This is a genomic window from Micromonospora sp. NPDC092111 (assembly GCF_044755745.1).
Taxonomy (GTDB): Bacteria; Actinomycetota; Actinomycetes; order Mycobacteriales; family Micromonosporaceae; genus Micromonospora.
In genome coordinates, this window is sequence record NZ_JBIVRQ010000001.1 from 735,906 (window position 1) to 791,683 (window position 55,778).

Annotated in this window: 55 protein-coding genes, 1 tRNA gene and 1 pseudogene (2 of these 57 cut by a window edge); 44 read left to right on the forward strand and 13 right to left on the reverse strand. The window is 70.7% G+C overall.

Features of this window, described 5'->3' with window-relative positions:
* The 11 genes from ACIQG9_RS02995 to ACIQG9_RS03045 form a co-directional block, all read left to right on the forward strand.
* Positions 1-59, forward strand: the final stretch of a protein-coding gene (locus tag ACIQG9_RS02995) for a hypothetical protein (RefSeq protein WP_400397879.1). Its footprint begins 88 nt before the window's first position; the window shows 59 of its 147 coding nt (coding positions 89-147); its start codon lies off the left edge, out of view; it ends in the stop codon at positions 57-59.
* A 359-nt stretch (positions 60-418) separates the two neighbouring features.
* Positions 419-1,201: a hypothetical protein gene (locus ACIQG9_RS03000; protein WP_400397881.1), complete on the forward strand. Its 783-nt coding sequence runs from the start codon at positions 419-421 to the stop codon at positions 1,199-1,201.
* Positions 1,198-2,058, forward strand: coding sequence for a hypothetical protein (locus ACIQG9_RS03005; RefSeq protein ID WP_400397883.1), 861 nt, complete (start codon positions 1,198-1,200; stop codon positions 2,056-2,058). Before ACIQG9_RS03000 ends, ACIQG9_RS03005 begins: the two co-directional genes overlap by 4 nt.
* A 148-nt stretch (positions 2,059-2,206) precedes the next feature.
* Positions 2,207-3,289 (forward strand): RNA polymerase subunit sigma-70, encoded by a 1,083-nt coding sequence (locus tag ACIQG9_RS03010; protein ID WP_400397885.1) that lies wholly within the window; start codon positions 2,207-2,209, stop codon positions 3,287-3,289.
* 110 nt (positions 3,290-3,399) lie between these two features.
* The gene (locus tag ACIQG9_RS03015) at positions 3,400-3,741 is read left to right on the forward strand and encodes a DUF6069 family protein (RefSeq protein WP_400397887.1); all 342 of its coding nucleotides are present in this window, start codon (positions 3,400-3,402) and stop codon (positions 3,739-3,741) included.
* Positions 3,742-4,158: 417 nt separating this feature from the next.
* On the forward strand, positions 4,159-5,232 hold the full coding sequence (locus ACIQG9_RS03020) for a glycosyltransferase (protein WP_400397889.1): 1,074 nt from the start codon (positions 4,159-4,161) through the stop codon (positions 5,230-5,232).
* Positions 5,222-6,541 (forward strand): aromatic ring-hydroxylating dioxygenase subunit alpha, encoded by a 1,320-nt coding sequence (locus ACIQG9_RS03025; protein ID WP_400397891.1) that lies wholly within the window; start codon positions 5,222-5,224, stop codon positions 6,539-6,541. Before ACIQG9_RS03020 ends, ACIQG9_RS03025 begins: the two co-directional genes overlap by 11 nt.
* The gene (locus tag ACIQG9_RS03030) at positions 6,538-7,047 is read left to right on the forward strand and encodes an aromatic-ring-hydroxylating dioxygenase subunit beta (RefSeq protein WP_400397893.1); all 510 of its coding nucleotides are present in this window, start codon (positions 6,538-6,540) and stop codon (positions 7,045-7,047) included. The genes ACIQG9_RS03025 and ACIQG9_RS03030 overlap by 4 nt, the downstream gene beginning before the upstream one ends.
* Positions 7,048-7,054: 7 nt before the next feature.
* Entirely contained in the window at positions 7,055-8,254 is a 1,200-nt protein-coding gene (locus tag ACIQG9_RS03035; protein WP_400397895.1) for an MFS transporter, read from the forward strand.
* A 12-nt stretch (positions 8,255-8,266) separates the two neighbouring features.
* Positions 8,267-8,659, forward strand: coding sequence for a carboxymuconolactone decarboxylase family protein (locus ACIQG9_RS03040; protein ID WP_400397897.1), 393 nt, complete (start codon positions 8,267-8,269; stop codon positions 8,657-8,659).
* Positions 8,649-9,185 carry a hypothetical protein gene (locus ACIQG9_RS03045; protein WP_400397899.1) on the forward strand — a complete coding sequence of 179 codons (537 nt, stop codon included), beginning with the start codon at positions 8,649-8,651 and terminating at the stop codon, positions 9,183-9,185. The genes ACIQG9_RS03040 and ACIQG9_RS03045 overlap by 11 nt, the downstream gene beginning before the upstream one ends.
* Here the strand turns inward: ACIQG9_RS03045 and ACIQG9_RS03050 are convergent.
* Together ACIQG9_RS03050 and ACIQG9_RS03055 are read right to left on the reverse strand one after the other, a co-directional pair.
* The gene (locus ACIQG9_RS03050; RefSeq protein ID WP_400397900.1) at positions 9,128-9,784 is read right to left on the reverse strand and encodes a flavodoxin family protein; all 657 of its coding nucleotides are present in this window, start codon (positions 9,782-9,784) and stop codon (positions 9,128-9,130) included. The genes ACIQG9_RS03045 and ACIQG9_RS03050 overlap by 58 nt on opposite strands.
* A gap of 206 nt (positions 9,785-9,990) precedes the next feature.
* Positions 9,991-13,584: a S8 family peptidase gene (locus tag ACIQG9_RS03055; RefSeq protein WP_400397902.1), complete on the reverse strand. Its 3,594-nt coding sequence runs from the start codon at positions 13,582-13,584 to the stop codon at positions 9,991-9,993.
* A 453-nt stretch (positions 13,585-14,037) separates the two neighbouring features.
* On the opposite strand from ACIQG9_RS03055, the gene ACIQG9_RS03060 reads away from it, so the two are divergent.
* Together ACIQG9_RS03060 and ACIQG9_RS03065 are read left to right on the forward strand one after the other, a co-directional pair.
* On the forward strand, positions 14,038-14,214 hold the full coding sequence (locus tag ACIQG9_RS03060) for a hypothetical protein (protein ID WP_400397904.1): 177 nt from the start codon (positions 14,038-14,040) through the stop codon (positions 14,212-14,214).
* 282 nt (positions 14,215-14,496) lie between these two features.
* Positions 14,497-14,913, forward strand: a complete 417-nt coding sequence (locus tag ACIQG9_RS03065) for an NUDIX domain-containing protein (RefSeq protein WP_400397905.1) — start codon at positions 14,497-14,499, stop codon at positions 14,911-14,913.
* A gap of 367 nt (positions 14,914-15,280) precedes the next feature.
* Here the strand turns inward: ACIQG9_RS03065 and ACIQG9_RS03070 are convergent, their stop codons facing one another.
* Positions 15,281-15,745 (reverse strand): DIP1984 family protein, encoded by a 465-nt coding sequence (locus ACIQG9_RS03070; RefSeq protein ID WP_400397907.1) that lies wholly within the window; start codon positions 15,743-15,745, stop codon positions 15,281-15,283.
* 114 nt (positions 15,746-15,859) lie between these two features.
* On the opposite strand from ACIQG9_RS03070, the gene ACIQG9_RS03075 reads away from it, so the two are divergent.
* The gene (locus ACIQG9_RS03075) at positions 15,860-16,252 is read left to right on the forward strand and encodes a cyclic-phosphate processing receiver domain-containing protein (protein ID WP_400398771.1); all 393 of its coding nucleotides are present in this window, start codon (positions 15,860-15,862) and stop codon (positions 16,250-16,252) included.
* 105 nt (positions 16,253-16,357) lie between these two features.
* Entirely contained in the window at positions 16,358-16,531 is a 174-nt protein-coding gene (locus ACIQG9_RS03080; protein WP_400397908.1) for a hypothetical protein, read from the forward strand.
* 299 nt (positions 16,532-16,830) lie between these two features.
* Here ACIQG9_RS03080 and ACIQG9_RS03085 read toward each other — a convergent pair whose 3' ends face one another.
* Positions 16,831-17,388 carry an O-acetyl-ADP-ribose deacetylase gene (locus ACIQG9_RS03085; protein ID WP_400397910.1) on the reverse strand — a complete coding sequence of 186 codons (558 nt, stop codon included), beginning with the start codon at positions 17,386-17,388 and terminating at the stop codon, positions 16,831-16,833.
* Positions 17,389-17,647: 259 nt separating this feature from the next.
* On the opposite strand from ACIQG9_RS03085, the gene ACIQG9_RS03090 reads away from it, so the two are divergent.
* On the forward strand, positions 17,648-18,400 hold the full coding sequence (locus ACIQG9_RS03090) for a DUF6928 family protein (protein ID WP_400397912.1): 753 nt from the start codon (positions 17,648-17,650) through the stop codon (positions 18,398-18,400).
* Positions 18,401-19,296: 896 nt separating this feature from the next.
* Here ACIQG9_RS03090 and ACIQG9_RS03095 read toward each other — a convergent pair.
* Entirely contained in the window at positions 19,297-19,656 is a 360-nt protein-coding gene (locus ACIQG9_RS03095; RefSeq protein WP_400397913.1) for a cyclic-phosphate processing receiver domain-containing protein, read from the reverse strand.
* 149 nt (positions 19,657-19,805) lie between these two features.
* Between ACIQG9_RS03095 and ACIQG9_RS03100 the strand changes: the two genes are divergently transcribed.
* The 3 genes from ACIQG9_RS03100 (at position 19,806) to ACIQG9_RS03110 (ending at position 21,772) form a co-directional block, all read left to right on the forward strand.
* Positions 19,806-20,669, forward strand: a complete 864-nt coding sequence (locus ACIQG9_RS03100; RefSeq protein ID WP_400397915.1) for a tyrosine-type recombinase/integrase — start codon at positions 19,806-19,808, stop codon at positions 20,667-20,669.
* Between the two features lie 86 nt (positions 20,670-20,755).
* Positions 20,756-21,064 carry a hypothetical protein gene (locus tag ACIQG9_RS03105; protein ID WP_400397917.1) on the forward strand — a complete coding sequence of 103 codons (309 nt, stop codon included), beginning with the start codon at positions 20,756-20,758 and terminating at the stop codon, positions 21,062-21,064.
* Between the two features lie 408 nt (positions 21,065-21,472).
* Positions 21,473-21,772 carry a hypothetical protein gene (locus ACIQG9_RS03110; protein ID WP_400397919.1) on the forward strand — a complete coding sequence of 100 codons (300 nt, stop codon included), beginning with the start codon at positions 21,473-21,475 and terminating at the stop codon, positions 21,770-21,772.
* A 246-nt stretch (positions 21,773-22,018) separates the two neighbouring features.
* Here ACIQG9_RS03110 and ACIQG9_RS03115 read toward each other — a convergent pair whose 3' ends face one another.
* The gene (locus tag ACIQG9_RS03115; protein ID WP_400397921.1) at positions 22,019-22,330 is read right to left on the reverse strand and encodes a winged helix-turn-helix transcriptional regulator; all 312 of its coding nucleotides are present in this window, start codon (positions 22,328-22,330) and stop codon (positions 22,019-22,021) included.
* Between the two features lie 85 nt (positions 22,331-22,415).
* On the opposite strand from ACIQG9_RS03115, the gene ACIQG9_RS03120 reads away from it, so the two are divergent.
* Together ACIQG9_RS03120 and ACIQG9_RS03125 are read left to right on the forward strand one after the other, a co-directional pair.
* Positions 22,416-23,312 (forward strand): NAD(P)-dependent oxidoreductase, encoded by an 897-nt coding sequence (locus tag ACIQG9_RS03120; protein ID WP_400397923.1) that lies wholly within the window; start codon positions 22,416-22,418, stop codon positions 23,310-23,312.
* A gap of 142 nt (positions 23,313-23,454) precedes the next feature.
* A complete protein-coding gene (locus ACIQG9_RS03125; protein WP_400397925.1) occupies positions 23,455-23,592 on the forward strand; it encodes a hypothetical protein in 138 nt (45 codons plus the stop codon).
* Here the strand turns inward: ACIQG9_RS03125 and ACIQG9_RS03130 are convergent.
* Positions 23,576-24,649 (reverse strand): AraC family transcriptional regulator, encoded by a 1,074-nt coding sequence (locus tag ACIQG9_RS03130; protein WP_400397927.1) that lies wholly within the window; start codon positions 24,647-24,649, stop codon positions 23,576-23,578. The two genes, ACIQG9_RS03125 and ACIQG9_RS03130, sit on opposite strands and share 17 nt — an antisense overlap.
* Here ACIQG9_RS03130 and ACIQG9_RS03135 point away from each other — a divergent pair.
* The 5 genes from ACIQG9_RS03135 to ACIQG9_RS03155 all read left to right on the forward strand — a co-directional run bounded on the left by ACIQG9_RS03135 (position 24,624) and on the right by ACIQG9_RS03155 (position 31,057).
* Complete coding sequence (locus ACIQG9_RS03135; protein ID WP_400397929.1) at positions 24,624-25,379, forward strand: methyltransferase domain-containing protein; 756 nt, start codon at positions 24,624-24,626, stop codon at positions 25,377-25,379. The two genes, ACIQG9_RS03130 and ACIQG9_RS03135, sit on opposite strands and share 26 nt — an antisense overlap.
* 190 nt (positions 25,380-25,569) lie before the next feature.
* The gene (locus ACIQG9_RS03140; RefSeq protein ID WP_400398772.1) at positions 25,570-27,318 is read left to right on the forward strand and encodes a helicase-associated domain-containing protein; all 1,749 of its coding nucleotides are present in this window, start codon (positions 25,570-25,572) and stop codon (positions 27,316-27,318) included.
* A 742-nt stretch (positions 27,319-28,060) separates the two neighbouring features.
* On the forward strand, positions 28,061-29,863 hold the full coding sequence (locus ACIQG9_RS03145) for an ABC-F family ATP-binding cassette domain-containing protein (protein WP_400397931.1): 1,803 nt from the start codon (positions 28,061-28,063) through the stop codon (positions 29,861-29,863).
* 89 nt (positions 29,864-29,952) lie between these two features.
* The gene (locus ACIQG9_RS03150; RefSeq protein WP_400397933.1) at positions 29,953-30,408 is read left to right on the forward strand and encodes a DUF4383 domain-containing protein; all 456 of its coding nucleotides are present in this window, start codon (positions 29,953-29,955) and stop codon (positions 30,406-30,408) included.
* 172 nt (positions 30,409-30,580) lie between these two features.
* Positions 30,581-31,057 carry a DUF4383 domain-containing protein gene (locus ACIQG9_RS03155; protein WP_400397934.1) on the forward strand — a complete coding sequence of 159 codons (477 nt, stop codon included), beginning with the start codon at positions 30,581-30,583 and terminating at the stop codon, positions 31,055-31,057.
* A 31-nt stretch (positions 31,058-31,088) separates the two neighbouring features.
* On the opposite strand, the gene ACIQG9_RS03160 is transcribed toward ACIQG9_RS03155, so the two are convergent.
* Positions 31,089-31,781, reverse strand: coding sequence for a TetR family transcriptional regulator (locus ACIQG9_RS03160; protein ID WP_400397935.1), 693 nt, complete (start codon positions 31,779-31,781; stop codon positions 31,089-31,091).
* 113 nt (positions 31,782-31,894) lie between these two features.
* The gene (locus tag ACIQG9_RS03165; protein WP_400397937.1) at positions 31,895-32,854 is read right to left on the reverse strand and encodes an acyl-CoA desaturase; all 960 of its coding nucleotides are present in this window, start codon (positions 32,852-32,854) and stop codon (positions 31,895-31,897) included.
* A 120-nt stretch (positions 32,855-32,974) separates the two neighbouring features.
* Between ACIQG9_RS03165 and ACIQG9_RS03170 the strand changes: the two genes are divergently transcribed.
* The 9 genes and pseudogenes from ACIQG9_RS03170 (at position 32,975) to cysN (ending at position 41,526) form a co-directional block, all read left to right on the forward strand.
* Complete coding sequence (locus ACIQG9_RS03170) at positions 32,975-33,805, forward strand: resolvase (RefSeq protein ID WP_400397938.1); 831 nt, start codon at positions 32,975-32,977, stop codon at positions 33,803-33,805.
* A 46-nt stretch (positions 33,806-33,851) separates the two neighbouring features.
* A tRNA-Gln gene (locus tag ACIQG9_RS03175) sits at positions 33,852-33,923 on the forward strand.
* Between the two features lie 103 nt (positions 33,924-34,026).
* Positions 34,027-35,526: pseudogene (glmU, locus tag ACIQG9_RS03180) on the forward strand (bifunctional UDP-N-acetylglucosamine diphosphorylase/glucosamine-1-phosphate N-acetyltransferase GlmU).
* 91 nt (positions 35,527-35,617) lie between these two features.
* A complete protein-coding gene (locus ACIQG9_RS03185) occupies positions 35,618-36,598 on the forward strand; it encodes a ribose-phosphate diphosphokinase (RefSeq protein ID WP_400397940.1) in 981 nt (326 codons plus the stop codon).
* 308 nt (positions 36,599-36,906) lie between these two features.
* On the forward strand, positions 36,907-37,602 hold the full coding sequence (locus ACIQG9_RS03190) for a 50S ribosomal protein L25/general stress protein Ctc (protein WP_400397942.1): 696 nt from the start codon (positions 36,907-36,909) through the stop codon (positions 37,600-37,602).
* A 99-nt stretch (positions 37,603-37,701) separates the two neighbouring features.
* Entirely contained in the window at positions 37,702-38,292 is a 591-nt protein-coding gene (gene pth, locus ACIQG9_RS03195) for an aminoacyl-tRNA hydrolase (protein ID WP_400397944.1), read from the forward strand.
* A gap of 117 nt (positions 38,293-38,409) precedes the next feature.
* Positions 38,410-39,225, forward strand: coding sequence for a 3'(2'),5'-bisphosphate nucleotidase CysQ (locus ACIQG9_RS03200; RefSeq protein WP_400398773.1), 816 nt, complete (start codon positions 38,410-38,412; stop codon positions 39,223-39,225).
* 79 nt (positions 39,226-39,304) lie between these two features.
* On the forward strand, positions 39,305-40,219 hold the full coding sequence (gene cysD / locus ACIQG9_RS03205; protein ID WP_400397946.1) for a sulfate adenylyltransferase subunit CysD: 915 nt from the start codon (positions 39,305-39,307) through the stop codon (positions 40,217-40,219).
* Positions 40,219-41,526: a sulfate adenylyltransferase subunit CysN gene (gene cysN / locus ACIQG9_RS03210; protein WP_400397948.1), complete on the forward strand. Its 1,308-nt coding sequence runs from the start codon at positions 40,219-40,221 to the stop codon at positions 41,524-41,526. The genes cysD and cysN overlap by 1 nt, the downstream gene beginning before the upstream one ends.
* 210 nt (positions 41,527-41,736) lie before the next feature.
* Here cysN and galK read toward each other — a convergent pair whose 3' ends face one another.
* Together galK and galE are read right to left on the reverse strand one after the other, a co-directional pair.
* Positions 41,737-42,894: a galactokinase gene (gene galK / locus ACIQG9_RS03215; protein WP_400397950.1), complete on the reverse strand. Its 1,158-nt coding sequence runs from the start codon at positions 42,892-42,894 to the stop codon at positions 41,737-41,739.
* Entirely contained in the window at positions 42,891-43,874 is a 984-nt protein-coding gene (galE, locus tag ACIQG9_RS03220; RefSeq protein WP_400397952.1) for a UDP-glucose 4-epimerase GalE, read from the reverse strand. Before galE ends, galK begins: the two co-directional genes overlap by 4 nt.
* A gap of 174 nt (positions 43,875-44,048) precedes the next feature.
* On the opposite strand from galE, the gene ACIQG9_RS03225 reads away from it, so the two are divergent.
* From ACIQG9_RS03225 to ACIQG9_RS03250, 6 genes are all read left to right on the forward strand, one after another.
* Entirely contained in the window at positions 44,049-45,062 is a 1,014-nt protein-coding gene (locus tag ACIQG9_RS03225) for a hemolysin family protein (RefSeq protein WP_400397954.1), read from the forward strand.
* A 33-nt stretch (positions 45,063-45,095) separates the two neighbouring features.
* A complete protein-coding gene (gene trpS / locus ACIQG9_RS03230; RefSeq protein ID WP_400397956.1) occupies positions 45,096-46,121 on the forward strand; it encodes a tryptophan--tRNA ligase in 1,026 nt (341 codons plus the stop codon).
* Positions 46,122-46,153: 32 nt separating this feature from the next.
* On the forward strand, positions 46,154-46,723 hold the full coding sequence (locus ACIQG9_RS03235; protein WP_400397958.1) for a 2'-5' RNA ligase family protein: 570 nt from the start codon (positions 46,154-46,156) through the stop codon (positions 46,721-46,723).
* A gap of 79 nt (positions 46,724-46,802) precedes the next feature.
* Positions 46,803-47,720, forward strand: coding sequence for a YihY/virulence factor BrkB family protein (locus ACIQG9_RS03240; protein ID WP_400398774.1), 918 nt, complete (start codon positions 46,803-46,805; stop codon positions 47,718-47,720).
* Positions 47,720-48,088: a GntR family transcriptional regulator gene (locus ACIQG9_RS03245; RefSeq protein WP_400397960.1), complete on the forward strand. Its 369-nt coding sequence runs from the start codon at positions 47,720-47,722 to the stop codon at positions 48,086-48,088. The genes ACIQG9_RS03240 and ACIQG9_RS03245 overlap by 1 nt, the downstream gene beginning before the upstream one ends.
* Before the next feature lie 202 nt (positions 48,089-48,290).
* Complete coding sequence (locus ACIQG9_RS03250; RefSeq protein WP_400397962.1) at positions 48,291-48,728, forward strand: hypothetical protein; 438 nt, start codon at positions 48,291-48,293, stop codon at positions 48,726-48,728.
* 138 nt (positions 48,729-48,866) lie between these two features.
* On the opposite strand, the gene ACIQG9_RS03255 is transcribed toward ACIQG9_RS03250, so the two are convergent.
* Positions 48,867-50,513 carry a glycoside hydrolase family 13 protein gene (locus ACIQG9_RS03255; protein ID WP_400397964.1) on the reverse strand — a complete coding sequence of 549 codons (1,647 nt, stop codon included), beginning with the start codon at positions 50,511-50,513 and terminating at the stop codon, positions 48,867-48,869.
* A 202-nt stretch (positions 50,514-50,715) separates the two neighbouring features.
* Positions 50,716-51,792 carry a LacI family DNA-binding transcriptional regulator gene (locus ACIQG9_RS03260; RefSeq protein WP_400397966.1) on the reverse strand — a complete coding sequence of 359 codons (1,077 nt, stop codon included), beginning with the start codon at positions 51,790-51,792 and terminating at the stop codon, positions 50,716-50,718.
* 198 nt (positions 51,793-51,990) lie between these two features.
* Here ACIQG9_RS03260 and ACIQG9_RS03265 point away from each other — a divergent pair, with 198 nt between their 5' ends.
* The 3 genes in view from ACIQG9_RS03265 to ACIQG9_RS03275 are tightly spaced (each overlapping or abutting the next) and all read left to right on the forward strand, a layout consistent with a single transcriptional unit that may run on beyond the window.
* The gene (locus tag ACIQG9_RS03265) at positions 51,991-53,244 is read left to right on the forward strand and encodes an extracellular solute-binding protein (protein WP_400397967.1); all 1,254 of its coding nucleotides are present in this window, start codon (positions 51,991-51,993) and stop codon (positions 53,242-53,244) included.
* Positions 53,244-54,884 (forward strand): ABC transporter permease subunit, encoded by a 1,641-nt coding sequence (locus tag ACIQG9_RS03270; protein WP_400397969.1) that lies wholly within the window; start codon positions 53,244-53,246, stop codon positions 54,882-54,884. Before ACIQG9_RS03265 ends, ACIQG9_RS03270 begins: the two co-directional genes overlap by 1 nt.
* A protein-coding gene (locus ACIQG9_RS03275; RefSeq protein ID WP_400397971.1) for a sugar ABC transporter permease crosses the window boundary here: on the forward strand, positions 54,881-55,778 show its 5' portion. Its footprint extends 2 nt past the window's final position; the window shows 898 of its 900 coding nt (coding positions 1-898); the start codon lies at positions 54,881-54,883; its stop codon straddles the right edge of the window (only 1 of its three bases is visible, at position 55,778). The genes ACIQG9_RS03270 and ACIQG9_RS03275 overlap by 4 nt, the downstream gene beginning before the upstream one ends.

Here is a 55,778-nt window from a genome sequence, read left to right on the forward strand (position 1 = left end):
CGCTGCTCGGGGCGGCGTGCGCGCTGCTGGCCTACGCCTGGCCGGTGATCACCGGCTAGGTGACCAGTCCGTCCAGCGCCGGAGGGGGCTGGCGGACCGGGTTCCATCGTGGCGTACGGCGGAGCGCGAACATCCGTCCTCACCGACCTGCGCAACCGTGGCGGCGATGGTCGGCCGGGCCCTCGGACGGTCGGCCGACCCATACAATGCGACATGTCCTCCCGGTTGCCGTTCAGAGGTGAGAAGCGTGCCACCGCACCGATCCAAGCGGGCAAAGGGCCGGCGCACGCCGGCGAAGCCGCCGGCCACGCCGCAGCAACCATCGGACGAGCAGCCGAATGGTCAGGCCGGCAGGACCTCACGGCGAAACCTGTTGCTGGCAGCGGGTGGCACAGCGGCCAGTGCGGTGATTGGCGCGGTGATCGCCGAGTTCGCCAACCGGATCACCTCGTCCGACCAGGCGGTGCGCGACGACCGTGCGGTCGAGGAGGCCAAGCGGACGTCCGCTCAGCAGAAGCCGCCGATCTCGGTCAACGCCTACTACTACAACCGATCCGAGGAGGCAGTGGCCTGGGTGCTCCCCGGGCCGATGACCGGCGACCAGCGACAGCAACTCCTCACCCGGCAGCGGTCGGCCGAAGGTGAGGGCCCCGAGAACTTCGCGGACGTCGTCCACGGGGTGGCCCGATTCTCCGGCGAAACGCCCTACCGACTGCTCACCCGGATCCGGATCTCCGCGATCGGTCAGTGGACCGGTCCGGTGTTCGTCACGCAGATCCGGGCCAGAGTGCGGAAACGTTCCGAACCGATGTCCGGTGCCTTTCTCTTCCGGGGAAGTCAGGGCGACGGAAGTCCACTGGAGATCGGTTTCGACCTGGACGAGCCGGACAGCGTCGCACGGGTGATCAAGCCGGACGATGAGACCCTCGGTGCGGCATACGTGGACCGCAGGTCGCTGACCCTCTCGCCCGGCGAGCCACTGACCATCGACGTCCAGGCCCACACCACCCGGTCGTACTGCGAATGGGTCATCGAGCTGGAACTCGACCTGGACGGCGAGAAACGTACCCAGGTGGTCGACGATCACGGCCGGCCGTTCCGCAGCACCGGCCTGGCCCGCCGTTACCAGGAGAGGTACTACGTGCACCTGCTCAACGGCTGGACGGCAGAAGGTGCCGGACCGCCCGTCGGCAAGGTATGAACGCCGGTCGGCGGCGGGTCGCCGGGGCCGTCGTCATCCTGGTCCTGCCCGCGGTCCTCGCCTTCACCGTGGTCCGGCTGCTCGGGACGGGGGACGGTGGGGAACACCGGGCAGCGCCGTCCGACCCGGGAGCCCCCGCCCGTACGGATGGCTCCGGCCCTGCCGTCGACGTGGTCGCCCGGTTCGCCGGCCCCGAGGACGGTGCCGAGTTGACCTTCCAGATCGGCCGGGACCAGGCCGAGGCGGGGCCGCCGGAAGACATCAGGGACTGCCGCCGGTTCGCCGAGTGGGCCGCGCGGAACGGCGGCGTCCCGGTGGGCGTCGAGCCGGCCCACGTCCTGTCGGTGCACGCGCGACGCAGCCTCGACGTGAACGGCGTGTCCGTCGTCGCGGTACCGGTGGGCCAGGTCCCACCCACCTGGCAGGACGGCCCCTGGGTGGAGCTGGCCTGCCGGGACGCTACCCCGACCCCGGCCGCCTCCCCCGGTGACCCGGGATGGCCACCGAAGCAGGAGGACTCCGACGAACAACCCGACCGGCCGCTGGTGCTCACCGCCGGGCAGACGATCGAGCTGCCGGTCGCGCTCGATACCTCGTACGACACCGGTGAGGCGTTCCCGCACGGACTCTCCGACTACCAGCTCGACGTACGGATAGAGATCGACGGAATCACGGAGAGACACCGGCTGCGGAATGGCTCCTCCTCCTTCCGGTGCTGTGGCCGCACCACCTTCATGGGCTTCCAGGCGGCACGCTACGAATGGCGGCTCACTCCCTCCCGCTCGCTGCGGTACTGCGCCGAGCTGCGATATGCCGAGGCTCCGCCGCCACCGAAATGTGAGACCAGGCAACGCTGACAGCGCGGCACGCGCGCCACGACCTCCGCGATGGTGATGCGCTGCGAGAGGCGCAGCTAAGCCATGCCGACCGACCCTCGGTGATGAGTTGTCGCGCCCGCACCCGTCATACCTACGACGGGACACGACGAGACGGGAGGACGACGTGATGAGTGCGGACACGCGGCTGAGGGAGCTGGGCGGGGACGGCCTGGGCGAGGTCGACGAGCTGGCGTTCTCGGGGCTGGCGGAGCGGCACCGGCGGGAGCTGCACGTGCACTGCTACCGGATGCTCGGGTCGTTCGAGGACGCCGAGGACACCGTGCAGGAGACGTTCCTGCGTGCCTGGCGACGGCGGGAGACCTTCGAGGGGCGGTCGACGTTCCGGGCCTGGCTGTACCGGATCGCCACCAACGCCTGCCTGGACCTGCTCGCCAGGTGCCGCCCGGAGCCCGCGACCGGCGGCGAGGTGCGGTGGCTGCAGCCCTACCCGGACCGGCTGCTCGACGAGCTGCCCGCGGGCGACGCGGACGAGCCGGAGACCGTCGCCGTCGCGCGGGAGACGATCGAGCTGGCGTACCTGGTCGCGGTCCAGCACCTCGCGCCGCGCCCGCGGGCCGTGCTGATCCTGCGGGACGTGCTCGACTGGCCGGCGAAGGACGTCGCGGAGCTCCTCGGGGACTCCGTCAACTCCGTGAACAGCGCGCTGCAGCGGGCCCGCGCCGGCATGCGGGAGCACCTGCCCGCCGAGCGGCAGGACTGGACCGGCGGTGAGGAGGACGCCGGGACGCGCGAGCTGGTACGCCGCTTCACCGACGCGAGCGTCGCCAAGGACGTCGACGGTCTCGCCGCACTGCTGCGGGACGACGTCCGCTTCTCGATGCCGCCCACGCCGGGCCTGTACGTCGGCCGCGACACGGTGGTGAACAGCTGGGTCGAGGACGGTTTCGAGGACCTGGGGCGCCTGCGCGCCGTCCCCACCTCCGTGAACCGGCAGCCCGCCGTCGCCTGCTACCTCTGGCGGGAGCAGGAGGACGCGTACCTGCCGCTGACGATCGACGTCCTGCGCATCACCGGCGGGGCGATCACCGAGATCGTCATCTTCCACGACGACCAGTTCCCGCGGCTCGGGCTGCCGCAGCGCCTGCCGGCGGACGGCGAGGGCGCGCATCGTCACCCCCAGGGCCAGGACCGCCACCTGCCAGTCGACCTCTCCCGTACGGCAGTGCCGAATGACGGAGCAACGCGATGAACAGCAAAAATGACACCGGGGTCGTCGCCGGCCCGGCAACGGGCCGGACCAGCCGCACTCACCGGATTCGCGGGATCGCCGGCACTGGCTTCGTTGCCACGCTCGCGGCGATGGCGGCCACCACCCTCGCCGCTGCGCTGGCCCAGGCCGCTGGCGTCGACTTCGAGGTCCCCGATGGCGGCGAGACGATCCCGTTGCCCGGGTTCGCCGTGGTGACCGGCTTCTTCTCGGTCGTGGGCATCGTCATCGCCGGCGCTCTTCTTCGTTGGAGCGCTCGCCCCGCCCAGCGGTTCGGGTGGACGGCAGTTTCGCTGACCGCGATCTCGTTGGTCCCGCCCCTGCTCTCCGGGGCGGACACCGCCACCACCACCACCCTGCTCGGGCTACACCTCGTCCCCGCGACGGTGATGATCCCCAGCCTGACGCGGAGCCTCCGTACCCGCACCGATTGACGATCCCGCAACGGAACAACGCGCGACACCAGCCGGTGCGGCAGGGAGCCCGGCAAATGCCTCCTTCCTTTCAAACAAGGGGCTTTCCGATCTTCGGCCCATCTCAGATTTCCCCTCGCGTTACTCGGAGCGGCCCAGTTGCGAGGCGTTGACATCGATTGCACATGCCGGCAGGCTTTGACGGCGGGGAATGGATCAACTCCTCGTAGCCGTACCTGGACGTCGACGGTCCCCTTTCGCCTGCCGGGCGTTCTCGCCTGTCCGGGGGCGGAGTTCTGCCGTTCGCGCGTCGCCGTCTTTCGCTGAATCGGAGATCTGATGCGCGTCGCCCTCCTCACCACGACTCAGCATGGCCACCTGAACCCGTACGTTCCGGTGGTCAATGCGCTCCGAACTGCCGGCAGTGAGGTGGCGCTGATGCTGTTGTCCGCGGACGGTGGCGCGCTCGACGAGCAACGTCACCGGGCCTTGGGCAGGACGCAGGTCCACACGATCGGGAAGGTCGAGATGGCGCCGTGGAGCGGCGACCCGGCGAAGATCGGCCCGATGCTCGAGTCGTCCCCGGTGGCGGACCAGACCGCCGACGCGCTCCGTGCGGCCGCGCCGGACTTCGTGCTCGTCGACTCGCTGCCGGTCACGGCGGCGGCCATGGTCGGCGCGCAGGCGTCCGGCGTGCCGTACGGGATGATCTGGGCCAACCTGGGCGGGGTATGCCCGAGCGAACATCGACGGGGTCGCTGGCCGTACGACGAGCAGGTCGGCGACTATCTGACCAGGCACGGGGTGTTGTGGTCGACCCGGACTCATTCGGCGCGTTCACCGATTCTCAATGTGATGCCGACGATTCCTGCTCTCGTCGGGGACGACGCGGTCACCGACGACGGTGTGCAGTTGGTCGGGTTGCCGGGTGCGGCGGGAACCCGCGGCGACGAGGTCACCTTCTCGGGCCTGGATCGGATCGACCCCGACCGCCCGGTGGTGTACGTCTCCTTCGGCACGATCTTCTACCGGCGGCCGGACCTGCTGCGCACGGTGATCACCGGGGCCGCGGCGACCGGTGCACAGGTGATCGCTGCGGTAGGAGATCTCGCCGAGGAACTCGCCCTGCCCGACGACGTGCTCACCGCCCCGTATCTGCCGCAACGTGAGGTGCTGGAGCGCGCCGACGTGTTCATCACCCACGGCGGATACAACTCCGTGGCGGAGTCGATCCGGGCGGCGACACCGATGCTGGTGATCCCGCTGGCGGTGGATCAGCCGGTCCAGGCGTACTTCGTGGGCAGCGCGGGCTTCGGGACGGCGTTGGAGCCGGCCGGCGTCACGGCGCAGGCGGTCACTGACGCGGTCACCGATCTGCTCGATCCCGCCCGCGACTACCGTGCCCGGCTGCGCGCCGCGCAGCCGGAGTGCGGCGATTCTGCCGCCCGCACGGCCGAGCTGGTCATCAGCACGGTGGAGACGCTACAGCGGAAGGGAAGCCGTGACGCGTGAACCGCAGCGGCCGGTGGGCGACCCGATCGTGTTCGACGATCCTGAGCGCCTCTCGTTCCGGGTGGATCGCCGCGCCTACACCGACGACGACCTGGCCGCCCGGGAGATGACCAGGATCTTCGATCGCTGCTGGTTGTACGTCGGGCACGAGTCGGAGGTGCCCGGGCCGGGCTCCTACGTGGCCCGCGACGTCGGCGGGCGCCCGGTGGTCATGGCGCGTGGGTCCGACGGGGTGATCCGGGTGTTCGCCAACAGCTGCCCGCACCGCGGGGCGCTGATCTGCTCGCAGCCGGCCGGGCAGGCCAGATCGTTCCGGTGCCCGTATCACGACTGGACGTTCTCCAACCAGGGCGACCTGGTCGGGGTCCCGATCCCGGACGGGTACGGGCCGGGCTTCCGGAAGGCGGACTTCGGCCTGGCACAGCACCGCAGTGACGGTTACCGCGGTTTCGTGTTCGTCACCTTCGATCCGGAGCAGCCGCGCACCCTGACCGAGTACCTGGCGGGTGCGACGGAGTACCTCGATCTGATCGACGACCAGTCCGAGGTCGGGATGGAGGTGATCCAAGGTGCGCAACTCCACGGCGCGCGGGCCAACTGGAAGCTCATGATGGAGAACAGCGTCGACATCTACCACTTCCGGGCCCTGCACAAGCGGTACGTCGGCTACATGGAGTCGCTGGGGTCGGTGCCACCACGACGACGAGGCGGCTTCGGCTGCGCCCTCGGACTGGGGCATGGAGCCAACGAGCTGCCACCGGCGGCAGCCCGCCCGCTCGCCTACTGGACGCCGATGTTCGGCGCCGAGGTCCGGCCACGGATCGAGGCGACGGCCGCACGGTTCGTCGACCGGTTCGGCGCCGAACGCGCCGAGCGGATCACCGGCACCAATCGGGCGGTGCTGATCTTCCCCAACTTGATGATCATCGACGCGATCGCGATCACGATCCGCAAGATCGACCCGGTCGGCGCCGGCCAGATGGCCATCACCTCGGTCGCCCTGGCCCCCAAGGACGAGGATCCGGACATCCGGGAACTCCGCAAGAGTCACTACCTGACGTTCCTCGGCCCCGCCGGCTTCGCCACCCCCGACGACATCGAGATCATCGAATCGTGCCAGCGGGGCTATCTCAACCGCACGGTCCGCTACTCGGACCTGTCACGCGGGATGAACAAGCAGGTCCCGGAGACGACCGACGAGCTTCCCGCCCGCGAGTTCTGGCGGCAGTGGGACCGGCTGATGCACGGCGACGACGGTCACCCCGAGGTCGCGCACCGGGCCGAGACGCAGGGGGCAGGACCACGATGACCATCGAGCTGACGGTCGACGAAGCGGCCCCGCTGCGGTTGTGGCACCGGGTGAGCCAGTTCCTTTTCCGTGAGGCGCGGCTGCTCGACGAGTGGCGCCTGCTCGAGTGGTACGACGAGATGCTGACCGACGACATCCGCTACTCGGTGCCGGCCACCGACGTCCGCGGCGAGGCCGACGCGCTCGGGCTCATCGACGACGATGCTGCCCGGCTACGTCAGCGGATCGAACAACTCCTCAACGGTGAGGTGTGGTGCGAGAACCCTCGGTCGCGGACGAATCGGATGATCAGCAACGTGGAGATCCTGACCGATCGGGGCACGCACCTCGACGTGGCGGCGAATGTCGTCGTATACCGGTTCGGGCACGGGCGCTCCGACGCCTACGTCGGAAAGTGCCGGTTCGAGCTCGTCGTCGAGGGCGAGTCGTTCCGGGTCCGGCGAAGGGTCGTGGTGCTCGACCACGAGACGTTGTACGAGCACGGAAAGCTCAGCATCATCCTGTGACCGACCAGTGACGGCGGCCGGCCCTGGCACCGCCCCACCCGTTGCCGCCGCCCAGCCGGGTCTCCCTCACGAGGTCTACGTCCTCAGTGTCGTTGGTGGCTGCGTCATGCTGGGCCTGGGACTGGTGCTCCCGGTGCTCCCGGTGTACGCGGCGACGTTCGGGGCCGGGCCCACCCAGATCGGGGCGCTCGTCGCCCTGTTCGCGTTGATGCGGCTGGCCACCAGTCCGTTCTGCGGCCGGCTCGCCGTGCGTTTCGGGGAGCGGCGGGTCCTGGTCGCCGGCCTGCTGCTGTGTGCGGTCTCCTCGACCCTGACGGCGTTCGCCGGGTCCTACGGGCAGCTACTCGTGTTCCGCGGCCTCGGCGGCGTCGGCTCGGTGCTGTTCTCGGTGTCCGCACTGGCGACCCTCCTGGCGATCGCGCCGGCCGACCAGCGGGGCCGGGCCAGCGCCGTGTTCGAAGCAGGCTTCCTCCTCGGCGGGGTCGGCGGACCAGCACTGGGCGGGCTCCTCGCGCTCATCTCCCTGTCCACGCCGTTCCTGGCGTACGCCGTGCTGTTGTTGGCCGCCGCGGTGCTGACCCTGGCGGTGCTGCGCACCGGTCGAACTGCCGGCGCAGAGCCTGGCCGTGCGGTGGTCCGGCTACCGGTCCTGCTGCGGGATCGACGCTACCTGGTGGCCTGCCTCGCCGCGTCGGCGCAGGGATGGGTCCTGTTCGGACTGCGCGGCGCCCTGGTCCCCACGGTGGTCGTGGCGTGGCGACACGACGTGACGTGGGTCGGGTGGGCGTTCACGATATCCGCCGTCGTCCAGGCACTGCTGATCATGCCGGCCGGCCGGGTTGTCGATCGGGCCGGCCGCCGGCCCGCCATGATCGCCGGCACCGGTGTGGCCGCGGCGGCGATCACCGCCCTGGCGTTCGTGAACCGGTACGCCTGGCTCGTCGTCCTGCTCAGTGTGTACGCGGCGGGATCGGCGCTGCTCAATGCCGCACCGGCCGCGCTGATCGGGGACGTCGTCGCCGGCCAGGCCGGCAGTGGCGTCGCCGTCTTCTCGATGTGCACGGATGTCGGCGCCGTGGTCGGACCGGTCGTCGTCGGGCTCGTCGCCGAGCGGGTGAGTGTCCCGGCCGCCTTCGGCAGCGGCGCCGCGCTGCTGGTCGTCGCCTTCGTGGCGTCGTGGACGTTGCCAACTGTTCGACCAACATGAAGGAGTTGACCGATGGATCAGCCGGCTGCCCGACGTGAGCGGGGTGAGGCCATGTTCCACCAGGTCTTCGGCCGCGAACCGCGCCCGGGTTCCTACCCGGAGTTCCTGCAGATCACCGTCGACCACCTGTTCGGTGAGATCTGGACCCGCCCGCACCTGAGCGTCGAGGAGCGCGAACTGGTCGCGCTGACCGCGGTCGCGCTGGCGCGGACCGACTGGGAGTTGCGCGGCCACATCGGTGCCGCCCTGCACCTCGGGATGTCCCGAGAGAAGATCGTCGAAGTCATCATCCAGCTCGCCTACTACGGTGGCTGGCCGGTCGCCAACAACGGGCTGCGCGTCGCCCAGGAGGTCTTCGCCGAACTGGACGGCGCCACCGGGAGGGAGGCGGACGATGACCGGTGAACCGTCTCCCCTCGACCCGGCCGAGAAGGTCGACCTGTGGCGCCAGCGGTTCTTCGAGGCCCAGGCGGCCGCAGAGGAGTTCATCCTGGGAGAGCACGGCGAAGCGGGCCTGGCCGCGTGGATCCAGGCGAACTCCCGCATCACCGCGGAGCTACTGCAGGCGCAACGGCCCGCCGGGGTGTCCGCCACCGATCACTTCATGACCCGGCTGCAGCGTCAACTGTTGCTGTACGACTCGGCAGTGACCAGTGAGCCCCAGCCCTCGGGCACCGTCCTGCGCAACGCCGACTGTGGGATCCTCCGGTACCGCAAACGGGCCGCCCGCGCCGGCGTCGTACTGACGTTCTCGTCACCGTGCCCGTACTGCCAGGAACTCAACACCGCCATCGCCGCCCGCTACGTGGAACCGGACGTCACGGTGTCGTGCGAACAGGCGGGCGACGGGTGCACCTGGCGCGCGGACTCTCCTCACGCTCCAGGAGAGGACGCGGCCGGGTCACCGCACCGCGGACGAACCGGTGACTGAACCAACGGCAGTGCCGTGCGGTCGTCGGCCGGCGACCGGCTGACGTCGAGTGTCATGCCGAGTTGCCGGCCCACGGCCACACACAGGTCGATCGCCGCGGTGCGGGTCAGGTCCTGATGGTCGTTCTGGGTGAAGCACGCCGACGCGACGTTCTTGTTGCGTAGGCGCAGGTACCACGGGAACAGCGAGGCCAGTGCAGGCTCGGTCAGCATCGTGCGCGAATGCACGATCGTCCCCACCAGCAGGTTGCCGAACGGGCGTTGCCGGACGTTCATGAAGCTCTTCAGGCGTTCCTGGAAGATCTTCAGCACCGCGGGTACGTTTCCCGCGTACACCGGCATGGCGAGCAGCATCGCCTGCGCACCCTCGGCCAGCTCGACGACCTGCTCGAAGTCGTCGTCGAGCGTGCACCGGCCCACCTCGGGATCAAGGCAGGTGTCCTCGCCTTCGCACATCGCGATGCGATGGTCGATCAACCGGATCCGCTGGATCTCCGCGTCACCGACCTCCCGGACGACGCCGGTGATCGCCGCCTCGAGCAGCGCGTCGGTCAGCGACGGGAGACGTCTCTGCGTACAGGACAACGCGACGATCTTCATCCGAGGGGCCTCCCCTGTCCGCTCAGCGCCACCCCGGACCGGCCACCTGACGAAGCCCCGTGGCCGCACACCGAGGCAGCCTCAACCTACCGACAAACGCGCACCACCGAAACGATCCACCGTCACCTCAGCGATGAGCGGCGTCCACCTCATCGGCTTGCCGGCGCCCCGGTACGGCCGTACCGCACCGGGGCGCCGGTCGAGCGTCAGCCGGCCCGGTAGGCCCGGATGATCGTCTGGTCGATCCCGCTGCCGCCGTCGGCGGTCACCTTGACCCGCAGCGACACCGCCTGCCCGGCGGCCGGCTGCGGCACCGCGGCGGCGAAGTCGCCGTCGTCGCCGGCCCGTACGCTGACCGGCCGCCAGGTGGTGCCGTCGTCGGTGGAGGTCCACAGCTCGAACCCGGTGACCCGCTGCTTCGCCACGCCGTGCGCCTGGTGCACGGTGAAACCCGCCGTGCCGCCGGTCGGGTGGTTGGCGGCGTCCAACGGCAGCGCGTAGTCGACCGACAGCAGCGGCACCGGGACGCTGCTGAGGTCGGACGGCCCGGTGGACCGGAACGTCCAGGCGGTGCTCACCCTGGTCGAGACGGGCAGCACCGCGCTGGCGTCCAGGTCGTGGGTGAGCCGGTAGTTGCCCGCCTGCTGCGGGATGGTGAAGTCGCCGGACGACCCGGTGTGCTCGCCGACCAGGCGCCCGTCGCGGTACAGGGCCAGCTTCCGCTTCGACAGTTCCTCGAACTCGTCGAAGCCGCCGAGGCAGTCGAAGCGCTGGTGCTGGTCGGCCAGCTCGACCAGGTGGACGTGCAGGTTGCCCCGGGTGCGGCGGACCGGTTCCGGCCGGCAAAAGCTGAGCGACGTCGCCGGATCGTCGTACCAGTCCGGCCGGAGCGGTTGACGCACCCAGGTCTTGCTGTGCCGGCTGCCCGGCGCGTACCGGCGATGCGCCTCCTGGGTGACCGCATCGTTGTCGTTGTTCGGACCGGAGTAGAACGCCTCGTCGTCGTAGAAGAAGCCCGGCGAGAGGTAGTCCACCCGGTTGGTCGGGACGTTCTCGGTGTAGGTATCGAGCACGTTCAGGTGGTCGGCGGTCCAGCCGTACCGCTGGTGGCCGGTGGTGGAGCCCGGCTTGTCCAGCCGGTGGAAACGCTGGTCGATCCGGGCAAACGTGGCCAGCTCGCTCGCGGTCACCCGCTGCGACAGGTCGGCGGGAATGCCGCTGGGCAGCGCCCGGACCACCTCGTAGACGAACGGGCTGGGCTGCTCACCGGGCGCCCGCAGGCTGACGGTCGTGTACGCCTCGAACCTGCCGACCGTCGGCTCGACCATCGGCGCCGCGTACACGCCCCAGCGGCGGGCGTCAGCACCCCAGGCGGCCGCGAATTCCTCGCTGACCAGGGTGTTGTTCGGCGCGTACTGCTGGTAGATGACGCTCACCTGTTTGGCCTCGGTCGACGCGCCGTCGACGCTAGCCCGCAGCGGCCTGGCCCGCCCGGCGTCGGCCACCAACGCGGTGTCGCGGTCGACCAGCACCTCCGGGTCGCCGACCAACGCCATCCGGCTCGCCCAGGTGTCCCAGTCGATCTCCATCTGGTAGCCCGCGACGGTGTACCGGCCGGCCGGCACCCGTACGGTCGCCGGGTCGTCCGGCGCCACGTTGGTGAACTCGGCGAAGACGGCCGGGTCGTCGAGGTTCACCACCCGTACCCCGCCGGACTGAGTGATCCCCGGCGGGGCGTCGGGCAGGGTCGTCGCGCTCAGGGTCAGGTCGTAGCTCGGCGGTTCCACGTAGAAGGTGACCAGGGTGACGGCCACGAACCCGGCGGCGGCCCGGGCGGTGACGACCGCGGTGTACAGCCCCGGCTTCCCGGCGAGCCGGGCCCGGTCGATCCGCAGGGTGATCCGCCCGGTGCCTCGCGGGGTGACCGTCAGCGAGCTCGCCGACAGCGTCCCGGCGGCGGCCGGCGCGGCCGTGCCGTCGCGGTGCCGGACGGTCAGGCCCAGCTCCAGGCTCAGCGCCCGCGGCTCGGTGTTGCGCCAGGCCAGCGGCATCGACGCGACGCCGGACTGTGGGTAGTCGAAGGTGCCGAGGTTGACCACGTCCTGCCCGGCGACCACTCCGGTCAGCGCCCGCGCGGCGTTGAGCCGTCCGGCGCCGACCGCGTAGCTGTCCGCGCCGGGCAGCGGGTCGGCCGCACCGACCAGGGCCGCCTTGAGCTGGTCGGCCCGCCAGTCGGGGTGCCGTTGCGCGAGCAGCGCCGCGGCCCCGGCGACGTGCGGAGTGGCCATCGAGGTGCCCGAGGCGATGGTGTACCGGGCGTCGAGCGCGGCGCCCATCAGGGTGCCCGCGGCCCGCGCGGCCACGATGTCCACGCCCGGAGCCACCAGTTCCGGCTTGGCCGCCCGGATGTTGACCACCGGCCCTCGGCTGGACCAGGGGGCCAGCGTGTCGCTGCGGTCCACCGCACCGACGGTGAGGGCCGTGCTCGCCGCGGCGGGCGCGGTGATCAAGCCGACGCGGCCGTCGTTGCCGGCGGCCACGACGAAGAGCGTGCCGTGCTGCCGGGTCAACTCGTCGAGGGTGAGGGACCACGGGTCGCTGCCGTCGCTCCGCTCGTCACTGCTCAAGCTCAGATTCACCACGTCCGCGCGCGCTGCCGCCCATTCCATCCCGGCAATCACCTGGGACTCGGTGCCGAAGCCGTCGTCGTCGAGGACCTTGCCGATCAGGAGCTTCGCGCCGGGAGCGACACCGCGCCGCTCGCCGCCGGCCGCCGCGCCGGTGCCGGCGATCGTCGCCGCGACATGCGTGCCGTGCCCCATGCGATCCACCGCGTCCCCACCCGGTGTGCCGAAGTCGGCCCGGTCCACCACCTGGCCCACCAGGTCCGGATGGGTGAAGTCGGCCCCGGTGTCCAGCACGGCCACCCGGGCACCCGCCCCGGTGACCCCGGCCTGCCACGCCGTCGGGGCGCCGATCTGGGTCAGGTTGCCGTCCAGGCCACCGGTTGCCGACTCGCGCCGGGCCGGCATCCCGGCCGCCTCGGTCGGCACCGCCGTGATGGGCGGCGGGGCCGTTGCGTTGCTCAGCGGCGGGGCCGCGACCGGAGCGGGCACCCCGGCCGCGCGAACCCGCCGGTCCAGCCACACCCGGGGGCCGGCCTGCGCGGCCCGCCCGGCGTGCTGCCCCGCAGCCCGTGACCGCAGGGTACGGATGAGCGCCGCCCCGCTCTGCTTCGGCTGCCGCCCGGCCACCGCGGCGATGGCCGGTAGTGCCCGACGCCGGCTCAGACCGGCGGTCAGCGGATCCGCGGCGAGCGCCGTCGCCGTCCGCGCCCCGGCGTCGCCGGGCCGCACGATCAGCGGCAGTTCCCGGCTGTGCGCGTCGTCGTAGCCGTCGATGATCAGCGCCGTCACGTCGAACAGCGACTCGTCCAGCACCGAACCGAGCAGCCCGGCGACCTCTGCGGGCACGACCCGCAAGTGGCCGTCCGGCCCGCAACTGCGGTACTGCACCCCGTTCGGCTTCGCCGGCCGTACGGTGACCGCCGGGCAGGCCGAGCCCCGCCCGGCGACGGTCACCACGTCACCGGTCAACAACGTCAGGGTGTACGTCTTGCCGGCCGGCAGCACCGGCCCGTCCCGCTCGGCGCCGGTCTGCTGCCGCGTCGTGGGCTTCGTCGGGGGCTTCGTCGGGGGCTGGGCCACCACGCTGCCACCACCGATACCGAGGCTCAACGCGATCGCGCCCGCGACCACCCCGACCTGTCTCGAAAACCCGCTGCCACGTCCTGTCAACACCGCTTCCTCCCCATTCCTCGGTAGAGACTCCGGATAGGAGACGGCATCCTCGCTGGATCGGTTGCCCGACCGAGTGGCCGAAAGCGCTTCGCAGGCCCGTACAACCGTTTCCGACCAACCGCTGTCTGTAGGTGGGAACTGACCGAGGTAGCCGGATGCCCGACTGCCGCTGCCGGGCCCGAAGTGGCCAGCGGCCGCCATCGGCGTCGACTCCGATGGCACGGTCGTCGGCAAGATCCAGAACAGCCGCCAGGGGGCGCCACGGGCGGTCGTCTGACGGTCCGGCGGGAAGCCCGAGCTGCTGCCGCTGCCGTCGGTCACCGGGGGTACGGCGACCGACTTCGCGCCCACGTCATTCCATGGCGAGTGGATCACCGGAAGGGCGTACCGGCGCAAGGGTGACGGGTCCATGCACGCGGTCCGCTGCCACCTGGCCCACGGCGGGTCGCCCCGTTGCCGGCCGAGCTCTACCCGTTCGCCGGCAACGGTCGAGGATGGATGGTCGGCCTGGTCGACCACATCAACTCCGGACTGCTGACCGACGACGGGCTGGTGCGAATGCCCGACCTGGACGGGCGCACCGGCCGGTACGGTGCGGACGCGGTGAGCATCAGCGATGACGGCAGGTGATCGGTGGGCGGCTCGACACGAAGCCGGACCGGCGCACAATCGACATTCGCGCGGTCCGCTGGCGCTACCACTGACCGGGGCTACGGCGCCCGAGGCGACACCCGGGCACCGGACGATGGGTGCCACGGTTCACCCCGCTGCTGGCCGACGCCGCCCGGAGCGCTCGCCGGTCCCCGGGTGATAGGTGGTTCGTCGCCCGGCCGACGGATTCAGATCGCAGTGAAGCCGTGGCTTGTTCCCGTGCGCGACCGGCGGCAGATCCGCATGGGTCAGAATGTGCCGATGACGATCTCCGCTGACGACTCCGGTCCGGTCCGAATTGTGACGGCCGTTCTTCGCGACGGCGATCGGGTGTTGCTGTGTCATCGAAGCGCCGCACGCCGTTGGTATCCCGACGTGTGGGACCTGCCGGGCGGTCACGTCGAGGAGGGGGAGGATCCGAAAGAGAGCCTGGTCCGCGAGCTTCGGGAGGAGTTGGGAATCACGGCATCGGAGCCGTCCGGCCCGCCGGTGCACGAGATCCGGACCGCGACGTTCGACATGCGGATCTGGTTGATCGACAAGTGGACCGGCACACCCGTCAACGCCGCGCCGGACGAGCATGACGCGGTGGTGTGGTTCGAGACGTCCGAACTGGACAGCCTGCGTCTCGCTCACGCGTCGCTTCTCCCGATGCTCACCGCCGTGCTCGTCACATGACGTCGCTCCGGGAGCCAGGGGTGCGCGCCCATCGGCAAGGCCGAGCGTCGTCTTGATCGACCGGCTGTGACGCTGCGTAACAGGCGGTCAGCGGCGGATCAGTGCGGGCATCGAGCGTTGTAGGGAAAGAGCTATATCAGTACGGGTTGCGGAAGTCCCCTGTCCCACCCTCACCGTCGTGGATCTGCACCCGGTAGTGTGCCGTGCCCTGTGCGCCGTCACCTGTGTCCTGTGCTGGGCATGCGATGTATGCCAGGGAGTCGAACCCCTACGCCTGCCCTCGGCGCGCCAGGAGTGAGCCGGAATACCCGCCGGCTCTCGGGTTCGTGCACGCCTCCACGTCGGCTACCTGCTCCGCAACCTGTCGTCAGTCCAGCAGGTCGACCTCCCAGTTCGTCCGCTGGATCAGGGTGTCGACCTCGCGAAGTTGCCGGGCGAGGTCGTCGGCCTGGCTGCGCAGTTGCGCCACCGGCAGGGCCGGGATCATCTTCAGCTCCGACCGCAACTGCCGAAACCCTCGCTGGCCCTCCCCGACGGCGGCATCGGCGGCAGAGGTGACCACGCTGTGCCGCAAGCGAAGCACGTCGCGGCGTGCCAGAGCGTCGGTGAGTGTGCCACCGTCAACCCCGGTGGCGGCGTTGGTGCGGTTGATTCGTCGGATCAGCGTCTCCAGTTCACCGAGCACCTCGCCGACCTCGGCCAGGAGAGCCGCAGCGTCCTCCGCAGGCGTCTCACCCTCCTGGAACCGCGCGCTGGCGACGATGCGGGCACGGAGTTGTTCGGCGCGACGCGCCGCATCCGCGCGCAACGCAAGAGCCTCAGCAAGCTTCATAGGCACCAGTATGACCAGCGAAGATCACCACCGCCTCCCCATTACGTTGACCAGCAGGAGAAGAAGGAACAGCGAGGACGGTACGCGGGTTACGGCAAATCCGGATGTCAGGTGATGACGGTGCCGGCATCATCATCGCGTGGATGCCCGCCAACAATCGTCCTGGTCGATGACCTCCGTTCGTTCGTGGATGGCCGTGGCGCAGAGGTGGCCCGCACCAGTGCCGCCGGAGTTGAACTCCTCGATCGGTACCGGGGCCGGCGCCTGGACGAGCTGTGGCTGGACCACGACCTCGGTGGGGACGACACGATCTGGCCGGTAGTGGAGGTTCTGGAACGGGCTGCCTTCGACAAGTGCCCCTTCGACGTCGGCGTCATCACCGTCCACTCCGCCAATCCGGCCGGCGCCGCGAAGGTCGCCCAGGTCCTCCGGCGCTGGGGGTATCGGGTCCGCGTCGCGTCGGGCTCCACGGACGTCGGCTATCTCGACGGCCCTCGCGTGAGCTGACCGACTCGAACGCGCCGCCCGACGGCTGTCGCACCCGGGGCGGCCAATCCGAGCGCCGGTGAGAGGCGTCGCGCTAATGCTGCGACGACGTTGAACAATCCGCAGGTGGATGTTGCCGATCTACTCGCCCGTGCTGCGGCCATGGTTCCCGCTGATGTCGTCAACGAGGCCGGCGTGACGGTGGTGGACGTACGCGAGTGCCTCGACCACGACGAGCGGGAGGTCGCGCTCGACCTTCTTGCAGACCTCGACCCGGGTTGGCGACCGCCGACCGCTTGATGGGATCTGCTGATCGACAGCGCCGAGCTGATGTGGTGTCGGCGTACAGGTCCGAGTGCAGAGGTAGGTACGGCTGCACGTGCACACCCGCGCCGAGTTCGGTCTGCGTCCGGCGACCGGCCCTCTGACCTGGCGATGAGCGAAGTAGGTGACGTTATGTAACGGTCGGACGCCGAGCGCCGCGCCGCTCGGCGTCCGGATCTGCCGATGAGCGTGCACACGATCTTGCGTGTCTGGACCCGTTCATGAGGGCTCGGCGCCACCTGCGGCATGGCGGTGACGCTGGTCGACGGCCTGAGTCAGTCCCTTGCAGAATCGTGGTGCGGCGGCGGGGTGAACGGACCGCCAGGCATCCGCCCGGCTCGCTCGGCGGCCTGCCGGGTGTCATCATCGAAAAGGACAAGTCGTACGCGCTCGATGGTTGGCGGCGGCATCTGCAATCCGGTCAACGCCTGGACGACAGCGTCCTCCTTCGGCCACCGGTACACGCCGGACGAGATCAGCGGGAACGCCACCGACGTCGCGCCGAGCTCGGCCGCGACGCTCAGCGAGTTGCGGTAGCAGTCACGCAGCAATGCCGATCGGTCCTCGGTGGCGCTCCATACCGGCCCGACGGTGTGGATGACCCAGCGGGCCGGAAGGCGGCCCGCAGTCGTCGCCACGGCCCGCCCGACCGGCAGTCCCCGGCCGAACCGGCTGGCCCGCAGCGCGCGGCATTCGTCCAGGATCGCCGGGCCACCCCTACGGTGGATCGCACCGTCCACCCCGCCACCACCCAGCAACGACGAATTCGCCGCATTGACGATCGCATCCACCCGCTCCGCGGTGATATCCCCCGTGACAAACTCGATCTCCACGGCCACCATCATGAACCATCCGTATACCCCATGCCGCCGATAAACCCCGGTCGGTCACCGGCACTCCAGGTCGCATACTCGCCATGCCGCTGACCGCACGTCGCGCAACGTCGCAGTCGGCCGATCGAAGGAATGCCTGGTCTTGTCGGGAGGCGGATACCGCTGCGTGGCGTTGAGCGTGGACGGCCTGTAGCCGCCTCGCCGAGGCGAGAGTTAGGTGTAGTCTGCGGTGATCATTGACGCTGGGGGCCGATGATCGATGGGTGCGCGTACCGCACTGCTCGCTTTCGCTGAGGGTGATCTGCGCCCTGCTCTGCGGGGAGCGGTCCGGTCGCGCCCAGCGGAGGTCATAGACCTTGTGCGCGAGATGCATCCCGGCTACGAGGTGACACCCATCGGCGACGGCTCGCTCGGCGACCACAGTTGTCCGCCGGACGACACCAGGTACGCGACCGTCCTGGCTGGTGCCGAGCTGTTCTGCGACCTCCGGCTCGTCTGTGATCTCCCATCGCAGGTACCTGCCGGGCTGCTTCGCGCCGCAGGGGGCCGGCGGATCATCATGCACGGCATGCATTCGGCCTCCGATCGGCTGTGCTTCGCGGTGTGGGAGAACGGCGAGTTCGTCCGCTCGCTGAGCATCTCGCCGGCCGCCGGCATCGGGGAGAACATCGGCGAGCCGTACGACTTCGAGCTGCCGTACTGGGCGGGCGAACATCCCGTCGAGCCCATGCTCTGCGAGGAGCCGTACCCTCTTGCCTTCCACCCGTTGGACCTGGGCGAGCAGGCCCTACGCGCGTTCTTCGGCTTCATCCTCGAGGGCCGTCCCGACCCCGACGACATCGATCCGTTCGATGTTCCCCTGCACGGCTTCCGCGTCGCCGACCCAACCGGCCGGGAACAGGCGGAACGCGACGACCTGATGGAACGAATCCTGCAGAGCATGCAACCGCCACGCCGCCACCGCTTGATGCCGGACGGCACACTGCGCGAACTCGGCGACGGCGAGATCTGACCCGAAGACCGACCTGCGAGCGCTGTCAACGCGCACGTCCCGACACCGGATCGTTCGACACCAGCCATCCAGCCCAATGATCGGACATCCGGATCCGGAGCCGCGATCCGCGTGCTTTACCGGGATCATCGTGCGTCGAGCCTGCCCGGGCGTACGGAGCCGGACAGGGAAGTTCAGCCGATGATGGCGGCGAGAGTGGGGTTCGCAGCTCGCGTCGTAGTCGACGGCTACGGCTACGGCTACGGCGAGCAGTCTGCCGGTTGCTGAACTGCAGTTTCACCTGCCAGTTCGTCGGGAGCCGGGTCGCCGACCGCTACCCGCAGACCCAGAACTGCGGGGTCGGGTCGGCTGATCAGCCGGTCCGTCGACGGCACCGGGGCTGGAGAACGACACCGAAGGCGCTGCAGGACGGGAAGACTCCGGTGGCGGCCATTGCGACGCCGCGATCTGGGCCCCGGTGACCGGCAGGGTGGGCGAGATCTGGTCGAGCAAGCGCTGCGCCAGGGTGGCGTGGATCTCGACGTCTGCGCTGATGCGAACATCGGCCGCGGTCGCCAGGTCCACGACGTCGTCGCTGGTGAACGCATCAGCTCCGAGAGTACTCAGCCGTCGCGCGAACTCCTGGACATTGATCATTTTGCAGCCTCATCGTCGGATTGTTAATTATCCACCGTAACCCCCGCTTCGGTCGGCGGATCCTGCGCCTGCCGTGCGGGCTACTGGGGCCGACAGTCGGCGCCGACAACTGTGACCGCTGCGCGGAAGTCCGCAACTTCTCGGTGAGCTAATCGCAAGCCTGCCGGGCCGTCACGCTCTGTGTTACCCATGCTGTCCCGCGACGCCCGGAAATGCCGCCATCCAAGCGTGATGGCCCGTCGGGTGGCTGGGTCAGTTCGTTACCGGGCGTCGAGGTAGCCGACTTCCGTGGAGCCTGACGCGACGTGGACGCGATAGCCCCAGTGCCGTAGGACCTGCACAATCTTCGCGGCGCCGCTCGGGTTGGCGGAGTGAACCTTGATGACGCCGATGTCGAGGGGGCGCTTCTCGAACGCGGCCTGTTCCAGGATCTCCACGACCGGCCAGATCGTGTCGTCGCCACCCAAGTCGTGGTCCAGCCACAGCTCGTCCAAGCGCCCGTCCTGGTATCGACTGAGAAGCTCGACTCCGGCAGCGCTCGTCCGGGCCACCTCGGCGTTGCGGCCGTCCACGAACGAACGGAGGTCATCGACCAGAACGACCGATCGGCGGGCATCCACGCAATGATCATGCCCCCGCACCATCATGACCCGCCATCCGAATTACCGCTTCAGGTGGGCTGGTGTTCATCGCAGGTGGTGACGCACGGTGATGTATGGCTATCTCTCCTGCTTCCGCTTCTCCTGTCGTGCTGGCCGATCAACTCGTTGTGCGCGCCGCGGTGTCGGCCTTCCTCGGCCGTTACCGTGGTCAGACTCGCGTCCACACCGAGTCCGATCTACGGGTCTTCCTGCGCTGGTGCGCCGAGCACGGCCTTGACCCGCTGGCTGCGGCGCGGGTGGATATCGAGCGGTACGTGCGCTGGCTGCAGGACGTCCGCCGGTACCAGCCCTCGACGGTGTCCCGCCGGCTGTCGGTCGTGGTCGGCTTCTATCGGGTCTGCGTCATCGACGCGATCCTGGAGCACTCGCCAGCCGACTACGTCCGCCGACCCACCGTGCCGGCCGAGTCGCCGACCCTCGGCCTGGGGCACCTGCAGTTCAAAGCCCTGATCACCACCGCCCGAAAGTCCTCGAACCCGAACGACTTCGGCCTGGTCGCCCTCCTGGGCCTGCTCGGCCTGCGGATCTTCGAAGCCTGCGGGTCGAACATCGCCGACCTGGGCAAGGAACACGGCCACCGCGTCCTACGCGTACGCGGCAAAGGCGGCAAGATGGCCCTCGTCCCGCTACCACCCGCGGTGGCCCGAGCTATCGACCGGGCCGTCGACGAGCGCACCGCCGGACCGATCCTTCGCAACATCCATGGTGGACGGATGGATCGGCACGCCGCCACCCGCCGGCTCAAGCACCTCGCCCACACGGCGGGGATCCGGATGCCGAGGATGCACCCGCACATGCTGCGCCACACGTTCGTGACGACCATGCTCGACGCCGGCGTCAGCCTGCGCGACGTGCAGATCGCCGCCCGCCACGCCGACCCCAGAACCACCAGGCGCTACGACCGAGCACGCAAGAATCTCGACCGGCACCCCAACTACATCCTCGCCGCCTACATGGCCTCCGGAACCTAGCCAGCGCCCACGGCGCTGCCGAGTTGAGGACGCAGCACCGTGACACCACGTAGACCGCAGCCTGGCGTCACCGGTAGGTTCCGCGCATGTCTTCCCGGCTGAGTGAGGATGCATCCGGAGCGATCCGCCGCTTCGCCGGATGGGTCGCGCGTGGCTCGGTCGGCTACCCCATGTTGGAGGGAATCAACTACTGGGACGAGTTGAAGGACTCACCGTCCCAGATGGAGACCTGCTTCGCCATCTTCGCCAACGTCCTCGAACTCGACGAGCACGGAATCCCCATCAACGAGAAGCACGCCGAGCGTCGCGCCGCGACGTGGCTCTACCAATACTGCACTGGCAAGCTTCCCCCTGGAGAAGCACGCCTTGCCTCGTGGGAGGTCCAGCTCCACTGACCGTTGACCCCCGAACCGGTAGACCTGCCTGCGGTCGTTCGCGGAGCGTTTCACCTGCGGATTGGTCGCGGCTCAGCTGCCATCCGGATCTGCCGCGATCCGGCGCGAGCGCGACCACCCCAGCGGTGACGGATTGTAGTCGGCAGGGCGGTCCGTCATGCGACATGGGAAGCTGCTCGACAGACGTCGTCGCCCTTCTGGAACATCGACCTCTGTACGCTCCAGCCGTACCTGCTTGTGCACCTGGCCCGTACGCAGACGTGTGGCTTTCTGATGCCGCCGCCTGGTGCCGCTGGGGTCGGTGGGAGAGCATCCACGGTATCGTCCGCGTAGAGGTGCGACTCCTGTCGCCCGCCGAAGGCGGCCGGCGAACGCCGATCCCGGGCAAGGGCATCCTCTGACAGTGGGATGTCGGCAGGCGCACAGCCGCAGGCGACCCCGATCTACTCGTGGCACGCATCTGGTGACGTCCGACAGGCCGTCCGGATCCTCGACGGCGCATTGGCTCGCACGCAAGCCGATGACGACCCGGTCGCGCAGGTGGAGGTGCTGGTCTACCGAGCCGAACTGGCGATGGTGCTGCACGACCCAGAGACCGCGGCCGAGATGCTGGCCCGCGCCGAACGCGTCGTGTTGCGCGAAGACGAAACCGGAAGGGCGGCGCCTGCGTTCGAGAACGCCGCCGAACTCGCAGCGGCGCTGCGGTGATTCGGCGCACCCACACGATCTTTCTCATCTCGGCAGAGCCGTGAGCGGCTGATCATGTTCCAGAGGCCCTGTAGGCAGCGAGGATGTAGTTGAACCGCCCCGAGCCTGGTGGAGTCCTCTGGCAGTCCTGGCTGCTGGGGTAGCCACCTTTTTGTGGGTACTTGTCGGTCGCGTCGGTTGGCCCGAGGCTTGGTCGTGCGGGCTGAAAGGCCCTCAGGTCCAGATGAGATGGAGGGGTTGGGTGTATCAGGAGACCGGATGGGCCTCGGCCAACTTCTCCAGGCGGCGGTGGCCCCAATCGGAAACCGGCGCCAGCGCTTCGGAGAGTTCGCGGCCGAACGAGGTCAGGGAGTACACGGTCTTTAGCGGCCTCACATCGTGCACTTCCCGGTGGACCAATCCATCAGTCTCCATCTCCCGCAGCGTCTGAGTCAGCACCTTCTCGGTGAGACCTGGTAGCCGCCGGCGCAGCTCGCCGGGGCGCTGTGGACCGGATTCCAGAAGCCAAAGCAGGATCGTCTTCCACTTGCCGTCGATCACAGCGATCGCGGCGGTCACTCCGCAGACCGTCGGGTCCTGAGCACGACTGCGCATCAATGTCCTTCCATTCATCAGTGTTTCAACATCGTTTAGGAGTTGAGGCATGACCTCGCACACGGAACATTCTGCCGTCACCGTGCTCGGCCTTGGGCCGATGGGCCGGGCCCTGGCCGGCGCCTTCCTGGATGCCGGCCTGCGAACCACGGTCTGGAACCGAACGCCGGGCAAGGAACAGGAGTTGGTCGAGCGCGGCGCGGTCAGGACCCGGTCGCCCGAGGAAGCTGCCGCCGCAAGCAGGCTGACCGTGGTCTGCGTGGTGAACTACGACGCGGTCGACGCCATCGTGCGGCGTGGCGCGGCCACCGCCGCGCTCAAGGGGCGCACCATCATGAACCTGACCGCCGACACCCCCGACCGGGCCCGGGACACCGCGACCTGGGCGGCCGAGCACGGCATCGACTACCTGGACGGCGCGATCATGACGCCGACCACGACCATCGGGACACCGGGCGCCGTGTTCCTCCACAGCGGCCCGGAGGACCTTTACCGCCAGCATCAGCCGGTGCTGGATGCCCTGGGTGGCACCCATACCCACCTCGGTGAGGACATCGGCCGGGCAGCCGCGTACGACATCGCCTTGCTCGACATCTTCTGGACCGCGATGGCGGGCTACGCACACGCGCTGGCGGTGGCGAAAGCTGAGGGCATCACCGCGCGGGAGCTGGCACCGTTCGCCAAAGGCATCGGCGCGATCCTCCCGCCGCTCTTCGAGCAGGCTGCGGAGGAGGTGGACAGCGGCAGGTTCTCCGGCGAGGACAACCCGATCACCTCGGCGGCGTCGTCCATGGCCCACATCGTCCACACCTCCGAGGCCCATGGCATCGACGCAAGTTTGATGCGGGCTGCCGAAGGCCTGGCGCGCCGCGCCATCGGACGTGGCCACGGCATCGACGGGTTCCTCCGGATCACCGAGATCATGGGCGGGCAGCACTCTCGATGAGGGGGCCTTCGGAAGCGTCGTGAGGGAGCTGACCTGACGTCCGCCAGGATGGCGGTGTGCTTGAGTGGGAGTATCAGGGCGGTAGCCAGGGCCTGCGCTGGAAGGATGCGTAATTGGGGCTGGCTATGGGGTTTCCTGGACGATGCTCGACGATCAGGTACGGATCTCGGCGGTCAGCAGGCTCGGCTACAGCGACCGTGCCGACGTGGTTGCGCCACTCACCGCCCTCGCCGCCGACCCCGCACCGCAGGTACGGTCCATGATCATGCTCGCTGGCTGAGACGCCATCGCTGCGGGGTGATGCCGTGGCGGTCACGGAAGCGGCGGACGAGATAGGTGGCGTCGCGCAGGCCGGTTCGGGCGGCCACCGCGTCGAGCGACAAGTCGGTCTCGCGCAGCATTCGTCGGACCTCGGTCATGCGCCGTTCGGTGATCCATTCAAGCAGGGGGCGGCCGGTGCGCCGGCGCAGCACGGTCGTGAGGTGTCCCGGGGTGTAGCCGAGCGTGCGGGCGACATCGGTGGCGGAGACCGGTTCACGGAACGTCGCCTCGATCTCGGCGAAGACCCGCTCGATGAGTGGGTCCGGCGTGGCCGGAGCGCTGGGCGCCAGTCGCGCGGCCGCGACCAGAAGCCGGGTGAGCAGTGCGGCGACGGCCTCGCGGGCACCGAGACGGCCGGGGTCGGCGAGTTCCTCGGCCAGGTCCGCCAGCCACGCCGACCAGTTCGCCTGGTCGGGCTCTGGGATCCGACCGTGCCCCGCGCCGGAGGCGAACAGGGCGAGAAGGGGATGGTGGGTCCAGGCCAGCGGGGAGACCGAGGTCAGGGCGGGGACAGCGTCCGGTGTGAACGCGACCGACCACGCGCGGCCGCGGGCGAGCTCGGCCGCGGCCGCGACGCGGATGACCTGCCCGGGGGACACAGCGTGGACCTCGCCAGCGCGCAGCGGTCGTTCGGCGCCGTCGACGGCGAACGACCCCAGGCCCTCCTCGACATAGACCAGGACGAAGAAGTCGTGGGCGTGCCGGTGGTCTGGCGGGAGGCTGGGGTGGGCGGCTTCGATGTCGAAGCGGGTCACCGAGACCGGAGGCAGGCCGGGGCGCTGCCGGTAGCGGTAGACCGGCGTCCCATCGGGCCGTACCGTGCGCAGCCTCGACGAGACTCCTGGCGAGTCACTGACCGAAGAATGTCCCATGGTTGCCAACTTAACTCCTGCCCGGTAACCGCAGAATGTCCAAGACTTGGAGGTGGCGACCCCGAGTCCGGCAGGGGCCACCAACGCAGATCCGTCACCGCGTGCACCGGAGGCATCCATGGCAGCTTCGACCCAGGTACGCATCGTCGACCAGCGAACTCCGGAGGATCGACACCGCCCGTTCCTTCCGGGCGCGGGAAAGACCTGGCTCCTCCCGTTCTACGACGCCTTCACCCGGGTGACCGGCGTCCGCGCGCTGCACGAACGTGCGGTCGAGCTCGCCTGCGTCGAGCCCGGCCAGACGGTGGCCGACGTCGGCTGTGGCACGGGCAACCTGTCGTTCGCCGTGCTCGCTGCCCAGCCGAGTGCGCGGGTGACCGGCCTCGACCCCGACGGAGACGCCCTGCGCAGGGCAGCACGCAAGGCGCGCCGCCGCAACGTCGCTCTTACGCTCGTTCAGGGATTTGCCGACCGGATCCCCGCCGAGGACGCCTCGCTCGACCATGTGGTCTCGTCGTTGGCCCTGCACCACGTCGATGACGACGGTCGGATCGCGTTCGCGCGCGACGCGCTGCGTGCTCTTCGGCCGGGAGGAAGGGTCACGGTCGTCGACTTCGGTGGCCCAGCATCCGACGTCGAGGACGCCGGGCACCCCACACACCGCCACGGCCACAGCCCTGTCCACGCCCTCCGGCACCTGACCCGCCTCATGCGTTCCCGGGTGGCGCACAGCCCGGTCGTGGCCCGCAACCACGGCGATGGCATCGTCACGCTCCTGGCCGACGCCGGGCTCGGCGACGCCCGGGAGGTCGCGCACGCCGACCACAGGTTCGGCCGGGTCACCTTCGTGCAGGCAAACCGCCCCTCGAGCTGAACCTGATGGGGGCGCCGACAGCCCCAACGACGCCACGCAAAGACAAAGTCCCAATGCGTTCGGCGACTAGCGGGTCGCGTCACGCGGAAACGGTTCGTGCGGTTGGATTCAGGACATCGCCGTGTGTCCTGGGAGCGCAGCCGTGAGTCCATATGATCAACTTGCTGGCCTTGACCTGCCGACCCTGCAGGTGTTGGAGGCAGCTCTGGCGCTGGGTGGCCTGGTCACCGAGGCGGAGGTGTCGGCGTTGGTCGGCGCCGACGCGACGCCGTACCTGCAGCGTGCCGCCGACGCGGGGCTTGTCGCGCGGCTGCGGGGCCGACTCACCGTGAACGGCGTCGTGCGAGAGGTCTTCGCCCGTCCGCTGGGTGTCGGCCCGGCCGCTGGTCAGCTCGCCGCCGTGTTGAGCGTTGACGATCTGAAGGTGGTGGCGCGCAACCTGGGGCTGCCCACGAAGGGCCGCAAGGCCGACCTGCTGGAGGCGGTGGCGGAGTTCTTCCTCGATCCGGAGAACGTGCACGCTCTGGTCAAGCGGATGCCGGCCGCGACCCGGACGGTGTTGGAGGAGGCTGACCGCGACGGTGGACAGGTCCGCCGGTACGGCGGCAGCGGCATCGCCTCCCGTGCCCGGTACACGAACCGCTATCGGCAGGTGCATCCGCTGGACTGGGCCGAGGAGCACGGGCTGGTCTACCGCGTGACCTGGGAGGACTATCAGCTGGCGGGTCAGGTCGCGCTCGCTTTGCGAGGAGCGGGCTACCTGGCTCCGTTCCAGCCGCAGGAACCACCGGTTGCCTGGCATACACCAGCTCCTGGCACGGTGCGCCGCGACGCCCAGGCGCAGGGCATTGCCGTGGTCGGGCTGTTGTCGGCGCTGCTGGACGGGGCTGGGCGTGAGCCGCTGGCTACCGTCAAGGCCGGCGGCGTGGGCGTACGCGAGCTGACCCGGACGGCGAAGACGCTGGGCGTGACGGTTCCGACCGTGCGGCTGTTACTGGCGGTCGCCCATCAGGCCGGACTGGCCGACCTCGACGATCGCGTGGTCCCGACGGCCGCGTACGACCGCTGGCTCAAGCTCGGTCTGGACCGGCGGCTCGCCGTGATGCTCAAGGCGTGGCGCGAGCTGGACTATCTGCCGTCGTCGCAGACTGGGCCGTGGGTTCCGGAGCACCGCCAAAGCTGGTCTACGCAAGCCCGGATGGCCGCGCTGCGGGCGTTGGGTGACGGTGCGACGACGGACCTCGATCAGGCGGCGCACTGGTTGTGGTGGCGGCAGCCGCTGGCCTTCGGCGGCACCACGACCGTGCGCGGCCTGCTGGACGAGGCCGCAACCCTGGGGATCCTCGGCGCGGGCGCGATCAGCCCGGCCGGACAGGCGCTGCTGGCCGACACGGACATCGCCAAGGCAGTCGGCGACCTGGGTGAAGTCGCCCGTACCGCCCGGCTGCAGGCCGACCTGACCGCGGTCGTGGCGGGCACACCGAGCCCAGAGCTAGCTGACCTCCTCGGTGCGACCGCCGCCATCGAGTCCCGCGGCACAGCCACGACCTGGCGCTTCAGCCCAGCGACGGTACGGGGCGCGTACGACGCAGGCTGGACCGAGCGGCGCCTGACGAAGGCCCTGACGAAGATCGCCGACGGCGGACTGCCGCAACCACTGGTCTACCTGCTGGCCGACGTCGCCCGCCAACACGGGTCGGTACGGGTCGCGCCCGTGGCCAGCACCCTGGTCAGCGACGACACCGCGCTGCTGGCCCAGATCTGCGCCGACAAACGGCTGGACAAGCTCAACCTGCGCCTGCTCGCTCCGACCGTGCTGGCCAGCCAAGCCACCACGGCCGACACCATGGCCGCCCTACGCAAAGCCGGCTACGCGCCCCGTCAGCAAAACGCCGACGGCCGCGACATCATCGAGAAGACCCGCCGCCACCGCGCCTGACGGGCTGGAGAGCACGATGCTGATCGTAGGCGCAACCAAGAAACCCTCTACAAGATGCCGGGTGAGCCTGCCGGCATCCGGTGCGATCGAACGAGTGGGACGGTAGCCGGGATCAGTTGACCAACGCTTGACGCGGACCGGATCCCTCAACCCGCCCGACGACCCGATCGTCCATCGCCTGTGGTGGGGGGGGGGGGGGGGCCCCCCGGCCCCCCCCCCCCCCCCCCCCCCCCCCCGCCCGGCCCCCCCCCCCGCCCCGCGCCCCCCCCCCCGGGGGGGCCCCCCCCCCCCCCGCCCCCCCCCGCGGGGGGGGCGGGCCCCCCCCCCGCCGGCCGGCCCGGCCCCCCGCGGGGGGGGGGGGGGCCCGGGGGGGGTGGGGCCCCCCCCCCCCCCCCCCACCCCCCACCCCCCCCCCACTGGAGTTGATCAACCCGGCGGCCAGCCCCGAGCGGCGGCCGGCCCCGAGCGGCGGGCGGCCCCGAGCGGCGGCCAGCGCCGAGCGGCGGGCGGCCCCGAGCGGCGGCCAGCGCCGAGCGGCGGCCAGCCCCGAGCGGCGGGCGGCCCCGAGCGGCGGGCGGCCCCGAGCGGCGGCCAGCCCCGAGCGGCGGGCGGCCCCGAGCGGCGGCCAGCCCCGAGCGGCGGGCGGCGCGGCGCGGGGCGGCCGGGCGTCCGCGTACCCTTGCCTCAGGCGTCCCCAGGTGCCCGCCGGCACCGGGACGCCTTGATCATGGAAGGTGAGGTCGTGGCCAACATCGTCAACCTGGACCGGGTGTCCAAGGGGTACGGCGCCGCCGGGCCGCTGCTCACCGACGTCTCGCTCGGCCTCGACGACGCCGACCGGATCGGTGTGGTCGGCCTCAACGGCGCCGGCAAGTCCACCCTGCTGCGACTGCTCACCAAGCAGGAGGACCCCGACGACGGCCGAGTCACCCACCGCCGCGACCTGCGGGTGCTCTGGCTCCCGCAGAGCCTCACCCTCGCCCCCGAGGCCACCGTCCGGGACGTGGTGCTCGGCACCGCCTGGCTCGACCAGAGCATGGGCGCCGAGCACGAGTGGGCCGGCGACGCCGGCGTCCGGGCCATCCTCGACGGCCTCGGCATGCCGCACCTCGGCCTCGACCAGCCGGTCGGCCCGATGTCCGGCGGCGAGCGCCGCCGGGTGGCGCTGGCCGCGCTGCTGGTCCGCGAGTCCGACCTGCTCATCCTCGACGAGCCCACCAACCACCTCGACGTCGGCGGTGTCGACTGGCTGGCGAGACACCTGGTCGGCCGCAAGGGCGCGCTGGTCGTGGTCACCCACGACCGGTGGTTCCTCGACGCGGTCTGCACCACCACCTGGGAGGTCGCCGACCAGACCGTCCGGGCGTACGAGGGCGGCTTCGCCGCCTGGACCCTGGCCCGCGTCGAGCGGGAACGGGTCGCCGCCGCCACCGAGGCCCGCCGGCAGAACCTGCTCCGCAAGGAGATCGCCTGGCTGCGGCGCGGCCCGCCCGCCCGCACCTCCAAGCCCCGGTTCCGGATCGACGCGGCCAACGCCCTGATCGCCGACGTCCCACCGCCGCGCGACACCATGTCGCTGCAACGGATGGCCACCGCCCGGCTCGGCAAGCAGGTGTACGACCTGGAGCACGTCCGGCTGCACGCCGGGCCGAAGGAGATCCTGCACGACACCACCTGGCAGGTCGGCCCCGGCGACCGGATCGCCATCCTCGGCCGCAACGGCGCCGGCAAGACCACCCTGCTGCGGCTGCTGGCCGGCATCACCCGCGCCGATGGTGGCCGGTTCCACACCGGCTCCACCGTCAAACCGGCGTTCCTCTCCCAGGAACTCGCCGAACTCCCCGGCCACCTGCGGGTCCTGGAAGCCGTCGAGGAGGTCGCCCGCCGGGTGCAGCTCGGAGACCGGGAGATCTCCGCCGCCCAGCTCGCCGAGGTCTTCGGCTTCGACGACCGGCGGCTCTGGACCCCGGTCAGCGACCTCTCCGGCGGCGAGCGCCGCCGGCTCCAGATGCTCCGGCTGCTCGCCGGGGAACCCAACGTGCTCCTCTTCGACGAGCCCACCAACGACCTGGACACCGACACCCTCGCCGCGCTGGAGGACCTGCTCGACTCCTGGCCCGGCACGATCATCGTGGCCAGCCACGACCGGTACCTGATCGAACGGGTCACCGACACCGCGTACGGGATGTTCGGCGACGGCCGGCTGGTGCACCTGCCCGGCGGCGTCGACGAGTACCTGGCCCGCGCCGGTGGACCCGGCCCGGCCCGTACCGCGACCAGCCCCGCCGCCACGCCCGACGCCCCGGCCGGAACCGGGATGTCGGCGGCCGAGGCCCGGCAGGCCCGCAAGGAGCTGACCCGGCTGGAACGGCAGATCGGCAAGCTCGACCAGAAGGAGGCCACCCTCCTCGACCAGCTCGCCGCGCACGCCACCGACTACGCCAAGGTCGCCGAACTCGACGCACAGCTCAAGGAGGTCCGCGCCGAACGGGAACGGACCGAGGAGACCTGGCTGACCCTGGCCGACGAGATCCCGCCGCTCTGACCCGCACCGCCCCCCGTGTGCGGCGTCACATCCCGGCGTGCGGGACAATCGTCGGCGACCCTCACCCGAACGGCGTTGGAGACACAGTCATGGCCCACACCCCCGTCAACCACCCCGCGCGGCCGGTCTACCGGGCGATCGGCGGGCTCATCGGTCTGTACCTGGTGGTCTTCGGCGCGCTCGGCGCCATCGCCAGCGCCGGCAACGACTTCTTCGCCCAGGACGACACCAAGGTCCTCGGCCAGGGCACGAACCTCGGGTTCTCGCTGCTCTCCGTACTGCTCGGGGTCGTCATCCTGGCCGGCACCGCGATCGGCCGCAACCTCGACGTGGCGATCAACCAGTGGCTGTCCTACACCCTGATGGTGATCAGCCTGGCCGGTCTGGCCTTCATCCAGACCGACGCCAACATCGCCAACTTCAACATCATCACCGTGATCGTGCTGATGACGCTCAGCCTCGTCCTGCTGATGGTCGGCATGTACGGCAAGGTCGGCACCGACGAGGAGAAGGACGCCTGGCAGAAGGCTCGGCTGGTGCTCTGATCCCCGCTCCGGCGCACACCCCGCCCGGTCCCGCTCCGTCCGCCGCTCGCCGGCCGCCGGGGTGGGACCGCGTACTTTCCCGGGCGGTCACCGCGTGGCCTGGCGTTTCGCCGACGACAGGCGGCGGGGCGAGGGACAATCCTCCTGGAATGTCGTAGTCGGAGGAGGGGCCATGGCGCACTTTCCGGTGAACCACCCGGCGCGCCCGCTGTACCGGGTCTTCGCCGGGCTCGTCGGGGTCTACATCCTGCTCTTCGGCGTCTGGGGCGTCGCCGAGACCTGGGGCGACCCGCTCTTCGACCGGGGCAACCACTGGGTCCTCGGCCTCCGCACCAACCTCGGATTCTCGCTGGTCTCCGTGATCTTCGGGGTCGTCCTGATCATCGGGGCGTCCCGCCGTAGCAACCTCGGCCACCACATGAACCTCACCGCCGGGGTGGTCTTCATGGTCACCGGCGTCGCCATGATGTGCGTGCTCCAGACCAGCGCCAACTTCCTCAACTTCTCCATGTCGACGGTGATCGTCTCGCTGCTCTTCGGGCTGCTGCTGCTCGCCACCGGCCTCTACGACAAGATCGGCACCGACGAGCACGCCGAACGGGAGAAGGCCAACCGGCGTCACCCGGTCAGCGAGGCCGGCACCCGCTGACCCCGGGCCGGCGAACCCCGCCAGCCCACGCTCAGGACCGCTTGCGGGCGGTGATCAGCCCCGGCTTGGCCTCCAGGTGGGACAACCCGTTCCAGGCCAGGTTCACCAGGTGCGCCGCCACCGTCTCCTTGCGCGGCCGACGCACCTCCAACCACCACCGGCCGGTCAACGCCACCATCCCGACCAGCGCCTGCGAGTACAGCTCGGCCAGCTTCGGGTCGTACCCCCGGCTGGAGAACTCGGCCGCCAGGATGTGCTCCACCTGGTGCCCCACGTCGTTCATCACGCTGCTGAAGTTGCCGGTCGCCGACATCAGCGGCGACTCCCGCACCAGCACCCGGAACCCGCTGGTCTCCTCCTCGATGTAGCCCAGCAGGGCCAGCGCCGCCTGCTCCAGCAACTCCCGTGGATGACCGGCGGTCAGCGCGGTGGTGATCCGGTCCAGCAGGGCCCGCACCTCGCGGTCCACGACCACCGCGTACAGGCCCTCCTTGCCGCCGAAGTGCTCGTAGACCACCGGCTTGGAGACCCGCGCCCGGGCCGCCACCTCCTCGATCGAGGTCGCGTCGAAGCCCTTCTCGGCGAAGACCTGCCGGCCGATCGCGATCAACTGCTCGCGCCGCTGGGCCGCCGACATCCGGACCCGGACCGCCGGCTTGGTGCCCGCCGCCGGCACCGCCCGCCGCCGCGCACCCGTGCTCTCCCCGCCGGGGGCCTGAGTCATGTCGTCACCTCGCCGGCGTTCGGTGACGCCCTGTCGTGGAATGCTCCTGCCGTGCCCGCCTGTCTCGGTCACCCGGCCATACTGCCAGGTAGCCTGCGCGGGCACCGCAGGGTTCAGTCCCCGCCCGGCTCCCTCGCCAGCTTCACCGCCATCCGCTCCGGCTTCGGCCACCGGACGTCGCGGGCCGCGCCGACCCGCTCCAACAGCCAGATCACCCGGGCCGAGACGTCCCACTGACCGCGCAGCACCCCGTGCCGGGCGCTCGTCGGCTCGGCGTGGTGCAGGTTGTGCCAGCTCTCCCCGAACGACAGCAGCGCCAGCGGCCAGAAGTTGGCCGCCCGGTCGCCCTGCCGCATCGCGAACGGCCGCTCACCGTAGACGTGGCAGACCGAGTTGATCGCCCAGGTCACATGGTGCAACAGGGCGATGCGGACCAGACCACCCCAGAACAGCGCGGTCAGCGCGCCCGACCAGGACCAGCTCAGCAGGCCGCCCATCAGCGCCGGGCCGAACAGCGAACCGGCCACGATCAGCGGGAAGAGCCGATCCACCCGCCGGGTGTCCGGGTCGGCGAGCAGGTCCGGCGCGAAGCGCTCCCGATTGGACAGTTCCCGGCCGAAGAGCCAGCCCAGGTGCGCGTGGAACAGCCCCTTGACCAGCCCGTGGACGCTCTCGCCGTACCGCCAGGGGGAGTGCGGGTCGCCGTCGAGGTCGGCGAAGGCATGGTGTCGCCGATGATCGGCCACCCACTGGATGAGCTCGCCCTGCACCGCGAACGCCCCGGCCACCGCCAGCGCCACCCGGACCGGGCGCGGGGCCTTGAACGAGCCATGGGTGAAGTACCGGTGGTAGCCGACCGTGATGCCCAGCCCGGAGACCACGTACCAGACACCCGCCACGACCACGTCGGTGCCGCCCAGCCAGCCACCCCAGGCCACCGGTACGGCGGCGATCAGGGCCAGGAACGGAATCACCACGAACGCCCAGAGGGCGACCAGAATTCCCGTCGTCTGCGGACCCTGGGTGAGTGGCTTCGGGCCGGTGGCGCCGGGTTCCAGCAGGGCGGTCGACATGGCACCTCACAGAGGGGAGGAATGCTTACGACACCGTAACTTACGGGCGGTCCCCGGCAGAGTGAACACTCGCGACCATGAATGAATGGAATGTCATACGGGCGTCTTAACGTGCCGGTCATGACCGATCCGACGGCCGACGAGGTGCGCCGGCTGCGCACCGAGGAAGCGCTCTCCGTCCGCCAGATCCAGGCCCGCACCGGCCTCGGCCGCAACCGGGTGTACGCGCTGCTGCGCGGGGTCCCGCCGCCCGAGTGGACCCGGCGGCCGACCGCCAAGGACGGGCTGCGCGCGGAGGCGGTGGCGCTGCGCGGACAGGGCTGCTCGGTCAACGACATCGCCACCCGGCTCGGGGTGGCGAAGTCGACCGCCTACCTCTGGGTGAAGCACCTGCCGCTCGACCCGGACGACGAGGTGGCCGAGCGGCGCCGGGCCCACGCGCAGGTCATGGCGGACGGCCGGTGGGCGACCCACCGCATGACGCGCGACGCCGCGCAGGCGGAGGCGAGGGCCCACATGCGGGATGTGGTGGGTCCGCTGACCGACCGGGACGTGCTGGTGCTCGGTGCGGCCATCTACTGGTGCGAGGGCACCAAGTCCAAGCCGTGGCGACGCCAGGACCACGTGCAGTTCGTCAACAGCGACGCCCGCCTGCTGCGGTTGTTCGTCCGCTTCCTGGAGACCTGCGGTGTCGATCGCAGCATGCCGACCTACCGGGTGAGCATCCACGAGTCGGCGGACGCCGCTGCCGCCGAGCACTGGTGGGCCGAGGCTCTCGACCTGCCGAGGGTCCGTTTCCGGCGGGCGACGCTGAAGCGCCATCGACCGACGACCCGCTACAACACCGGGGAGGACTATCACGGGTGTCTGGTGATCGACGTGCCGCGAAGCCGGGAGCTGTACTGGAAGATCGAGGGTCTCGTCGCCGGGTTCACCCAGGAGATCACGTAGGGGTGGGGGGTGTGAGAGGGAAGCGCTAAGCTGTCTTGCGTCACATTCGGCCGTGGTGTAATTGGCAACACCCGGGTCTTTGGTACCCGTGTTTCAGGTTCGAACCCTGGCGGCCGAGCCTTGCTTTTGCGTTCTCCACCAACGGGGTATGGGGCGAAGTGCCCGTACAGTCTGGTTAGCATGGCGGCGAGACTGTCGCCTTCCCGACGGGAGCCCACGTCGTGTCCCAGCCCCACCTCCGTACCGTCGTCGTGCTCGCCGCCGGGGAGGGCAAGCGGATGAAGTCGACGCTGCCCAAGGTGCTGCACCCGCTGCTCGGCCGTACGCTGCTCGGCCACGTGCTGGCCGCGGCCGGTCCGCTCGGCGCGGACCGCACCGTGGTGGTGGTCGGGCACGGCGCCGAGCAGGTCCGCACCCACCTGGCCGAGATCGCCCCGGGCGCCACCCCGGTCCTGCAGGCCGAGCAGCTCGGCACCGGGCACGCCGTGCGGATCGCGCTGGACGCGGTCGCCGAGTCGTCCGGCACGGTCGTGGTGATCAACGGTGACGTGCCGCTGCTGCGCGCCGAGACGGTAGCCGCGCTGGTCGCGGCGCACGAGGGCGAGGCCGCGGCGGCCACGGTGCTCGCCGCCGAGGTGCCCGATCCGACCGGCCTGGGCCGGATCGTGCGGGGCGCCGACGGGCGGCTGGAGCAGATCGTCGAGGAGCGGGACGCCACCCCGGCGCAGCGCGCGCTGCGGGAGATCAACGCCGGCATCTACGCCTTCGACGTGGCCCGGCTGCGGGCCGCGCTGGGCAAGCTCTCCACCGACAACGACCAGGGCGAGGAGTACCTCACCGACGTGTTCGGGCTGCTCGTCTCGGCCGGTGAGCCGGTGGGCGTGCACGTGGCCTCCGACCACGTCGAGACGCTGGGCTGCAACGACCGGGTGGAGCTGTCCGGGCTGCGCCGGCTGCTGCGGGACCGGGTCAACGAGGCGTGGATGCGTACCGGGGTGACGATCCTGGACCCGGACACCACCTGGATCGACGTGACCGCCACCGTCGAGCGGGACGCGGTGATCGACCAGAACACCCAGTTGCGTGGCGACACGGTGGTGGCCGCCGAGGCGGTGGTCGGGCCGGACGTCACGTTGATCGACACGGTGGTCGGTGCGGCGGCGACCGTGCTGCGCAGCCACGCGGTGGGCGCCGAGGTCGGTCCGGGGGCCAGCGTCGGTCCGTACGCGTACCTGCGTCCGGCGGCGAAGCTGGCCGAGAAGGCGAAGGTGGGCACCTTCGTCGAGGTGAAGAACTCCGAGATCGGCGCGGGTGCGAAGGTGCCGCACCTGTCGTACGTGGGGGACGCGACGATCGGCGCGAAGGCGAACATCGGCGCGGCGACGATCTTCGTGAACTACGACGGGGTGAACAAGCACCGCACGGTCGTCGGGGAGGCCGCTTTCGTCGGCTGCGACACCTGCCTGATCGCGCCGGTCGAGGTGGGCGCGGGGGCGTACGTGGCGGCGGGCAGTGCGATCACCCAGGACGTGCCGGCGGGGGCGCTGGGGGTGACCCGGGCGGCGCAGCGCAACCTTGAGGGCTGGGTGTTCCGCAGCCGGTCGGGCACGGTGTCCGCGCAGGCCGCCGAGCGGGCCCGGGAGGCCGGGGAGGGTGCGTCGGAGGGGTAGTGGCCGGCAAGCGAAGGTGAGGCAATCCACGGGGGTGCCGAGACCGTGTGAGGGTCGCCGGGGGCAGGGGATACTGCAACCGAATAGTCCCCGGCCCCACACCGCCGCCGGGAACCACCGACCAACGGGAGCAGACGGGCCCATGGGCAGCATCGTCGCCGAAAACCGCAAGAGCCTGATGCTCTTTTCCGGACGTGGCTTTCCGGAGTTGGCCAAGGAGATCGGTGAGGTGCTCGGCGTCGCGCCGACGCCTTCCGACGCGTACGAGTTCGCCAACGGCGAGATCTTCGTACGGTTCAGGGACTCCGTACGTGGTTCGGACGCCTTCGTGGTGCAGTCCGTGACGCACGGGGTCAACACCTGGGTCATGGAGACCCTGATCATGATCGACGCGTTGAAGCGTGGTTCGGCCAAGCGGATCACCGTGGTCCTGCCGTTCTACCCGTACTCGCGGCAGGACAAGAAGCACCGGGGCCGGGAGCCGATCTCGGCCCGGCTGGTGGCCGACCTGCTCAAGACCGCCGGGGCGAACCGGATCCTCACGGTCGACCTGCACACCGCGCAGATCCAGGGCTTCTTCGACGGCCCGGTGGACCACCTCTTCGCGATGGACATCCTGGCCGAGTACGTGGAGCACAAGTACGCCGGTCGGCCGATGACCGTGGTGGCCCCGGACTCCGGTCGGGTCCGGGTGGCGGAGCGGTGGACCGACCGCCTGGGCGGCTGCCCGCTGGCGTTCATCCACAAGACCCGGGATCCGCTCAAGCCCAACCAGGTGGTGGCGAACCGGGTGGTCGGCGAGGTCGAGGGTCGGGTCTGCCTGATCGTCGACGACATGATCGACACCGGTGGCACGATCACCAAGGCGGCGGACATCCTGAAGGAGTCCGGTGCGGCGGAGATCGTGGTGGCCTCCACCCACGCCCTGCTCTCCGACCCGGCGACGGAGCGGCTGAAGAACAGCCCGATCAGCGAGGTCGTGGTGACCAACACGCTGCCGCTTCCGCCGGAGAAGCAGCTCGACAAGCTCACCGTGCTGTCGATCGCGCCGCTGCTGGCGCGGGCGATCCGCGAGGTCTTCGACGACGGCTCGGTGACCACCCTCTTCGGTGGGCTGAGCTGACCCGTTGACTGCTGGCCGGGGCGTGTGTGCGGGCGTCCCGGCCGGGCGGATCGGGCTTCTCCGGTCGTGCTGCGGGCGGGCCGCGCCGATGATATGGGGACTGCCGGAAACCTCGGATTCTTCTCGGGTAGACTGGTGCGGTTGCCACGGCGAGGGTGCCCGGCGGGCCGCTGAAGAGCGCCGCACGGAGGCACCGTCATCGACGCGGTGCTCCGGGCAGTCGTTCATGACGCATGAGCCCCAGCGAGCCCCTCGCCCCAGCACCGCAAGTCGACAAGCCGCCGCAGCGAAGCATCAGGAGTTCTCCCGTGTCCGAGGTAAAGATCAGCGCCGAGCCCCGTACCGAGTTCGGCAAGGGTGGTGCCCGTCGTACCCGCCGGGCCGGCAAGGTGCCCGCCGTGCTGTACGGCCACGGCGAGAAGCCGAAGCACATCGCGCTGCCCGCCCGCGAGTTCGCCGCCGCGATCCGCAAGGGTGGCGCCAACCAGCTCTTCGCGATCGAGGTCAGTGACGGCACCCAGGTGCTGGCGCTGCCGAAGGCGATCCAGCGTGACCCGATCCGGGACAGCTTCGAGCACGTGGACCTGCTGCTGGTCCGCCGGGGCGAGAAGGTCACCGTCGAGGTTCCGGTCCAGCTCACCGGTGAGGCCGCCCGGGACACCCTGATCGTGCACGACCACGACACCCTCTCGGTGACCGCCGACGCCACCAACGTGCCGGATCACCTGGAGGCGTCGATCGAGGGTCTGGAGGCCGGCAGCCAGGTCACCGCCGCCGACGTCGAGCTGCCCTCGGGCGTCGAGCTGGTCGCCGACGCGGACCAGACGGTCGCCTCGGTGACCGCCGCCCCGACCGCCGAGCAGCTTGAGGCGACCCTCCCCGAGATCGAGACCCCGGAGGAGGCGGCCGAGGAGGCCGCCGCCGAGGGCGAGGAGACCGCCGAGGGTGGCGAGGCTCCGGCTGCCGAGGGCGAGGAGAACACCGAGGCGAAGACCGAGGCCTGATCGGTCGGATCGTTTCACGGCAGGCGCTCCCGCTCGGGGGCGCCTGCCGTCGTATCGGGACCCGGGTGGCGCGGGCGCGGCGAGCAGGAGGTACGGGACGTGACGGACGAGACGGGGCCGTGGCTGGTGGCCGGCCTGGGCAATCCGGGTCGGGAGTACGCCGGGAACCGGCACAACGTCGGCTTCATGGTCGCCGACCTGTTGGCCGGCCGGCTGGGCGCGAACTTCGGCCGCTACAAGCGGGTGGTGGCGGACGTCGCCGAGGGGCGGCTCGGTTTCGGCGGGCCGAAGCTGGTGCTGCTGAAGCCGATGACGTACATGAACCTCTCGGGCGGGCCGGTGGCCGCGCTGGCGCAGTTCCACAAGATCTCCGCCGACCGGGTGATCGCCGTGCACGACGAGCTGGACATCCCGTACGGGCAGGTGCGGGTCAAGCTGGGTGGCGGCGAGGGCGGGCACAACGGGCTGCGGTCGATGTCGAAGTCGCTGGGGACGAAGGACTACGTCCGGGTGCGGTTCGGTATCGGTCGGCCGCCGGGGCGGCAGGATCCGGCGGACTACGTGTTGTCGGATTTCGGTGCCGCCGAGCGCAAGGAGTTGGCGTTTCTGGTGGACCGGGCCGCTGATGTCGTCGAGTCGGTGGTCACCAAGGGTGTCGAGCCGACCCAGAACGCGTATCACGGGGGCTGAGCAGCGGGCGTGCTGGACAGGCGCGACCGGCATGCAGGTAGTCTGCGCCTTCTGGCGTGGCGCGACCCGGGCGGGCCGTGGCGAGGCGACGGGAGCGAGTACGTGGGCAGTCCACCGATGATCGACGGCGCGTTCGCCCGCTGGTTGGCGGGTCGGGCCGGGCATGCGCTGCTGGAGTTGCGGTCCGAGTTGGGGTTCGCGGACGCCGGGGCGTTGAAGTCGGCCGGTGACAAGGTCTCGCACGACCTGATCCGTACCGAGTTGGCGAAGTGGCGGCCCGGCGACGCCGTCCTCTCCGAGGAGGACGAGGGTTCGCGGCTGGCCTGGGCGGCGGAGCTGGACGCCGGGGCGGTGTCCCGGATGACGGCGGACCGGGTGTGGATCATCGACCCGTTGGACGGCACCCGGGAGTTCGCCGAGGAGGGCCGTGCGGACTGGGCGGTGCACGTGGCGCTCTGGGCGCGGAACGCGCCGACGCCGCACGGCCTGGTGGCGGGGGCGGTGGGGTTGCCGGCGCAGCACCGGGTGCTGGGCACGGACTACCCGCCGGCGTACCCGCCGATGACGCTGGAGGCGGCCACCTCGGGTGGTCGTACGGTGCGGTTGGCGGCGAGCCGGAGTCGGCCGCCGGCGTTCCTGACCGACCTGGCCGAGGAGGTGGGTGCGGAGTTGGTGCCGATGGGTTCGGCGGGGGCGAAGATCGCGGCGGTGGTGACCGGTGAGGTGGACGCGTACATCCACGCGGGCGGCCAGTACGAGTGGGACTCGGCCGCGCCGATCGCTGTGGCGACGGCCACCGGCCTGCATGCTTCCCGGATCGACGGTTCTGCGCTGAGATACAACGAGGCGGACCCGCGCCTGCCGGACCTGCTGGTCTGCCGCAAGGATCTCGCCAGCCGGTTGCTTGCAGCGCTGCAGAGGCATTCCGGGTAGCCTGAGCGCTTATTTTTGAGTTGTCCGACCGGAAAGGTCTGGAATCCATGAGCGGATCCGCGCCGATCGAGGCCCTGTCATGACCGCCCCCGCCCGCTTCTACCAGGTCTCCCACCTCGACGCCCTGGAGGCGGAGAGCATCTTCGTGATGCGTGAGGTGGTCGCGGAGATGGAGCGGCCGGTGCTGCTGTTCTCCGGTGGTAAGGACTCGATCGTGATGCTCCGATTGGCGCAGAAGGCGTTTGCTCCGGCTGGTATCCCGTTTCCGGTGATGCATGTGGATACGGGGCACAACTTTCCGGAGGTGTTGGAGTATCGGGATCGGCGGGTGGCGGAGTTGGGCCTGCATCTGATCGTGGCGAGTGTGCCGGAGGCGTTGGCGCGGGGTGTGGTGCGGGAGTCCGGTGATGGGATGCGGAATCGGATTCAGACGCCGGTGTTGTTGGATGCGGTGGAGAAGCATCGGTTTGACGCGTTGTTCGGTGGGGCGCGGCGGGATGAGGAGAAGGCGCGGGCGAAGGAGCGGGTGTTCTCGTTTCGGGATGAGTTCGGGCAGTGGGATCCGAAGAGTCAGCGGCCGGAGTTGTGGGCGTTGTACAACGGTCGGCATCATCCGGGTGAGTCGATTCGGGTGTTTCCGTTGTCGAACTGGACCGAGTTGGATGTGTGGCACTACATCGCGCGGGAGCGGATTCCGTTGCCGTCGATCTATTTCGCGCATGAGCGTGAGGTGGTCGAGCGGGACGGGATGGTGTACGCGGTAAACGAGTTCTTCCGGCCGCGGGTGGGTGAGGAGCGGTTCAAGACTCGGGTGCGGTACCGGACGGTGGGGGACGCGTCGTGTACGGCGGCGGTCCGGTCGGATGCGGACTCGGTGGAGAAGGTGATCGAGGAGGTGGCCGCGACGCGGGTCACCGAGCGGGGTGCGACCCGGGGTGACGATCGGGTCAGTGAGGCCGCGATGGAGGACCGTAAGCGGGAGGGCTACTTCTGATGGGCATCGAGACCCTGGCTCCGGCAGGTGGTGCGGTGGGTGAGTCGCGGCCGATGGATCTGTTGCGGTTCGCCACGGCGGGGAGCGTGGACGACGGTAAGTCGACGCTGATCGGCCGGTTGTTGTATGACACGAAGTCGTTGTTCACCGATCAACTCGCCGCGGTGGAGGCGGTCAGCGCGGCCCGGGGTGACGAGTACACGAACCTGGCGTTGCTGACCGATGGTCTGCGGGCGGAACGGGAACAGGGCATCACCATCGACGTGGCCTACCGGTACTTCGCCACGCCACGGCGGAAGTTCATCATCGCCGACACCCCCGGGCACATCCAGTACACCCGGAACATGGTGACCGGCGCGTCGACGGCGGACCTGGCGTTGATCCTGGTCGACGCCCGTAAGGGCCTGGTGGAACAGTCCCGCCGGCACGCGTTCCTGTGTTCACTGCTGCGGGTGCCGCACCTGGTGCTGTGCGTCAACAAGATGGACCTGGTCGACTACTCCCACCAGGTGTTCGAGACCATCGCCGACGAGTTCACCGCGTTCGCGGCGAAACTCGACGCACCGGACCTGACCGTGGTGCCGATCTCCGCGTTGAAGGGCGACAACATCGTCACCCGGTCGGAGAACATGCCCTGGTACGACGGACCCTCATTGCTACACCACCTGGAACGGGTCCACATCGCCTCCGACCGTAACCTCGTCGACGTCCGGTTCCCCGTGCAGTACGTCATCCGCCCCCAGTCGACCACCATCACCGACTACCGCGGCTACGCCGGCCAGGTCGCCTCCGGCGTCCTCAAACCCGGCGACGAGATCATGGCCCTCCCCTCCGGCTTCACCAGCCGCATCTCCCACATCGACACCGCAGACGGCCCCGTCGACGAAGCCTTCCCACCGATGTCCGTCACCGTCCGACTGACCGACGAGATCGACATCTCCCGCGGCGACCTGATCTGCCGACCCAACAACGCCCCCGCCGTGTCCCAGGACATCGAAGCGATGATCTGCTGGATGGACGAAACCCGACCCCTGCACCTCGGCGGCAAATACACCATCAAACACACCACCCGCACCGCCCGCGCCATCATCCGCAACATCCACTACCGCCTCGACATCAACACCCTCCACCGCGACGACACCGCCACCGAACTACGACTCAACGACATCGGCCGCATCCGACTCCGCACCACCATCCCCCTCCTCGCCGACGAATACCGACGCAACCGCACCACCGGCGGATTCATCATCATCGACGACACCACCAACCGCACCGTCGCCGCCGGCATGATCGTCGACACCGCCTGACCCCTGCGGCCATGCCGGCCTGTGCCGGCTCGTGCCAGGTTGGCATGATCACGCTCGATCAATGATGTAGTGGCCTCCCGTCGCGGTGAGGCCACTACATCCATGTTCGAGCACGATCATGGGGCGGGTCGGCGCCCGAGCGCCCGGGGTTCGCCGAAGCGCGCGCAGCGGTCGAGGGTGGGTGGCGCAGCGCCCCGTCGGGCGGCGTGGTCAGCCGAGGCGGGTGGTGCCGGCGGCGGGGAGGACCGTGTGGTGGCCGGGGGCGGCGAAGCCGCGCCCGGCGTACGCCTCGGTGACGGCGTGGGCCACGTCGTCGGCGGCGGTCGCCTCGACCAGGGCGAGGACGCAGCCGCCGAAGCCGCCGCCGGTCATCCGGGCACCGAGCGCGCCGGCCGCGAGCGCCGCCTCGACCGCGGTGTCGATCTCCGGCACGGTGATCTCGAAGTCGTCGCGCATGGAGGCGTGCGAGGCGGTCAGCAGGGGCCCGATCTCGGGTACCCGGCCGGTGCGCAGCAGCGCGACGATGTCCAGTACCCGCTGGTTCTCGGTGACCACGTGCCGGACCCGGCGGCGGGTCTGGTCGTCGGGCAGCCGGCTCAGCGTGTCGCCGAGGTCGGCTACCGCCACGTCCCGCAGGGCGGGCACCCCGAGCAGGCCGGCGGCCTTTTCGCAGGCGGCGCGGCGGGAGGCGTACTCGCCGTCGGCGTGCCGGTGCGGGGCCCGGCTGTCGACGACCAGCATCGCCAGGCCGGCGGCGTCCAGGTCGAAGGGGATGTGTTCGACGGACTCGTCGCGGCAGTCCAGGAAGAGCGCGTGGCCGGCCCGGCAGCGGATCGCCGCCGACTGGTCCATGATCCCGGTCGGGGCGCCGACGTAGGCGTTCTCGGCCCGCTGGGCCAGCCGGGGCTGCCGCTCGGTGGGCAGGTCCAGCCCGCCCAGGTCGACCAGGGCGGTGAGCACCGCCGCCTCCAGGGCGGCCGAGGAGGACAGCCCGGCGCCGAGCGGCACGTCGGAGGCGATGGCCAGGCGGGCGCCGGGGACGGCGTACCCGGCGTCGCGCAGCGCCCAGACCACCCCCGCGACGTACCCGCCCCAGCCGGTGACCCGGCCGGGGGTGTCCGCCTCGGCCGCGCCGAACTCGGCCCGCCGGCCGGAGACCTCCGACCAGACCGTCCAGCGGTCGGTGGGCTGCGGGACGGCGGCGACCACGGTACGCAGCGGCAGGGCGAAGGGCAGCACGAAGCCGTCGTTGTAGTCGGTGTGCTCGCCGATCAGGTTGACCCGCCCGGGGGCCGCCCAGCGTCCGGCCGGCGACACGCCGTACGTGGTGCGGAAGCCGGCGGTGGCGCGGTCCGCCACGTGGGTCACGGCCGCTCCAGGATGTGCGTGCGGTAGAAGGCCCAGGCGTCGCCCACCATGTCGGGCAGGGTGTGCTTCTCGGGCACCCAGCCCAGCTCCTGCCGGGCCAGGGCCGAGGAGGCGACCAGTTCGGCCGGGTCGCCCTCGCGGCGTGGTGCGACCTCGACCGGCAGCGGGCGGCCGGTGACCTCGCGGACCACGTCGACCACCTGCCGGTTGGTGAAGCCGTTGCCGTTGCCCAGGTTGTAGATGCGGTGCCGGCCCGGCACGGCGGCGGTGAGCGCCAGCAGGTGGGCCCGGGCCAGGTCCTCGACGTGGACGTAGTCGCGCACGCAGGTGCCGTCGACGGTGGGGTAGTCGTCGCCGAAGAGTTGCAGCTTCTCCCGCCGGCCGGCGGCGACGTCCAGCGCGATCGGGATGAGGTGGGTCTCCGGGTCGTGCCGTTCGCCGATCGCGACGCCGTCGCGCAGGTACGCCCCGGCGACGTTGAAGTAGCGCAGCGAGACGGCGGCCAGGTCGTGCGCGATCGCCTCGGAGGTGAGCGCCATGTCGACGGCGAGCTTGGTGGCGCCGTACGTGTTGGTGGGGGCCTTGACGGCGGTCTCCGGGATGGGCAGCTCGACCGGGTTGCCGTAGACGGCGGCGGTGGAGGAGAAGACCAGGCGCGGCACCCGGGCGGCCCGGACGGCGTCGATCAGCGCGATCGAGCTGACCGTGTTGGCGTGCCAGTACAGCTCGGGTCGGATCATCGACTCACCGGCGGCGATCAGCGCGGCGAGGTGCAGCACCCCGTCGAAGCCGGCGTCCGGGGTGAGCACCCGGGCGGCCTCGTGCACCGGCAGGTCGACGTGGGTGGCCTCGGGGGCCAGCGCCGCCCGGTGCCCGGTGCGCAGGTCGTCCAGGACGGTCACCTGGTGGCCGGTGTCGAGCAGCATCCGGGTCACCACGCTGCCGATGAAGCCGGCGCCGCCGGTGACGAGCAGTTTCACGTCGGGTCCTCCTGACTGGCCGCTCCCGCCGCGGCCGTTCGTGATCACCCTACGACCGCCGGCTGTGCCCAGGCTCCACGTCACACCCGGCCATCATTCCACCATGAACCTACGCGACTGAACAGATCCGAACATCGGCCGCTCGCGGTGGCGGACGGCCCTACCATCACTTCCATGCGGGAGGCGGGCGGTCCCGGGCTCCGGAGGCGTGCGCCGGGGCGGCCCCGCCGCGTACCCGGGCCGGTGGCCCGCAGTGTCGCCCGGCTGGTCGTCCGGGCCGCCGACGGGGCCACCCGGCTCGTCACCGACCTGCTCGGGGCCAGTCCCGCCGCCGGTCGGGAACGGATCAGCGAGGACGAGCTGCGCGACCTGGTGGCCGCCAACACCGTCCTCGACCCGGACGAGCGGCGGATCATCGACGAGGTGCTGGTCGCCGGGGCGAGCCTGGTCCGCGAGGTGATGATGCCCCGCACCGAGGTGGTCTTCCTCGCCGCCGGGCTCACCCTCGCCGAGGCCGAACGGCTGGTGCGCGCCGACCCGCACACCCGTTACCCGGTCGTCGACGGCACCCACGACGACGTGGTCGGCTTCGTCCACCTGCGCGACGTGCTGCTCCGCCCCGACCTCGACCCGGGCACCACGGTGGGCCGGCTGACCCGGGAGGTGAAGCGGCTGCCCGGCAGCAAACGGGTGCTCGCCGCGCTGACCGAGATGCGCCGCGAGGGCCACCACCTGGCCGTGGTGGTCGACGAGTACGGCGGCACCGCCGGCATCGTCACCTGCGAGGACCTGATCGAGGAGCTGGTCGGGGAGATCCACGACGAGCACGCCGGCCCGCCCGAGCCGGTGCACGCCGGCCTGCCCGCCGTGGTGGACGGCCGACTCAACCTCGCCGACTTCGCCGAACGGACCGGCGTGCCGCTCCCCGCCGGGCCGTACGAGACCGTCGGCGGGTACCTGATGGCGGCGCTCGGCCGGCTCCCGGTGCCCGGCGACGAGGTCCCCGTCTCGTCGGTCGACGCCCCGCAACCGCCCGACCCGGGCGGCGGTTGGCTGCTGCGGGTGCTCGCCCTGGAGGGTCGCCGGGTGTCCCGGGTCGCGGTCTCCGCGGCACGCCTGCCCGAGCAGCGGCGCGAGGTCACCGCCCCGGTGGGCCCGGCGGCGAGCCGACCCGCCGGCCCGTCATGACGTACGCCGGGTGTTGCTGACAGAATTGCCGCCATGTCCGACGTTCCCGCCCGCCCCCGCGTCTTCTCCGGCATCCAGCCGACGGCCGACTCGTTCCACCTCGGCAACTACCTGGGCGCGGTACGGCACTGGGTGGCGTTGCAGGACACCCACGACGCGTTCTACTGCGTGGTCGACCTGCACGCGATCACCGCCGGGCACGACCCGAAGGTGCTCAGGCAGCGTTCCCGGGTGGCCGCCGCCCAGCTCTTCGCGGTGGGCATCGACCCGGAACGCAGCACCCTGTTCGTCCAGTCGCAGGTGCCCGAGCACTCGCAGCTGGCCTGGGTGCTGGGCTGCATCACCGGCTTCGGTGAGGCCAGCCGGATGACCCAGTTCAAGGACAAGTCGCAGAAGCAGGGCAGCGACCGGTCCAGCGTGGGCCTGTTCACGTACCCGATCCTGCAGGCCGCCGACATCCTGCTCTACCAGGCCAACGCGGTGCCCGTCGGCGAGGACCAGCGCCAGCACCTGGAGCTCTCCCGGGACCTGGCCCAGCGGTTCAACTCGCTGTTCGGGCCGACCTTCACCGTGCCCGCCCCGCACATCGTCAAGGACACCGCGAAGATCACCGACCTACAGGAACCGACGGCCAAGATGTCGAAGTCGTCCTCCTCGCCGGCCGGCATCATCGACCTGCTGGAAGATCCGGCCCGGTCGGCCAAGAAGATCCGTTCGGCGGTCACCGACACCGGCCGGGAGATCGTCTTCGACACCGAGACCAAGCCCGGAATCTCCAACCTGCTGACCATCCACTCGGCGCTGTCCGGCCGGAGCATCGACGAGCTGGTGGCCGCGTACGCGGGCCGGGGCTACGGCGACCTCAAGAAGGACCTCGCCGAGGTGGTCCGCGAGTTCGTCACCCCGATCCAGGAGCGCACCCGGGCCTACCTCGACGACCCGGCCCAGCTCGACAAGCTGCTCGCCGCCGGCGCGGAGAAGGCCCGCGCGGTCGCCGCGCCGACGCTGCGGGCGGCGTACGAGCGGGTCGGGTTCTTCCCGCCGGTCCGTTTCGAGTAGCGGTCCCGGGTCTGCGGGTACGGGTCAAGTCGATGGCCGGAGGGGTGGCGCGGAGCGTGGATCGCAGGGGCGGGGCACCGGTGGCCGGCGACACCATCCAGATCGGGATCGCGGTGGACATCCCCGAGCCGTGGGGCGAGCTGCTCACCCGGCGCCGGGTGCAGGCGGGTGACCCGCAGGTCGTCCCGGCGCACGTGACCCTCCTCGGGCCCACCGAGATCCCGGTGGCCGTGCTGCCCACGGTCGAGGAGCACCTGGCCACGGTCGCCGCCGCCCACCTGCCGTTCACCCTGCACCTGCGGGGCACCGGCACGTTCCGGCCGGTGACCCAGGTGGTCTTCGTCGCGGTGGCGGCCGGGATCAGCGAGTGTGAGCTGCTCGCCGCCGCCATCAACGCCGCTCCCGAGCTGTACCGGGAGGCCCGGTTCCCGTACCACCCGCACGTCACCGTGGCCCAGGACGTCGCCCCCGAGGCGCTGGACCGGGTGTACGAGGATCTCGCCGACTTCTCGGCGATGTTCGAGGTGGGGGCGTTCACCCTGTTCTCGCACAGCGGTCAGACCCGGTGGCAGCCGCGCCGGGACTTCCGGCTCGGCGGCTGACCACCCGGCCGGCGGGCGGTTTGGCCGTCGCCGGCGACGACAGATCGGCGAGGATGACGTGGTGGACGCGTGGGGCCGGCTGACGGCCGGCATCGACCGCCGGTTCACCGTGGCCCGGCACCGGTGGCCCCGGCTCGACCACCTCTGGCGGGCGGCGGACCTGTACAGCAACGTGCTGGGCGGGCGGCTGGCCGCCGCGATCGCCTACTACGGTTTCTTCGCCGTCTTCGCGCTGGCCCTGGTCGCGTACTCGGTCTTCGGGGCGATCCTGGAGGACAACGACGACGTCAGCGCGGCGGCGGCCGGGTTCCTGCGGGAGAACCTGCCCTTCCTCGACCCGCAGCAGATCGCCCGGAGCAGCAACGCGGTCGGCGTGGTGGGTCTGGTCATCCTGGTCTTCACCGGGATCGGCTGGGTGGAGGCGATCCGGTCGTCGCAGCGGCTGATGTACGGCTTCAACCAGCAGCCGGGCAACCTGGTGGTCCGGCGGCTGGTGGACCTGGGCGTGCTGCTGCTGGTCTTCGTCATGCTCGGCGTCTCGGTGGCGGCCGTGGACGCGCTGGAGTCGGTGCTGCGGTTCCTGCTGCGGGCGACCGGCTCGGTCGGCCTGACCACGATCAGCGCCGTGCTGAGCGTGCTGGTCAACGCGGTGCTGGCGACCGCGCTGCTGGTCGCGGTGCCCCGGCTGCGGATGAGCCGGCGGCGGCTGCGGCCGGTGGTGCTGCTGGTCGCGGTCGGGATCACGCTGCTCAACACCGTCGGGCGGTACTACATCATGCGGACCGAGCGGAATCCGGCGTACACGGTGGTGGCCGGCGCGGTGGCGGTGCTGCTCTACCTGTACGTGCTCAACCAGTTGGTGCTCTTCGGTGCCGCGCTCGCCGCCACCAGCCGGCACGGGCGGGTGGTCGACCTCTCCGAGGGGGCCGTGATGAGGCAGGTCAACGTCGAGGTCGACGAGGAGACCGACCCGGGTACGCCGGGAGGGGCGGGCTGATGCCGGTCGAGATCGATCCGGGCTCGGCGGTGCCCCCGTACGAGCAGGTGCGCCGGCAGCTCGCCGCGATGATCGGCGACGGGCGGCTGCCGGTGGGCACCCGGCTGGCCCCGGTACGGCAGTTCGCCGTCGAGGTGGGGCTGGCGGTGAACACGGTGGCCCGCGCCTACCGGGAGCTGGAGTCGGCCGGGCTGCTGGAGACCCGGGGCCGGCACGGCACCTACGTCGCCCCGGGCCACGACGACGCGGCGGACCGGTTGCAGCGGGCGGCGACCCGCTACGCCGACGAGGCGGTCCGGCTGGGCGTTCCACCGGAGCGTGCGCTGGTCGTGGTCCGTGCCGCCCTGGACGTCGCGCGACCGGGCTGACCGCACGGGCGGGGCCGGACCGGCGGGTTGACCGGGTGGCCGGCGCACGGGCGGGGCTGCCGGGCTGGGCCGCACGGGCGGGGCTGCCGGGCTGGGCCGCACGGGCGGGGCTGCCGGGTGGGCGGAGGACGGGCAGCCGGAGAAAAGATGAAAGCGGGCAAATGCTGCCCGGGGCTCCGGTTGGAGCGACCATGATGAGCCGGTGGGCGCACTCGTGACGCTGGACCTGCCGGACGACTCGCCGATCCTCGGCCTGCCGTGGGTCATCACGTTCGGCCCGCTCGGCGGCCCGGCGGAGTGGGAGCCGGTGGTCTGCGGGCCGTACGAGCGCCCGCACGCGCTGGCCCTGGCCGAGGCGGTGGTCGCCGAGGAGCAACTGGTGGCCGTGGTCGAGCCGTTGCTGCCGGCGCTGTCCGCCGACGAGGTCCGGGGGGAGATCGCCGCCGCGCAGCTCGCCGCCGAGGACGAGACGGCCCGGATCGAGGAGGCCGACCTCTACGGCGACTTCGAGGACACCGTCGACGAGGAGTCGGAGCTGGCCGCCGGGCAGGAGCCGGCGGTGGAGCCGCTGCCCGAGCCGACCGAGGCGGAACTGCGGGCGGGCTTCGGCCGGATCGCCGAGCTGCTGCGCGGCCGGTGACGGTACCCAGGTGGACACCGGCGCCCCGGGAGGCGGACCTCCCGAGGCGCCGGCGTCACCTCACCCCCCACCACAAGGGGTCGACAGCCCGGTCGCCCGTCGGCGCGGGGCACAACGGACGACCAGGTCAATGGCGGGTTACCCGGCGCAGCGCCGTTCGAACCACGCAGCCGCGTCCACCGGCAGGACGTGTCCGGCGTCCTGCTCGGTGAGGTCCTCGCTGGCCACGACCGGCCGGCCGTGACCGTCGATCCGGACGGGGGCGCCGCTGAGGTTGACCACGCAGGTCAACACGGCGTCGTCCAGCGAGCGGTGGAAGGCCAGCACGCCGGGCTCGGTCTCCAACCAGACCACCGGGCCGGCGGTGGCCGCCAGGGCGGGGTGCTCGTGCCGGATCCGCAGCGCCGCGCGGTACAGCTCCAGCGTCGAGCCGGGCACGCCGGCCTGGGCGGCCACCGACAGGGCCCGCCAGGTCGCCGGGGCCGGCAGCCAGCTCAGTTCGCTGCCGTCCGGGCCGAAGCCGTACGGGGCCAGCTCGCCGCTCCACGGGATCGGCACCCGACAGCCGTCCCGGCTCTCCCCGGTACGCAGGAAGGACGGGTCCTGGCGCAGCTCGTCGGGCAGGTCCAGCACCTCGGGCAGGCCCAGCTCCTCGCCCTGGTAGACGTAGGCGCAGCCGGGCAGGGCCAGCATCAGCAGAGCGGCGGCCCGGGCCCGGCGCAGGCCGACCGTGCCGTCGCCGTAGCGGGTGACGTGCCGCTGCCGGTCGTGGTTGGACAGCACCCAGGTGGTCGGGGCGCCGACGATGGACGACTCGGCGAGCGCGGTGTCGATCACCTTGCGGAACGAGTCGGCGGACCAGGTGGCGTCGAGGAAGTCGAAGCTGAACGCCTGGTGCAGCTCGTCCGGGCCGATGTAGCGGGCCAGCCGCTGCGGGGTCTCCGCCCACGCCTCGGCCACCGCCATCCGTCCGCCCGGGTAGCTGTCCAGGATGGGCCGCCAGGTGCGGTAGATGTCGTGCACCTCGTCCTGGTCGAAGTAGGGCAGCCGGCCCTTGCCGAGCAGCTCCGACTGGCGCCGGCCGGTGGTCATCGAGTTGAAGCCGACGTCCGGCAGCCCCTCGGCCTTGATCATGCCGTGTGCCACGTCGATCCGGAACCCGTCCACGCCCCGGTCGAGCCAGAAGCGCAGCACGTCCTCGAACTCGGCGCGGACCTCGGGGTGCCGCCAGTTCAGGTCCGGCTGGGCCGGGTCGAACAGGTGCAGGTACCACTGGCCGTCCGGCACCCGGGTCCAGGCCGGGCCGCCGAAGATGCTCTCCCAGTCGTTCGGCGGCAACTCGCCGTGCGCGCCCTGGCCGTCGGCGAAGAGGTACCGCTCGCGCTCCGGGGAGCCGGGGGCGGTGGCGAGCGCGGCGGCGAACCAGGGGTGCCGGCTGGAGGTGTGGTTCGGCACCAGGTCGACGATGATCCGCAGGCCGAGCGCGTGCGCGTCGGTGATCATCGCGTCGAAGTCGGCGAGGTCGCCGAAGAGCGGGTCCACGTCCCGGTAGTCGGCGACGTCGTACCCCGCGTCGATCTGCGGCGAGGTGTAGAAGGGGGTCAGCCAGAGCGCGTCCACGCCGAGGTCGCGCAGGTACGGCAGCCGCTGCCGGATGCCCTGGAGGTCACCGACACCGTCGCCGTTGGCGTCGGCGAAGCTGCGGACGTACACCTGGTAGACGACCGCGGAGCGCCACCAGTCGTCGTCGGAGGTCAGCGGCGTGGGGTTGGTGGCGGCGGTCATCGGTGACGATCCCCGTTCTGTGGCGCGGGACGGCGGTGCCCGCGCTGGTGGGTGACGGACGCGGGTGCTGAGAGAATGCCGGCCGGATGCTGCAAGAGTCAAGCATTCCTTGCGCAAGAAATGACGTCCGTCACGCCCGGCCAGGACCGGGCCACCTCAGCCGCTGTCCCACCTTTCGGAACGCGGAGCGGCCGGGCGGGGGTCAGGCGGGTACCACGAGCGCGGGAGGTGCCGGGCGCTGCCGGCCGGTGCCACCCGCGCCGCCGGCCGGGCGGACGACCGCGGTCGAGCCACGGACCACCAGCTCCGGGCGGAACAGGTACTCCGAGTGCGGGGCGGCGTGCCCGTTGATCTCGTCGACCAGGGCCCGGACCGCGGCCACCGCCATCGCGGCCACCGGCTGCCGCATGGTGGTCAGCGGTGGGTCGGTGAAGGCCATCAGCGGCGAGTCGTCGTAGCCGACCACCGACAGGTCGCCGGGGACGGACATGGCGCGCTGCCGGGCGGCCCGGATCGCGCCCAGCGCCATCAGGTCGGAGCCGCAGACGATGCCGGTGACGCCGCGCTCGATCAGTCGCCCGGCGGCGGCCTCGCCGCCCTCGACGCCGAACAGGGAGAGTTCGGCGAGGGTGTCCAGCTCGCCGTCGGTCAGGCCCAGCCGGGCCATGGCGGCCCGGAAGCCGGCCACCCGACGCTGCACCGGGACGAACCGGTCCGGGCCGGTGATCAGGCCGATCCGCCGGTGCCCGAGCGCGACCAGGTGGGCCACGGCCAGCTCGGTGGCCTCCCGGTCGTCGCAGGAGACGAAGGGCGCCGCGATGCCGGGCGCGTACCCGTTGATCATGACGACCGGGAGCGGCCGGGCGATCAGCGCGCGGTACCGGTCGTGGTTGGCGGCGGTGTCGGCGTGCAGGCCGGAGACGAAGACGATGCCGGAGACCTGCCGGTCCAGCAGCATCTCCACGTACTCGTCCTCGGTGACGCCGCCCGGGGTCTGGGTGCAGAGCACCGGGGTGAACCCGCTCTGCGCCAGGGTCGACTCGATCACCTGGGCGAACGCGGGGAAGATGGGGTTCTCCAGCTCCGGGACGACCAGCCCGACGAGCCCGGCGCTGCGCTTGCGCAGCCGGGCGGGGCGCTCGTAGCCGAGCACATCGAGGGCGGTCAGTACGGCCTGCCGGGTCTCGGGGGCCACTCCGGGGCGGTCGTTGAGCACCCGCGACACCGTGGCCTCGCTGACTTCGGCCTGTTGGGCGATGTCGGACAGTCGAGCGCGCATGGCGGCACTTTAGCTCAAGGGCAAGTTCTTGCGTACACTCCTGCAAGCCCTTCCATTATCTGCAACCTCTTGCTAACGTCCCGGCAACATGCGAGAGCAGCGGCGCGGCGTTCCCAGCGCCGGTTGGCAAGACCTTTCAGAGGTTTCCACGGCGGGCCGCCCTTCCCCCGGCGGGCCGCCATGACGACAGGAGTACCGATGCGCATCCGTACCGCGGGTGTGGTCGCCGTTCTCGGCCTGGCGCTCGCCGCCTCGGGCTGCGGCAGCGACAACAGCAACGACGAGCCGGCCGCCAAGGCAACCCCCCAGGCCGCGGGCGGCAAGCTCGTCATCTGGGCGGACGACAAGCGGACCGCGGCGCTCAAGCCCTTCGCCGAGAAGTTCGGGCAGGAGAACGGGGTCACCGTCGAGGTGCAGGCCGTCTCCAAGGACCTGCAGACCAACTTCGTCACCGCCTCCCAGCAGGGCAGCGGCCCGGACGTCGTGGTCGGCGCGCACGACTGGATCGGCAACCTGGTGCAGAACGGCGCCATCGACCCGGTGCAGCTCCCCGCCGAGCAGAAGAGCGGCTTCAACGACACCGCGATCAAGGCGGTGACCTTCAACGGCCAGCTCTACGGCATCCCCTACGCCACCGAGAACGTCGCGCTGATCCGCAACACCGAGCTGGCCCCCGAGGCGCCGAAGACGATCGAGGAGCTGGTCGCCACCGGCAAGCGGCTCAAGGCCGAGAAGAAGGCCAGCGAGATCCTCTGCCTCCAGTCCGGCCAGAACGGCGACGCGTACCACATCTACCCGCTGTACACCTCGGCCGGCGGCTACCTCTTCGGCACCGCCGCCAACGGCGACTACGACCCGAAGGACCTCGGCGTGGGCAAGCCGGAGTCGATCGAGGCGTTCAAGAAGATCGGCAAGCTCGGTGAGAAGGGCGAGGGTGCGCTGAAGCGCTCCATCACCGGCGAGAACTCGATCGCCACCTTCACCGGCAAGAAGTGCGCCTTCCTGGTCTCCGGCCCGTGGGCGATCGCCGACGCCAAGAAGGCCAACATCTCCTACGACATCTCCCCGGTCCCCGGCTTCGCCGGCGGCAAGGAGGCCCAGCCGTTCGTGGGCGTCCAGGCGTTCTACGTCGCCGCCAAGGGCAAGAACAAGGCCCTGGCCCAGGAGTTCGTCACCAACTACGTGACCAAGCCGGAGCTGGCCGTGGCGCTGTACAGCGCCGAGCCGCGCCCGCCGGCGCTGACCGCCGCGTTCGACCAGGTCAAGGGCAGCGACCCGGACCTGGCCAAGTTCTCCGAGGCCGGCAAGAACGGCCAGGTGCTCCCGGCGATCCCGGCCATGGCCGCGATCTGGGACCCGTTCGGCAAGGCCGAGGCCGCCATCATCGGTGGCGCCGACCCGGCCCAGACCGTCACCGCCGCCGGCAAGACGATCTCCGGCCAGATCAAGTAATGAGCGCGTCGCTGTCCGGCCCGGGGTCTGCCCAGCAGGCCCCGGGCCGGGGGCCCGTCCGCTCCGGGCTCCCGGGCACGTCCCGTACCGCGCGGAACCACGCGCCGATCACCGCGACCGGCCTCGTCGTCAAGGTGGTCCTGCTCGGCCTGGTGGCCGGGATCGCGATCTGGGCGGCCTTCCCGCTCATCGACGCCAAGCTCTGGACCGGACTGGCCATCCTGGCGGTCACCACCGCCGGCCTGTTCTACCTGTACCTCACCCGCCGGCACATCCCGGCCAAGTACCTGGTGCCGGGAACACTCTTCCTGATCGCCTTCCAGGTCTTCCCGGTGCTCTACACCGCGAGCACCGCCTTCACGAACTTCGGCGACGGACACCGCGGCGCCAAGGACGACGCGATCGTCGCCATCCAGAGCTCCTCGGTGAAGCAGGTCCCCGGCTCCACCGAGTACGCCCTGTCCATCGCCACCCAGGGCGACCCGGCCACCGGGCCGCTGGTCTTCCTGGTCACCGACCCGGCAACCGGCACGGTCTCCGCCGGTGACGCCGGCGGGCTGCGCCCGCTCGACGCCGCCGACGTCACCGCCGCGCCCGGTGGCAAGGTCACCGCCGCCCGGGGCTACACCGTGCTGAACTTCGGCCAGGCCAGTCTCCGGAGCCAGGAGATCACCGACCTGGTGGTGCCCACCCCGGGCGGTGCGCTGCGCTCCAACGGCCTGTCCCGCGCCTACGAGGGCAAGGCCATCCGGGCGTACGACCGATCGTGCGACTGCGTCAAGGACAGCGAGACCGGCCGGACCTGGACGGCCGACGAGGCGGTGGGCTCCTTCGTCGCCGCCGACGGCGAGCGGCTCACCCAGGGCTGGAAGGTCACCGTCGGGCTGAAGAACTTCAGCCACGTGCTCACCGACCCGAACATCTCGGGTCCGTTCTTCGGCACCCTGCTGTGGAACTTCGCCTTCGCGATCGGCTCGACCGGCCTCACCTTCCTGCTCGGCATGGGCATCGCGCTGGCGCTGCACTCGCCGAGGATGAGGGGCACCAACCTCTACCGGGTGCTGCTGATCCTGCCGTACGCCATGCCGTCGTTCGCGATGCTGCTGATCTGGCGGGACATGTTCAACACCGACTTCGGCCTGATCAACAACCTGTTCGGCTTCGGCGTCGACTGGTTCGGCCAGCCCTGGTCCGCCCGGCTCGCGGTGCTGCTGGTGCAGCTCTGGCTGGGCTACCCGTACATGTTCCTGGTGGCCACCGGCGCACTCCAGGCCATCCCCCGGGAGCTGACCGAGGCCAGCTCGGTCGACGGCGCGTCGCCCTTCCAGTCGTTCCGGTCGGTCACCCTGCCGCTGCTGCTGGTCGCGCTCTCGCCACTGCTGATCGCGTCGTTCGCGTACAACTTCAACAACATCAACGCGATCTGGCTGACCACCGAGGGCGGGCCCTTCCCGGCGGACAACCCGACCAACGGGGCCACCGACCTGCTGATCACCTACACCTACCGGCTCGCCTTCGGTGCCCAGGGCGCAGAGTTCGGCCTGGCCGCCGCAGTGTCGATCTTCATCTTCGCGATCGTGGCCACGGTCTCGGCGATCAGCTTCCGGCGGACCCGCCAGCAGGAGGAGGTCTACTCGTGACGACCCACGCGGCAGCTCCGGTGGCCAACCGCAACGTCACCGGCAGACGGAAGAACCGCTGGTTCGCCCAGGTCGGGTGGCGGCACGTGGTCGGGGTGCTCGCGGTGGCGTTCAGCCTCTTCCCGATCCTGTTCGTGCTCTCGGCGGCGGTCAACCCGCTCGGCACCCTCTCCTCGACCGAACTGGTGCCGACCGGGGCGTCGCTGGAGAACTTCACCAACCTGTTCGACCGGACGGCGTTCGGCCACTGGTTCCTCAACTCGCTGCTCATCGCGGGCGGGGCGAGCTTCGTGTCGATCTTCCTGTCCTCGCTGGCGGCGTACGCGTTCTCCCGGCTGCGGTTCGCCGGCCGCCGGTTCGGGCTGCTGACCCTGCTGCTGATCCAGATGTTCCCGCAGTTCCTGGCGATCGTGGCGATCTTCCTGATCTTCACCACGGTCACCGACCTGTGGCCGGCGATCGGCTTCAACACCCCGTGGGGTCTGTTCCTGCTCTACATGGGTGGCGCGCTGGGCATGAACACCTGGCTGATGAAGGGGTTCTTCGATACCCTGCCGCGCGAGCTGGACGAGTCGGCGACCATGGACGGCGCCAGCCACGCCCAGGTCTTCTTCCGGATCATGCTGCCGCTGGTGGCCCCGATCCTGGCGGTGACCGCGCTGCTGTCGTTCATCGGCACGATCAACGAGTTCATGATCGCCAACGTGTTCCTCACCAACACCGAGTCGAAGACCCTCGCGGTCGGCATGTTCGGCCTGGTGGCCGGCGAGCGGAACAACAACTTCGGGATGTTCGCGGCGGGCACCCTGCTCACCGCCGTCCCCACCGTGCTGGTGTTCCAGCTACTCCAGCGCTACATCGTCTCCGGTCTGACCGCCGGAGCAGTCAAAGGAT

Bases quoted from the DNA above. Each gene is read 5' to 3' on its own strand.
- ACIQG9_RS03005 (WP_400397883.1), top strand. From the start codon at position 1,198: ATGAACGCCGGTCGGCGGCGGGTCGCCGGGGCCGTCGTCATCCTGGTC.
- ACIQG9_RS03010 (WP_400397885.1), top strand. From the start codon at position 2,207: ATGAGTGCGGACACGCGGCTGAGGGAGCTGGGCGGGGACGGCCTGGGC.
- ACIQG9_RS03015 (WP_400397887.1), top strand. From the start codon at position 3,400: ATGGCGGCCACCACCCTCGCCGCTGCGCTGGCCCAGGCCGCTGGCGTC.
- ACIQG9_RS03020 (WP_400397889.1), top strand. From the start codon at position 4,159: ATGCTGTTGTCCGCGGACGGTGGCGCGCTCGACGAGCAACGTCACCGG.
- ACIQG9_RS03030 (WP_400397893.1), top strand. From the start codon at position 6,538: ATGACCATCGAGCTGACGGTCGACGAAGCGGCCCCGCTGCGGTTGTGG.
- ACIQG9_RS03040 (WP_400397897.1), top strand. From the start codon at position 8,267: ATGGATCAGCCGGCTGCCCGACGTGAGCGGGGTGAGGCCATGTTCCAC.
- ACIQG9_RS03045 (WP_400397899.1), top strand. From the start codon at position 8,649: ATGACCGGTGAACCGTCTCCCCTCGACCCGGCCGAGAAGGTCGACCTG.
- ACIQG9_RS03050 (WP_400397900.1), bottom strand. From the start codon at position 9,784: ATGAAGATCGTCGCGTTGTCCTGTACGCAGAGACGTCTCCCGTCGCTG.
- ACIQG9_RS03065 (WP_400397905.1), top strand. From the start codon at position 14,497: ATGACGATCTCCGCTGACGACTCCGGTCCGGTCCGAATTGTGACGGCC.
- ACIQG9_RS03070 (WP_400397907.1), bottom strand. From the start codon at position 15,745: ATGAAGCTTGCTGAGGCTCTTGCGTTGCGCGCGGATGCGGCGCGTCGC.
- ACIQG9_RS03075 (WP_400398771.1), top strand. From the start codon at position 15,860: ATGACGGTGCCGGCATCATCATCGCGTGGATGCCCGCCAACAATCGTC.
- ACIQG9_RS03090 (WP_400397912.1), top strand. From the start codon at position 17,648: ATGGGTGCGCGTACCGCACTGCTCGCTTTCGCTGAGGGTGATCTGCGC.
- ACIQG9_RS03105 (WP_400397917.1), top strand. From the start codon at position 20,756: ATGTCTTCCCGGCTGAGTGAGGATGCATCCGGAGCGATCCGCCGCTTC.
- ACIQG9_RS03110 (WP_400397919.1), top strand. From the start codon at position 21,473: ATGTCGGCAGGCGCACAGCCGCAGGCGACCCCGATCTACTCGTGGCAC.
- ACIQG9_RS03120 (WP_400397923.1), top strand. From the start codon at position 22,416: ATGACCTCGCACACGGAACATTCTGCCGTCACCGTGCTCGGCCTTGGG.
- ACIQG9_RS03125 (WP_400397925.1), top strand. From the start codon at position 23,455: ATGCTCGACGATCAGGTACGGATCTCGGCGGTCAGCAGGCTCGGCTAC.
- ACIQG9_RS03135 (WP_400397929.1), top strand. From the start codon at position 24,624: ATGGCAGCTTCGACCCAGGTACGCATCGTCGACCAGCGAACTCCGGAG.
- ACIQG9_RS03130 (WP_400397927.1), bottom strand. From the start codon at position 24,649: ATGCGTACCTGGGTCGAAGCTGCCATGGATGCCTCCGGTGCACGCGGT.
- ACIQG9_RS03150 (WP_400397933.1), top strand. From the start codon at position 29,953: ATGGCCCACACCCCCGTCAACCACCCCGCGCGGCCGGTCTACCGGGCG.
- ACIQG9_RS03155 (WP_400397934.1), top strand. From the start codon at position 30,581: ATGGCGCACTTTCCGGTGAACCACCCGGCGCGCCCGCTGTACCGGGTC.
- ACIQG9_RS03160 (WP_400397935.1), bottom strand. From the start codon at position 31,781: ATGACTCAGGCCCCCGGCGGGGAGAGCACGGGTGCGCGGCGGCGGGCG.
- ACIQG9_RS03165 (WP_400397937.1), bottom strand. From the start codon at position 32,854: ATGTCGACCGCCCTGCTGGAACCCGGCGCCACCGGCCCGAAGCCACTC.
- ACIQG9_RS03170 (WP_400397938.1), top strand. From the start codon at position 32,975: ATGACCGATCCGACGGCCGACGAGGTGCGCCGGCTGCGCACCGAGGAA.
- ACIQG9_RS03185 (WP_400397940.1), top strand. From the start codon at position 35,618: ATGGGCAGCATCGTCGCCGAAAACCGCAAGAGCCTGATGCTCTTTTCC.
- ACIQG9_RS03200 (WP_400398773.1), top strand. From the start codon at position 38,410: ATGATCGACGGCGCGTTCGCCCGCTGGTTGGCGGGTCGGGCCGGGCAT.
- cysD (WP_400397946.1), top strand. From the start codon at position 39,305: ATGACCGCCCCCGCCCGCTTCTACCAGGTCTCCCACCTCGACGCCCTG.
- cysN (WP_400397948.1), top strand. From the start codon at position 40,219: ATGGGCATCGAGACCCTGGCTCCGGCAGGTGGTGCGGTGGGTGAGTCG.
- ACIQG9_RS03225 (WP_400397954.1), top strand. From the start codon at position 44,049: ATGCGGGAGGCGGGCGGTCCCGGGCTCCGGAGGCGTGCGCCGGGGCGG.
- trpS (WP_400397956.1), top strand. From the start codon at position 45,096: ATGTCCGACGTTCCCGCCCGCCCCCGCGTCTTCTCCGGCATCCAGCCG.
- ACIQG9_RS03235 (WP_400397958.1), top strand. From the start codon at position 46,154: ATGGCCGGAGGGGTGGCGCGGAGCGTGGATCGCAGGGGCGGGGCACCG.
- ACIQG9_RS03245 (WP_400397960.1), top strand. From the start codon at position 47,720: ATGCCGGTCGAGATCGATCCGGGCTCGGCGGTGCCCCCGTACGAGCAG.
- ACIQG9_RS03255 (WP_400397964.1), bottom strand. From the start codon at position 50,513: ATGACCGCCGCCACCAACCCCACGCCGCTGACCTCCGACGACGACTGG.
- ACIQG9_RS03260 (WP_400397966.1), bottom strand. From the start codon at position 51,792: ATGCGCGCTCGACTGTCCGACATCGCCCAACAGGCCGAAGTCAGCGAG.
- ACIQG9_RS03265 (WP_400397967.1), top strand. From the start codon at position 51,991: ATGCGCATCCGTACCGCGGGTGTGGTCGCCGTTCTCGGCCTGGCGCTC.
- ACIQG9_RS03270 (WP_400397969.1), top strand. From the start codon at position 53,244: ATGAGCGCGTCGCTGTCCGGCCCGGGGTCTGCCCAGCAGGCCCCGGGC.